This is a genomic window from Paraniabella aurantiaca (assembly GCF_050309965.1).
In the GTDB taxonomy this organism is placed as follows: Bacteria; Bacteroidota; Bacteroidia; order Chitinophagales; family Chitinophagaceae; genus Niabella.
Genome location: NZ_JBLOSY010000002.1, coordinates 1,557,133 through 1,614,803, shown reverse-complemented (window position 1 = coordinate 1,614,803; position 57,671 = coordinate 1,557,133). Strand labels below are relative to the sequence as shown.

The 57,671-nt window shown below is 42.5% G+C and carries 37 protein-coding genes and 1 tRNA gene (2 of these 38 only partly in view); 26 read left to right on the top strand and 12 right to left on the bottom strand.

Annotated elements, in window-relative coordinates; all coding sequences use genetic code 11:
* The 4 genes from ACLOAU_RS20930 to ACLOAU_RS20915 all read right to left on the bottom strand — a co-directional run.
* Positions 1-1,216: the 5' portion of a sodium:solute symporter family protein gene (locus ACLOAU_RS20930; protein ID WP_427863851.1), read on the bottom strand. It extends 488 nt beyond the left edge of the window; 1,216 of the gene's 1,704 nt are visible here — the first part of the coding sequence; its start codon is at positions 1,214-1,216; its stop codon lies beyond the left edge, outside the window.
* Positions 1,217-1,340: 124 nt separating this feature from the next.
* The gene (locus tag ACLOAU_RS20925) at positions 1,341-1,517 is read right to left on the bottom strand and encodes a hypothetical protein (RefSeq protein WP_427863850.1); all 177 of its coding nucleotides are present in this window, start codon (positions 1,515-1,517) and stop codon (positions 1,341-1,343) included.
* 218 nt (positions 1,518-1,735) lie between these two features.
* Entirely contained in the window at positions 1,736-4,207 is a 2,472-nt protein-coding gene (locus ACLOAU_RS20920) for a PIG-L family deacetylase (RefSeq protein ID WP_427863849.1), read from the bottom strand.
* A 52-nt stretch (positions 4,208-4,259) separates the two neighbouring features.
* Entirely contained in the window at positions 4,260-4,805 is a 546-nt protein-coding gene (locus tag ACLOAU_RS20915) for an LOG family protein (RefSeq protein ID WP_427863848.1), read from the bottom strand.
* 140 nt (positions 4,806-4,945) lie between these two features.
* Here ACLOAU_RS20915 and ACLOAU_RS20910 point away from each other — a divergent pair, with 140 nt between their 5' ends.
* The 5 genes from ACLOAU_RS20910 (at position 4,946) to ACLOAU_RS20890 (ending at position 9,202) form a co-directional block, all read left to right on the top strand.
* On the top strand, positions 4,946-6,421 hold the full coding sequence (locus ACLOAU_RS20910) for a sodium:solute symporter (protein WP_427863847.1): 1,476 nt from the start codon (positions 4,946-4,948) through the stop codon (positions 6,419-6,421).
* 64 nt (positions 6,422-6,485) lie between these two features.
* Entirely contained in the window at positions 6,486-7,118 is a 633-nt protein-coding gene (locus tag ACLOAU_RS20905) for an O-methyltransferase (protein WP_427863846.1), read from the top strand.
* Between the two features lie 7 nt (positions 7,119-7,125).
* Entirely contained in the window at positions 7,126-8,121 is a 996-nt protein-coding gene (locus ACLOAU_RS20900) for a glucosaminidase domain-containing protein (protein ID WP_427863845.1), read from the top strand.
* A gap of 9 nt (positions 8,122-8,130) precedes the next feature.
* Complete coding sequence (gene hpt, locus ACLOAU_RS20895) at positions 8,131-8,667, top strand: hypoxanthine phosphoribosyltransferase (RefSeq protein ID WP_427863844.1); 537 nt, start codon at positions 8,131-8,133, stop codon at positions 8,665-8,667.
* 91 nt (positions 8,668-8,758) lie between these two features.
* Positions 8,759-9,202, top strand: coding sequence for a cytochrome d ubiquinol oxidase subunit II (locus ACLOAU_RS20890; protein WP_427863843.1), 444 nt, complete (start codon positions 8,759-8,761; stop codon positions 9,200-9,202).
* Between the two features lie 51 nt (positions 9,203-9,253).
* Here the strand turns inward: ACLOAU_RS20890 and ACLOAU_RS20885 are convergent, their stop codons facing one another.
* Positions 9,254-11,347: a M56 family metallopeptidase gene (locus ACLOAU_RS20885; RefSeq protein WP_427863842.1), complete on the bottom strand. Its 2,094-nt coding sequence runs from the start codon at positions 11,345-11,347 to the stop codon at positions 9,254-9,256.
* Between the two features lie 43 nt (positions 11,348-11,390).
* Positions 11,391-11,750 (bottom strand): BlaI/MecI/CopY family transcriptional regulator, encoded by a 360-nt coding sequence (locus tag ACLOAU_RS20880; protein WP_427863841.1) that lies wholly within the window; start codon positions 11,748-11,750, stop codon positions 11,391-11,393.
* A gap of 126 nt (positions 11,751-11,876) precedes the next feature.
* On the opposite strand from ACLOAU_RS20880, the gene ACLOAU_RS20875 reads away from it, so the two are divergent.
* Positions 11,877-12,368, top strand: a complete 492-nt coding sequence (locus tag ACLOAU_RS20875) for a TlpA family protein disulfide reductase (RefSeq protein ID WP_427863840.1) — start codon at positions 11,877-11,879, stop codon at positions 12,366-12,368.
* A gap of 567 nt (positions 12,369-12,935) precedes the next feature.
* Here the strand turns inward: ACLOAU_RS20875 and ACLOAU_RS20870 are convergent.
* From ACLOAU_RS20870 to dnaK, 4 genes are all read right to left on the bottom strand, one after another.
* The gene (locus ACLOAU_RS20870) at positions 12,936-13,775 is read right to left on the bottom strand and encodes a transglutaminase-like domain-containing protein (RefSeq protein ID WP_427863839.1); all 840 of its coding nucleotides are present in this window, start codon (positions 13,773-13,775) and stop codon (positions 12,936-12,938) included.
* A 148-nt stretch (positions 13,776-13,923) separates the two neighbouring features.
* On the bottom strand, positions 13,924-14,664 hold the full coding sequence (locus ACLOAU_RS20865; RefSeq protein ID WP_427863838.1) for a proteasome-type protease: 741 nt from the start codon (positions 14,662-14,664) through the stop codon (positions 13,924-13,926).
* A 179-nt stretch (positions 14,665-14,843) separates the two neighbouring features.
* A complete protein-coding gene (locus ACLOAU_RS20860; protein WP_427863837.1) occupies positions 14,844-16,268 on the bottom strand; it encodes an MATE family efflux transporter in 1,425 nt (474 codons plus the stop codon).
* Between the two features lie 269 nt (positions 16,269-16,537).
* A complete protein-coding gene (gene dnaK / locus ACLOAU_RS20855) occupies positions 16,538-18,457 on the bottom strand; it encodes a molecular chaperone DnaK (protein ID WP_427863836.1) in 1,920 nt (639 codons plus the stop codon).
* A 248-nt stretch (positions 18,458-18,705) separates the two neighbouring features.
* On the opposite strand from dnaK, the gene ACLOAU_RS20850 reads away from it, so the two are divergent.
* The 4 genes from ACLOAU_RS20850 to ACLOAU_RS20835 all read left to right on the top strand — a co-directional run bounded on the left by ACLOAU_RS20850 (position 18,706) and on the right by ACLOAU_RS20835 (position 21,862).
* Complete coding sequence (locus tag ACLOAU_RS20850; RefSeq protein WP_427863835.1) at positions 18,706-19,431, top strand: DUF4397 domain-containing protein; 726 nt, start codon at positions 18,706-18,708, stop codon at positions 19,429-19,431.
* Positions 19,432-19,525: 94 nt separating this feature from the next.
* On the top strand, positions 19,526-20,215 hold the full coding sequence (locus ACLOAU_RS20845; protein WP_427863834.1) for an RNA polymerase sigma factor: 690 nt from the start codon (positions 19,526-19,528) through the stop codon (positions 20,213-20,215).
* Positions 20,212-21,657 (top strand): hypothetical protein, encoded by a 1,446-nt coding sequence (locus ACLOAU_RS20840; RefSeq protein WP_427863833.1) that lies wholly within the window; start codon positions 20,212-20,214, stop codon positions 21,655-21,657. Before ACLOAU_RS20845 ends, ACLOAU_RS20840 begins: the two co-directional genes overlap by 4 nt.
* 120 nt (positions 21,658-21,777) lie before the next feature.
* Positions 21,778-21,862 (top strand) — tRNA-Ser (locus ACLOAU_RS20835).
* Between the two features lie 131 nt (positions 21,863-21,993).
* Here the strand turns inward: ACLOAU_RS20835 and ACLOAU_RS20830 are convergent.
* Complete coding sequence (locus tag ACLOAU_RS20830) at positions 21,994-23,325, bottom strand: amidohydrolase (RefSeq protein WP_427863832.1); 1,332 nt, start codon at positions 23,323-23,325, stop codon at positions 21,994-21,996.
* 291 nt (positions 23,326-23,616) lie between these two features.
* Between ACLOAU_RS20830 and purL the strand changes: the two genes are divergently transcribed.
* Both purL and ACLOAU_RS20820 read left to right on the top strand, forming a co-directional pair.
* Complete coding sequence (purL, locus tag ACLOAU_RS20825) at positions 23,617-27,306, top strand: phosphoribosylformylglycinamidine synthase (RefSeq protein WP_427863831.1); 3,690 nt, start codon at positions 23,617-23,619, stop codon at positions 27,304-27,306.
* A 194-nt stretch (positions 27,307-27,500) separates the two neighbouring features.
* Positions 27,501-28,301 (top strand): META domain-containing protein, encoded by an 801-nt coding sequence (locus ACLOAU_RS20820; RefSeq protein WP_427863830.1) that lies wholly within the window; start codon positions 27,501-27,503, stop codon positions 28,299-28,301.
* A 75-nt stretch (positions 28,302-28,376) separates the two neighbouring features.
* Here ACLOAU_RS20820 and ACLOAU_RS20815 read toward each other — a convergent pair whose 3' ends face one another.
* Positions 28,377-29,507, bottom strand: coding sequence for a glycoside hydrolase family 88/105 protein (locus ACLOAU_RS20815; RefSeq protein ID WP_427863829.1), 1,131 nt, complete (start codon positions 29,505-29,507; stop codon positions 28,377-28,379).
* A 392-nt stretch (positions 29,508-29,899) separates the two neighbouring features.
* Here ACLOAU_RS20815 and ACLOAU_RS20810 point away from each other — a divergent pair, with 392 nt between their 5' ends.
* The 14 genes from ACLOAU_RS20810 to ACLOAU_RS20745 form a co-directional block, all read left to right on the top strand.
* Positions 29,900-32,131 (top strand): fasciclin domain-containing protein, encoded by a 2,232-nt coding sequence (locus ACLOAU_RS20810; protein WP_427863828.1) that lies wholly within the window; start codon positions 29,900-29,902, stop codon positions 32,129-32,131.
* A 24-nt stretch (positions 32,132-32,155) separates the two neighbouring features.
* The gene (locus ACLOAU_RS20805; RefSeq protein WP_427863827.1) at positions 32,156-35,440 is read left to right on the top strand and encodes a SusC/RagA family TonB-linked outer membrane protein; all 3,285 of its coding nucleotides are present in this window, start codon (positions 32,156-32,158) and stop codon (positions 35,438-35,440) included.
* A gap of 28 nt (positions 35,441-35,468) precedes the next feature.
* A complete protein-coding gene (locus ACLOAU_RS20800) occupies positions 35,469-36,977 on the top strand; it encodes a RagB/SusD family nutrient uptake outer membrane protein (RefSeq protein ID WP_427863826.1) in 1,509 nt (502 codons plus the stop codon).
* 11 nt (positions 36,978-36,988) lie between these two features.
* Positions 36,989-38,692 carry a fasciclin domain-containing protein gene (locus ACLOAU_RS20795; RefSeq protein ID WP_427863825.1) on the top strand — a complete coding sequence of 568 codons (1,704 nt, stop codon included), beginning with the start codon at positions 36,989-36,991 and terminating at the stop codon, positions 38,690-38,692.
* 107 nt (positions 38,693-38,799) lie between these two features.
* On the top strand, positions 38,800-40,335 hold the full coding sequence (locus ACLOAU_RS20790) for a fasciclin domain-containing protein (protein ID WP_427863824.1): 1,536 nt from the start codon (positions 38,800-38,802) through the stop codon (positions 40,333-40,335).
* Positions 40,336-40,384: 49 nt separating this feature from the next.
* Positions 40,385-43,567, top strand: a complete 3,183-nt coding sequence (locus ACLOAU_RS20785; RefSeq protein WP_427863823.1) for a SusC/RagA family TonB-linked outer membrane protein — start codon at positions 40,385-40,387, stop codon at positions 43,565-43,567.
* A gap of 34 nt (positions 43,568-43,601) precedes the next feature.
* Positions 43,602-45,275, top strand: coding sequence for a RagB/SusD family nutrient uptake outer membrane protein (locus tag ACLOAU_RS20780; RefSeq protein WP_427863822.1), 1,674 nt, complete (start codon positions 43,602-43,604; stop codon positions 45,273-45,275).
* 122 nt (positions 45,276-45,397) lie between these two features.
* Positions 45,398-47,536: a hypothetical protein gene (locus tag ACLOAU_RS20775; RefSeq protein WP_427863821.1), complete on the top strand. Its 2,139-nt coding sequence runs from the start codon at positions 45,398-45,400 to the stop codon at positions 47,534-47,536.
* An 84-nt stretch (positions 47,537-47,620) separates the two neighbouring features.
* Positions 47,621-48,856 (top strand): oligogalacturonate lyase family protein, encoded by a 1,236-nt coding sequence (locus tag ACLOAU_RS20770; RefSeq protein WP_427863820.1) that lies wholly within the window; start codon positions 47,621-47,623, stop codon positions 48,854-48,856.
* Between the two features lie 2 nt (positions 48,857-48,858).
* A complete protein-coding gene (locus ACLOAU_RS20765; protein WP_427863819.1) occupies positions 48,859-50,289 on the top strand; it encodes a glycoside hydrolase family 28 protein in 1,431 nt (476 codons plus the stop codon).
* 14 nt (positions 50,290-50,303) lie between these two features.
* Positions 50,304-51,704: a pectate lyase family protein gene (locus ACLOAU_RS20760; protein WP_427863818.1), complete on the top strand. Its 1,401-nt coding sequence runs from the start codon at positions 50,304-50,306 to the stop codon at positions 51,702-51,704.
* Positions 51,705-51,717: 13 nt separating this feature from the next.
* Positions 51,718-52,776, top strand: coding sequence for a glycoside hydrolase family protein (locus tag ACLOAU_RS20755; RefSeq protein ID WP_427863817.1), 1,059 nt, complete (start codon positions 51,718-51,720; stop codon positions 52,774-52,776).
* Positions 52,773-56,429, top strand: a complete 3,657-nt coding sequence (locus tag ACLOAU_RS20750; RefSeq protein WP_427863816.1) for a DUF4450 domain-containing protein — start codon at positions 52,773-52,775, stop codon at positions 56,427-56,429. Before ACLOAU_RS20755 ends, ACLOAU_RS20750 begins: the two co-directional genes overlap by 4 nt.
* A gap of 136 nt (positions 56,430-56,565) precedes the next feature.
* On the top strand, positions 56,566-57,671 hold the 5' portion of the coding sequence (locus ACLOAU_RS20745; protein WP_427863815.1) for a glycoside hydrolase family 28 protein. Its footprint extends 523 nt past the window's final position; only the first 1,106 of its 1,629 coding nucleotides appear in the window; it begins with the start codon at positions 56,566-56,568; its stop codon lies off the right edge, out of view.

The following is a 57,671-nucleotide window of genomic DNA, read 5'->3' as shown; positions in this document are numbered from 1 at the left end:
CTAGTCCCTGCGGCAGGTAGTCGATCACAAATTTTAAAAAGATATAATTGGTGTCGTTATCGCTACCACCATTTTTTTTCACCAATTGTTTAATACTATTTCTCACGATCATCATGCTATCCTGCAGGTGAGACATTTCGTCGAAGTAGGCATTATTACTGCTATTTTGCTGGTACTGGCCCAGCAATGCTGCTTTCTTTTCGTCGATATGATGAAGAGTTTCCTGCAGTTCAGCAAGCCTGTTTTTGTGAACAGAGTTTTCGAGACGCTTCAACTCGTAGTCGTTAAAAAAAGCAGGCGCTTTATGGAACTGGTAAAAAGCAAATACCAAAACGCCCAACAATAAAATGCCAAACTGCATGGGCACTTTAACGATACCATTCATCAGCAGCCCCATCTTACTTTCTTTTAAGTTTTTAGCTGTGAGGTAGCGCCCTACCTGGGACTGATCGGTACCAAAGTAAGACAGTGCTAAAAAGAAGCCACCAATGATACCACTAAAAATATTGTACCTGTCGCCCCAATCGAAGCTCCCGTTTTCAAAACCCGTAGTAATAATATTAAACTTGCCCAACTTGCCACCTATGGTAATCGCATCCGTGAAGCCCATTCCTTCGGGAAGCTTGTGCACCATGTAGTAGCCCGCAAGAAAAAGCGCGATCATAATAATAAAGAACTGCAATTGCTGGGTATATGCTACAGCTTTAGCGCCGCCGGTAACGGTATAAACAATAAGTAGTCCACCCATTACCAAATTGGTAAGGTAAATATTCCAGCCAAAAATTACTGATAAAATAAGGGATGGGGCAAAGATGCTGATACCAGTTGACAATCCTCTTTGTAACAAAAAAAGCAGGGAAGTAAACGTTCTTGTTTTAGCATCGAACCGGTTTTCCAGGTACTCGTAGGCCGTATATACTTTTAGCCGGCTAAAAACCGGCGCGAAGGAGATACAAATGACTATAGCAGCAAGAGGCAGACCAAAATAATACTGAACAAAGCGCATCCCATCGGTGTAGGCCTGGCCGGGGGCTGCCAAAAAAGTTACTGCACTGGCCTGCGTGCCCATAATGCTTAAGAGAATGACATACCAGGGCATACTCCTGTTGGAAAGGAAATACCCTTCCAGGTCCTTACTACCACGGTTTCTGAATACACCATACAGGATAATCAGCAACAATGTACAGGCAAGTACGATCCAGTCCAGTGTTGTCATGAATACTTTTTAGTTAAATAGTAGAAAAATACAATCAATAAAAAAAGTATCACAACAACTAAAATATACCAGGTGGACCAGAACTTAAATAAAGGTGGTTTTTTATCAAGTTCTTCCATAGCTATTATCGTTTCGTTCGCAGCGAGTTCATAAAAACAATTCCAAGGCCTATTACAAGACCAAGCATTAATCCAAACCTCACCTTTTTGATCAGCGTTCCAATTACCAACCCAATCACGATGGCAATAATAAAAGCCATTTCACCACGCCTGATATCTATAAAAGGTTTTTTCTTTTCCATTTTTTCTATTTTGCCCCCGACATTATGTAATTATACCCCAGGAAAATGTCACCGCTTCGCGGTTGCTATATGCACCCGTCTGTAATCATTTTGTATATAATTATTTCACCGCTACGCGGTTACTATATCTCACCACAACATATGATTACGGTAGATCAAACACCCTATCAACCATTCAACTTATCAACCATTCAACCTATCCACCAGTCAAATATCCCCTACTTCCCCAAAGCAATTAAATTAGCCAGCAATCGCATAGCGCCGGGCACAGCAGCCGGAAGTTCTCTAAAAAAAACTAATCCGGTGTATGTAAAAGTGCCTTTACCATAAGTAGCCGTGATCAGGCTTCCCTCATCTGCCCGCTCACCCGGATCTGCCATAGATAACAATGGCTTAAAATGGTTATCCCAACCACCGGCATGATAAATACTACGCTCCTGTACCCAATGCTCAAAATCCTTCCCGGTTATTTTGTTAGGATAATTGAACACCTTATGAGCCGGATCGATCATACTCACTTTTGCCTGTTCGTCAGTAATCCGGTTACGTGTAATATTAAAATCGTAAGGCCCTATCTTCGATTTTACCGTGCCCAGATTATTACTGGTATTGTATTGTACGATCAGGTTTCCTCCTTCTTTTACATAATTCATCAGTTCATCGTAAAACTCGTTCATCCACTCATTAGTATTATAAGCACGAACTCCTGTTAAGATTGCATCAAAGCTACTAAGGTTGCTTACAGGTAGCGTTGTTTTGTCTAATATGGTTACATCATAACCCATACGCTCCAATATCACTGCCACTTTATCGCCCGCACCAGGTATGTAACCTATCTTTTTACCTACAGTTTTTAAATTGATATTTAAAGCAGTAATAAAGTCTGGATAAAAATACCGCACCGCCGGAATATGATCATAATCGATACTTCGCAATGCCAGATGGTAACCAACAGTATCCTTATCCGTTTTCTTATTGGCATACGGCGTTAGTGTATAAATTTCTTCAGGCTCATGTTTCTCGGTTACATCAAAATTGTAAAAGGCTGTCTTTCCTTTGTCTAAAGACTGGGTACCATTCTGAACGCCAGAATAATCAATGCCAGTTAACCCCGCTGTAATATTGCCACTAATATTAGAAAAAGCATGCAACTGTGTTTGTACGCGCTGTTGTTTATGGTCGGCCCTGAATACTACCAGGTTAGGTGACGCCGTAATGGTAGCCGGAGGAATTACTATCAACGGCTGATAAATCTCTCCTTTTACAGGATCAGTATATTTATATCGAACGGGTTGTTCAAATACAAAATCCTCTCCACCTATATTTATGGTAAATGATGCCAGATAGGCTGGTGCCACATCGGGCACCCCGATCATTTGCTGGTCTGCGACATAAAAAAGACCTTCTTCTTTTTTATCATTCAGCCAGTAGGGTTGCGTTATTTCCTTTTGCAGGGATACCTCCACTTTGGTATCGAAGCTTACATTTTTATTTTTTTCCAGTGGTTTATTGATATTGTTCGCAGCGCCTGCAACAGTAATGCTTTTAACAATAGCATCGGCGCCAAGCCTGTTATTTAAAACAGTATTAATAGTAACCGATTCAGTTTGAACCGCAAATGCCTGGTTACTATACGCATCTATAAACAAACCACTGCACAGCGCTATCAGTTGCTGCACCTCCGCCTTTTTCTTTTCAATCCAGTAACCGTTACCCGACTTTCCCAGCAACTTATATAATGCTACCAGCTCCGCAACTGATTTTTCAGGAGCAGTTATATCGAATTTTGATTCGATAGCTGCAATCATTTTTTCGATAGCCTGCCCGTTTTCCCCCACCCGGTTCCAGCTAATGTCTACACCGTCAAAAAGATCTTTTTTAGGAGCCTCCCCCCCGGTAGTTTTAAAATATTCGTAGCTATCGCCTCTTGTAGCTGCAGATCCAAACCCCTGCGATTTGTGCTGGCTGCGGCTTTCAGCTGCTATTTCTCCATAACTTTTGCCCAACAGGCTATTGTAGCCGCCTACATTAATATTGAATTGCGAAGGATCGGTTGTATTGGTACCACCGAAATTGAAGGTATTCCACAAAATTCTTTTTGCCTGCCAGGGTTTTACATATTGCAGCTGTTCTTTAAATTGATTAGGATCGGCCGCTGCCTTAAAAGCTTCGTTAGCCAATATAGCACTGGCCGTATGATGACCATGTCCACCCTCTCCTGTTACGGGGAACCGGGTAATGATCACATCTGGTTGAAACTTACGTATCATCCAAACCACATCACTCAAAACTTTCTCCCGATTCCATTTCTGGAAGGTTTCTTCCGGATTTTTGGAAAAACCAAAATCATAGGCTCTTGAAAAAAATTGCTCTCCGCCGTCGATCCTGCGGGCCGCCAACAACTCCTGGGTGCGGATCAATCCAAGTTCGATACCCTGTTCGTCCCCGATCAGGTTTTGGCCGCCATCACCTCTTGTCAGGGAAAGATATCCGGTTCTATATAAGCGGTCGTTTGCCAGGTAGGTGATCAGGCGCGTATTCTCATCATCAGGATGAGCTGCCACGTACAAAACCGAACCCAATACCTTTAATTTTTGAATACGCTGTACAATCTGTGAGGCAGTACCATACTGGGCCATCGCGCCCATGCTAAAAAACAAGAGAATACAACTGACAATCCGATTCTTCATCCTACGAAAATAGCGGAAAAGGCCGAATGGGAAAAGCCTGTATTATATTGTATTAGCCAAATTCTGGCTGTAGTACTAATTCTGCAACACTTGGTACTACTGTTATACGGTGCATCGGATTCTCATACAAAAAACCACTGTGCAACATGGTTTCTATATGAGCCAACAGGTGGTCGTAAAACCCGTTGAGATTGATAATGTAAATATTCTTGTCATGAATGGAAAGATTGTTCCAGGTGATCATTTCAAACAATTCATCCAAAGTACCATAACCACCAGGTAAAATAACAGCGGCATCGCACAGTTCATACATCTTTCTTTTGCGGACATGCATATCTCCCACCACCAGCAGTTCAGTAATGGTTTTATGCGAACGCTCTCTTGCATCCAGTATTTCCGGTATCACACCTACTACCGACCCTCCGTTGTCCATTACAGCGTTGGCTACGGCCCCCATTAATCCTACATTACCTCCTCCATACACCAGTCTTATGCTCCTGGAAGCCATCCAGGTGCCCAGGCTTCGGGCCTCTGTAGTAAAAAGTTCATCATTTCCATCTTTGGAGCCGCAAAAAACGGCCAGCGATCTGATCAACATATAATAAAGTTTTCGTTTATAAAGATCATGATTTAATTAAGCGCCACTTTTACCCGGCAACTATAATACAAATCACAAAAGAAATTTCCATATCTTCAAAAATTAAATTGCCAAAGCAAAATCATTCATAAAAAAATAATATGTCTGCAGGTTTTTTATTCTCCATTGTAATTGCTTATTTCCTGTTACTACTTTTAGTTGCCTGGAAAACCAGTAAGAATAGCAACAATGAATCTTTTTTTATCGGTAACAGAAGCAGCAACTGGATGCTGGTGGCATTTGGAATGATTGGCACATCTTTAAGTGGGGTAACCTTTGTAAGTGTGCCGGGCGCTGTGGGCGCCAGCCAGTTTGGCTATATGCAGATCGTTATTGGTTACATGATCGGCTATTTATCTATCGCCTTTATACTGCTTCCGCTTTATTACCGGTTAAAGCTTACATCTATCTATGGTTACCTGAAAACCCGGATGGGGATGCTCTCTTACAAAACCGGCGCCTGGTTTTTTATTATCAGTCGTTTGGTGGGTGCTACGGCCAGGTTATACCTGGTAGTGAATATTTTACAGGCTACTATATTAGATAGTTTCGGTATTCCGTTTTGGGTATCTACCCTCATCATCCTTTTTATGATCATTTTATATACTTTCGAAGGAGGTGTAAAAACGATCGTTTGGACAGACACTCTGCAAACAACGGGTATGTTGGCTGGTTTGATCATTTGTACGATCTACCTGTTGCAGCATATGAACCTGAACATTACAGAAAGCCTGGATGCGATGCGCAGCGCCAGCCTTTCCAAAATTTTTAATACAGATGTTGATTCCAAGTCGTACTTTATTAAACAAATATTGGCCGGCGCCTTTATTACGCTCAGCATGACAGGTATTGACCAGGAAATGATGCAAAAAAGCATTTCAGTTAACAAGCTTAAAGATTCTCAAAAAAACATGGTTTCACTGGCTTTCATAATGGTGGTGGTAATAGGGCTTTTCCTGTATTTAGGTGGTTTACTGCATTTATTTGCTGCACAGGAAAATATTACTGCTTCAGGAGATGCGCTGTTTCCAACCGTAGCGGTACAACACATGCCGCCTGCTATTTCCATTATTTTTATTGTAGCGCTGATATCTGCTCTTTTCCCAAGTGCAGATGGTGCCATGACCGCGCTCACTTCTTCCTTCTGTATTGACATTGCCGGCCTCAACAGGCGCTCAGATATGGATGATAAGGCCAAAAAACGTTTCAGGCAAACCGTTCACCTCATCGTAGCTGCAGCTTTTTTACTGTTGGTATTGATCTTTAAATGGATCGACAGTAAAAGTATGATCGATATTATCCTGCGGCTGGCTGGTTATACATACGGTCCCCTACTGGGCTTATTTGCATTTGGTATTTTTGTAAAGCGCAGACCTAACGACAAACTGGTGCCCTTTGTATGTTTTATAGCTCCCATCCTGTGCTTTCTCATCGATGAAAACCAGGAAGCCATTTTTGGCAATTTCAAGATAGGTTTGGAGCTGATCATACTGAATGCATTCTTCACTTTTATCGGGTTATTTATCATTTCTAAAAAAGTGAGTGCAGCCGAACTGGAGCAGGATAGTGTGCATTAATAGCTGTGAAATAACAGATAACACATGGTTATTGCATCACATTATCCGAAAACAATAGAATACTATGGACTTTGAACAGCTAAATCAGTTTGCAGATGCGTACAGTACTGCTGAAGATGCATTGCTGGCAGAAATCAACGAGTTTACCCAAAAAAATCATGCAGAGCCGCATATGTTGAGCGGCCATGTACAGGGGCAGCTGCTTAAAATGATCAGCCGGATGATCCAACCGGAGCGCATTTTAGAAATAGGCACATTTACAGGCTACAGCGCCATTTGCCTGGCTGCGGGTTTACAACCTGGCGGCATACTGCATACGATTGAATTCAGAGAGCCTACAGCAGCTATCGCCAGAGATTTTTTTGAAAAATCGATATACAGGAACAACATAAGGCTACATACTGGTAATGCATTGGAAATCATACCCCAATTAGAAGAAAACTGGGACCTTGTTTTTATTGACGCAGATAAACCCGGCTATATCAATTATTTTGAGCTGGTTTTTCCGCGCGTTAAAAAAAATGGTTTTATCTTAGCAGATAATATTTTTTTCCATGGCGAGGCATTAAAAGAAAATGCCAAAGGCAAAAGCGCCAAAGCTATTAAGGAGTTCAATCAGTTTATTAACCAAAGAACGGACATAGAAAAGGTGGTTCTGACCATCAGGGACGGGCTTTATTTAATACGAAAAACTTAGTTTAGTAATGATTAAAAAAATTTGTGGCACATTTTTACTCATGTGCACCATCCTCTTTACCAAAGCACAAACAAACGAAACAACGCTTCAATATATTAAAACCTACTGTGGTATTGCTGTTACCGAAATGCAGCGTACGGGCGTGCCTGCCGCAATAAAGCTGGCACAGGGTGTATTAGAAACCATGTCGGGCCAAAGTCCACTGGTGATAAAATCCAATAATCACTTTGGCATCAAATGCAAGCAAGGATACGATGGCCCCTACGTTTTACATGATGACGACAGGCCGCAGGAACGTTTTATGAAGTATGAAGACGCCGGCCAATCTTATAAAGATCATTCTGATTTTCTAAAGGGTCGTTCCCGCTATGCCGGTTTATTTGAGCTTGATCCTACCGACTATGCAGGCTGGGCTAATGGCCTGAAAAAAGCAGGTTACGCCACTAATCCTAAATATCCCCAGTTATTGATAGGCATCATTGAAAAATACAACCTTGCTGAATACACCCTAATGGGTTTAGGAAAAGCCGAATGGAATGAAGATGTAAAAACCTATGTCGCAAAGATCAGTGGAGAAGCAGTACCTACCCACGCCGTGGCTGTAACGGTTGCTCCTGCTCAACCCGTAAAAAGTGCTTACCCTGAAGGAGAATTCCTCATCAACAATACAAAAGTAGTGATTTTGAATGCGGGTGCTTCTCTTACCGAAGTTGCAAACAAGTATAATATTCCGGTAGACAGGCTACATGCCATGAACGATTTCGGCACTACAGCAGAAAAAGTACAAAAAGCTACATTGGTTTTCCTGCAATTGAAAAGAACGGTTTGTGAAAAAGCCTATCACGAAGTATTGGCCGGAGAAAACATATATGATATTGCCCAGGCAGAAGGCATACGCCTGGAATCACTTCTAAAGTTGAATAACCTGGGTAAGTATGATACTCCCGCGGCAGGTACCAGGTTAAAGCTGCGTGACGATTTTGCTTCTGTTGCTAAAAATTAATGGCTTGATATGCATACCATAAAGGTTCACGATAAAACTTTTACTACCTATTTAAGTGAAGACCAGCTACAAAGCCGCATTAAAGAACTGGCCGATTATATCAATAAAGACTTTGAGGGTAAAAAGGTAGTTTTTATAGCGATATTGAATGGCTCGTTTATGTTTGCTGCCGACATTTTTAAACACCTGACGGTTGACAGCGAAGTGAGCTTTATTAAACTAGCTTCTTATAAAGGCCTCAATTCAACAGGAAGTGTCACTACCGCAATCGGACTTGATACTGACCTTCACAACAGACATGTGGTGATACTGGAAGATATTATTGACACGGGCAAAACCCTGCATCATTTTTTACCCCAGTTACAACACCAGCAACCTGCGTCACTAAAAATTGTCACACTCCTGCATAAGGCAGAAATGACACAATACGAAGTACCTATAGACTATACAGGTTTTGTGATCCCTAATAAATTTGTTGTAGGTTATGGTCTCGATTATGATGGACTAGGCAGAAATTATAAAGAGATCTACCAGTTGGCAGACTAATTCATATTCACTACCCACTTCAGCGTTGTTTTCTTATAATGTTGCCTGAATAGCTCCATTATTCCATAACACAATAATTGTAAATTGCAATATGAAGCGCAATTACCTTTTACTCTTTTTTATTTTAATTTTTTTATCATTATTATCGGGTAACCTGACAGCCGGCGTATCCCTGGTAGGAAAAATAGGTATCAGCTTTTTCTATAAACAGTTTTCTTTTTTTCAAAGCTGGTGGCAGTCTTCATTAGTTTGCCTGGCGCTTATGTTGGTCGTTGGCGCTATATTATATTTTATAGACCGATCTACGAACGGGCTTAAAAGAAAAATAGTATTGATTGCCTGTTTTTTGATCTTCCTGACAGGTTTATACTTTACTTTCAGCGATTTCAGAACGGATCTTGCCCATCGCTGGCTGGGCGAGCGTTTTCATGTGGGTGTTTACTTATACTGGATCGGATTTGGCATCATCAGCCTGTTTTTTGCGCTCACCGAGAAAAAGAAAATAATGGTAAATGACACCGAAACAATTTTATAACAAAATGCGCGGCTAGAAGGCCACGCATTGCTTATTTCTTTGTATGGGAAGCTACTTCGTTGTTATAATAATAGCGCCCTCGCTGGCCTTAGAACCATAGTATTTTTTTGCTTCATCACCTTTTAATACATCGATCGATTTCACATTCGCTCCATCCAGATTTTTGATTTTCTTTACTGAAACAGATTGGCCATTTAATACATAGTGAGCACTTGCCGGTGGATTTGCCAGGACCCCGGGATGAGTACCGGCCTGATCTGGCTTATATGTTACTACTGCTTCTGTTTTAAAACGGCGGGTACTGGGATACCCCGTTACCGTAACGGCTTCCAAATTTGATGACCGCTTTGCAGGCTGAATTCTTACACCTTTTACTTCTCCCTTCAATGATGATCCTGCAACGGATTTAGTGCCATAACCAACTACCGTAACCTCTTCGGGATTGGACCTGGTGTTAGCAGACCGGATTTGTACACCTTCGACTTTACCTTTTAAAGAAGTTTCAGTAGCCGTTTTAGTACGATAACCTACAACAGCAACTTCATTTAGATTACGGTTTTTAACATCATCAGTTTTTCTCATCATTATTTCATCAGCAAAGAATTGGGTCCCTCCTTCAGAAAGGGTTATTTTATCAGAAAGAATCTCCGACTTCCCGTTGCTCACTTTTATCTTCCCCGATTCAGACGTGAGTACCAGGTTATCTTCCTTATGTTTTTTTGTGGTTACCAATATTACTCCATGTTCTGCGCCCTCACCATAAATTGATTTTGCAGAGGCATTTTTTAAGACTGTGACGTTTTCGATATCGTTAGGATTAATATTTTCCAGTGTTTTACCTTCTAATCGTAGCCCATCTACCACATACAAAGGATTCTCACCAGCCTGTACTCCCCTTAACCTAATTACAGGTGATTTAGCTGAACTCCCCTTGGTAGTGATACTTATCACACCGTTCTCAGCGCCTTCTCCAAATTGAGCAATCGCGGACGCATCTTTCAATACATTAATACTTTCAATATCATTCGGACTAATTACATCCAGATCATAATTCTTATCTTTCCGATCTCCATCCACTATAATCAATGGCTTCTTTTCCGGGTTCGATAAACTGATATGATTTCTGATTTTTATCGCCGGAGTTTTCTCTGCTACTGTGGCGGGTAATGTGTCCTTTGCAAACACAACATCCGTCTCATGGCTGTTTGCAAAGGCAATGTTTTTCAGTTCTGCCTGGTTATTGTGAACAGCATCAATCGTTAGCTGTTCCTGGTATGCTTTAATTTCCTTCCTGAAGCTGAGCAATAACACGGCAACTACCGGCAACAAGAACACGAATTTTATCAGCTGTACTTTAGCACTTTTAATGGTATTCATCATAGCAATGCGTTTTTTGAGTGATGAGAAATTAAAATGATTGGTAAATGCAAATTGCCGGTTGCCCATTACTTTTAATAATAAGTACTGGTATTCCTTCCGGTCGAGCCCGCTTTGTAACACTTTATTATCCGCTATAAACTCCAGGTTCTGCTTCACATTATGGCGCAGCAACCATATAAAAGGATTAAACCAATTTAACATACATAGCATTTCACACCACATAATATCGATGGTATGTCTTTGCTTTACATGCACAAACTCGTGGCGTATAATCTCTTCCAGTTCTTCACCTGAATGCAGTTCAGTATTGATGAATATAGCATTTCCAAAAGAGAATGGAGTTATGGGTTCATCCAGCTGGTAAATCATAGTATCCTGCCCTGATATCAATTGTGCTTTAGCTTTCATTTTTTTGAAAGAATAAAACCGGATCAGGAATCTTACCAACAATACAAGCGAGCCCAATATTAATATGGCAACGGCCCAGTCCCAGTAGGTAAGTGTTTCAAAAAAATTACGCTCGCCGGGTGCAGCAAAGCTGATTGCCGGTATCCACTGCACCATCAGGTTTTGCTGTAAAGCACGTTTTTCAAGTGAAGGCATAATGTCTATCAGCGGAATTATAAAGCTCAAAACTGTATAACCTAAAAGATACCAGCGGTTCCAGTTATAAAATGTAAGCCGCCGCAGGAATAGCTGGTAAAACAGGTACACTACTGCAAGGCAAATGTTTAATTTGAGGATATAATCAATCAATAATGGCATTACTAGCTATTTATTTATTTTATAAAAGAGGCCACCTGTATATCTATTTTTTTCCACCTTCGATCATCTTCACAATTTCCTTCAGCTCCTGGGCAGAAAGCTTTTTCTGATCTACGAAAAAATTAACCAGCTCCTTATAAGAGTTGCTGAAGTAATCCTTTACCACACTGCCCATAAACTTTTTCTTGTACTCTTCTTCCGAAACCAGGGGCTTATATACATAAGTATTTCCAAAAAGGCGTCCGGATATATACTCTTTCTTTTCTAGATTTTTAATAGTTGATGCTACAGTTGTGTAAGGACCAGGATTGGGCATATGTTCCATATACCCTTTTACATGTCCCTCGCCTACTTTCCAAATAGCAATCATCAACTGTTCTTCCTGGGGTGTAAGCTTTATCATTTTTACGATTTTAATACTAATCTACGACATTTTCGTAGGTTAACCAAAAAAATATTCCTGATGCATCCAAATTATTGCGGTTTGCATCAATGTATTACCTTTATCAGCTTAAAATCCTTTTCTATTATGAAGTACCTGGTTATGTTAATGCTTTCAATAGCAATGTTTTGTTCAGCTTCTGCGCAGGAAACTCCTTTGTATCTGAAACAGAGAACCCCTCCGCCGTCCGTATTATTGTTAACAGACAGTGTTACCAAATGGAACTTAAAAGCTAAATTGCAAAAAGACAAACCCTTGCTGCTCATCTTTTTCAGCCCCGATTGCGACCATTGCCAACACGAGACAGAACAGATAATAAAAAATATACAGAAGTTTAAAGGCATACAAATAGTAATGGCCACTACCCAGCCTTTTAAAGACATGAAAAATTTTGCCAACAAGTATAAACTGGCGAATTACGGCATTACTGTAGGCCGCGATATTGCCTATGTAATGCCTCCTTATTATGAAATGAAAAACCTGCCCTACCTGGCTTTTTACGATAAAAACAAAAAACTGATCTCAACATTTGAGGGTGGGCTGGGCATACCCGGTATTTTAAAAGCTTTTGGCAGGTAAATATTAAGAACTGTTTAAAGATATTTTATTAAAATCGCGTAGCCGATAATTGGGATACCCTTCAGAAAATCCCATTAGGCATTAGCTATTCCTATCCCAAAGAAATAGTTTAGAAACATTTTAACAATGCCTATATCATTTTTCCATATATCATCGGTATTCTGCGATATCCTGAAAAATGTGCAAGTTAAAATGGAGGCAAAATAATTTCAGTGTTCCCTGCCATGTTCATTTTGTAGCATTTTCATTTGTAGCAGGCTAAAAATGCTACATTGAGGTTTGCTACAAATTTGTAGCGTTCATTCAGGAAAAGACAAAAATGCTACAGTTTGCTTTTGACAAGCCCAAACCTTGTTATGTATTCGTTAATGAACCAAGAATCAGGGCCGCAAAACTACAATGCATATTCTCAACAAATACACAGTTTAATACCGCCCATGTCTTTCGCATTTAATTTTTAATTAGATTCTATGATAGGTAAAAAGTGTGAGCGGGTCGGCACATTAATACACTACCCGTTTTCCTGTTATCGCTATCCCATTCACTATTCTCTACTCACTATTCCCCTCATCCATAACTCACTAGCTTTAGCTTATCGGCCTGCTTGTCAAACCCACGTTTATCAAGTGCTTCGCAGCTTACTGCTACATTCAAGGCATCTGCCTCCCCGTAGATATTAGCAAAAGACGTATCCGCTGCGTCATAACCGTGAGCTATTTTAATTAATCCGTGTTGAGGTACCATACGAGTAGCGTCGAATAGTATCCATTTGCCATCTATATACGCCTCAAAGCAGGCATGAAAATCGGGCGGATTTAATTGATAAGCATAGCAGGCAAAATACCGGGCAGGTATTGATATGGCCCGGCATAAAGCAATACCCATATGCGCAAAATCACGGCAAACACCTTCCCTTTGTGTAATCGTTTCAATAGATGAAGTGCTGGCATTGGTGCTACCACTTACGTAATGCACATGCTTATGTATCCAGTTGCTGATGGCCTGTACTTTTCCGTAAGTAGTTTTTATGCGGCCAAATTCCATTTCAGCAAATTTGTACAACCGATCTACCTGGCAATAGCGGCTGGGAAAGAGGTAGGATATGGCATTGGGTGGAATTTCCCCTAAATGCAATTCCTGTTGTTTCAAACGCACAGGCTTCAATTTGAGTTCAGCTGTTGCACTATAAGTAATTTCAAAGTAATCTGTCCTCGGAACCTGTACCCGTAAAAACCTTGCCTTCCTGATACCCAGATCAAAAGATTCTACCTTTATTTTGCCCGGAGTAGTAATGATCTGCTCTTCTGTAACCGTTTGAGCCTCCGTTTGCGCGGCCTGGATATTGAAGAAAAAAGTCGTATCTGTTTTTACCCGATACGACAACCCGCTTGAAATCTTAAACTTCATACAGTATAGTATTATTGAGCCCAACCGGGCGTTTTATATTTGTTTAGAAAGCTATATTCCCTGCACCTCAACAATTGGTGCAGTCCTGGTTCAATAAGTTAGCCATAAAGAAGGCTCATTTATTCCTGAAATCATTCTTCTGTTTCCGTCAAACCCGGCCCTCTTCAGTTTTGTTTTGCTCGAAAGCTTTCTCCATCCACGCATCAGGTACTTCATCCAGCGCTTCGTGTAATTTCTGAGCCCATGCGTCGGCTACAGGTTTTAATTCATCATACTCATACCGGTTCTCAATAATATTGAATTGGTCTTTTTCGTAAATGACCACATCGATCGGAAAATCCACATCATTAGAACTAACGCGTGTAGAGTCAAAAGACAAGAAACCGGCTTTGAGTGCCTGTTTAATGGTAGTTTGCTCATCCAACACCCGGTTTAAAATAGCTTTACCCTGCCCACTATTACCAATGATGGCATATTGAGAGCCCATTGCCATCTCTATCCAGTTGCCTTCACTATACAGTAAAAATAACTTATGCTCTTTATCATCTTTTAATTGTCCGCCAACAATAGCATTCAGGTTAAATTTATAACCGGAGGCAGCCAATTCGGCCTCGTCTTCCCTGGCTACTCTTTTGATCTGCTCACCAAAAGCATTTACTGCTTCGAATAATTTATTATACGGAATGCCATCAGCTACCAGCTCCTGGAAATAGGTAATCGCTTTATCTCTTACCGACCTTAAGCCACTGGTCATTATAAAAAGTGAACTGCTGCCATCCTCATGAACCGATACTTTTTTCCGGGTGGTAACATTTGTACCTGCAGATATGCGCGTATCTGAAATACCAACCAACCCGTCTTTTAATTTAATTCCTAAGCAATAAGTCATAGTCTTCTCTAAAAAATTAAAAGTACTGATTTTTTATGGGCTGTTAATAACCTAGCCGGTATCAGTTCTCTAAATTCTCCCATCAGTCAATATCGCATCCCTTAATAAAGAGATTTAACTGTTTCAATAAAGACCTGGCCGACAATTAAGCCAACCAGGTCTGAGTATTTGTATGTTCTCTACACTTTCTTCAATTTCCATTTGCCTCTCTTAAATAAAATAAAGGAAACAATGGTAATTGCAGTTTCAGCAACTGGTATGGCAATAAACACCCCGGTAGCTCCCATTTCAAAATGTTGGGCCAGCAAATATGCTACGGGGATCTGGAATAGCCAGAAACCAAAAAAGTTAACTTTCGTAGGCGTCCAGGTATCACCCGAACCATTAAATGCATTGATCATTACCATACCTACTCCATAGAAAACAAACCCGCTTGCCATAATATACATGGCGTTCTTTGCTACCCTACGTACAGTTTCCACTTCACTGAAAAAACCAACCAGCCAGTCTCCCAGTAAAAAAAAGATAAGCGATACCGTCAGCATAAAGATTACATTATACTTTACCGTTCGCATTACGCTTTGCTCTGCCCTGTCCGGCGCGCCAGCGCCCAGATTTTGTCCTACCAGGGTTGATGCGGCTCCACTCAGTCCCCAGGCGGGCAGCATAAAGAACATCATTAAACGCAGGGCTGTCTGGTAACCTGCACTTCCGTTCTCCCCACCTGTAACGGCAACCAATCTTGCTAAAACAATCCAGCTGCAGGAAGCAATGACAAATTGAAAAATGCCGGGTGTAGCTATTTTGACCAGCGACCGGATCACTTCCATGTCCACCTTAAAATGCCTGGCGGCCAAACGCATTAGTCCCTTGCCCCAAAATAAATGATAGCATTGATACAGTACACCAATACTTCTGCCTGTAGCTGTTGCAACAGCAGCTCCCGTCAGGCCCATTGCAGGTATCGGTCCCAACCCATTAATTAAAACAGGGCATAAGATCACATTGCAAATATTGGCTACCCACAAACTCTTCATCGCAATAGCGGCATTACCCGCGCCCCTGAAAATACCATTGATCAGGAACAGCAACATAATGGCGATGCTACTCCCCATCATTATTTTGGTAAACATTTTACCATGCTCAGCTGCCTGTTCGATTGCCCCCATGGCCATTAAAATATCTTTGGCGTATATGATTCCGGCCACGCTCAACACTGCGTTCACTAAAAAAGCAACAATCAACACCTGGGCAGCGCTATGCGCAGCCCCCTCCGTGTTTTTTTCACCTATGCGCCGGGCTACAATAGCCGTTGCTGCCATACTCATTCCAATAGCAACAGAGTATATAACCGTTAAAACAGATTCTGTTAACCCTACTGTTTGAATGGCAATACTGCTTTCCTTTAAATGGCCCACAAAATACAGGTCCACCAGTGCGAAAACAGACTCCATCATCATTTCCAGCATCATCGGAATAGCCAGCATGATTACCGCCTTACGGATGCTCACCGTTGTATAATCAATTTTCTTTCCCTGCAAAGCCTCTTTTAGAACTCGCAGCAATAGAGTTGCCTTGCCAGCACTCTTTTGTATAGTTGTCATTTGTAAAAATTATGAATGAAAGTAATACCGTACTGAAGCAATCATTCAATACAGTTTATTAAACAAGAAAACCGGTTGTACTAGCGGGTGCGTACGAGGATTCCGGCAATGAACACTTTCATAATTCGTTTTTTTTGTGCGGCAAAGATAAGAATGAAAACCAAAGTCTCTAAAAAATAAATGTTGCTACGTCATGAAACTATATACCTGACATGAAAAAAGCTGCCTCAATTTTGAGACAGCTTCCAAATTTAGTATACCGTTAAAGCTTATTTTACTTCTTCGTAAGGAACATCCGTTACATCATCTGCAGCTGCACTACCAGCCTGACCGCCTTGTTGACCGGGATCAGCCTGAGCCTGCTGTGCTCCAGCATCCGGACCAGCCTGGCCAGATTTATAGATATCTTCACTTGCTGCCGTCCACGCATTGTTCAATTCAGTCATTGCCGTATCAATTCCCGCAATATCCTGCTGTTTGTGCGCTTCTTTTAATTTTTCTGCGGCGCTTTCAATAGCTGTTTTTTTGTCGGCAGGCACTTTATCACCATACTCCTTTAATTGCTTTTCAGTCTGGAAGATCAGGCTATCGGCCTGGTTTAGCTTGTCGATCTTTTCTCTTTCTGCTTTATCAGTAGCTTCATTGGCTTTTGCTTCAGCCTTCATTTTTTCTACTTCTTCCTTGCTTAAACCGCTACCTGCTTCAATATGTATTTTTTGCTCTTTGCCGGTTCCTTTATCTTTCGCAGTAACGTGCATGATACCATTGGCATCTATATCAAACATTACTTCAATCTGGGGAACACCACGGGGAGCCGGTGGAATACCATCCAGGTTAAACATACCCAGGCTCTTATTATCTTTTGCCATTGAACGCTCACCCTGTACTACATGAATCTGTACGCCAGGCTGATTGTCTGATGCAGTGGAGAATACCTCAGATTTTTTTGTAGGGATAGTAGTATTGGCAGGAATTAATGTAGTCATTACACCACCTAAGGTTTCAATACCTACCGAAAGCGGCGTAACATCTAATAACAATACATCTTTTACCTCACCGGTTAAAACCGCACCCTGGATAGCAGCACCAATAGCAACTACTTCATCAGGGTTTACACCTCTGTTTGGCTTTTTACCAAAGAATTTCTCTACTATCTCCTGTACTTTAGGAATACGGGTACTACCACCTACCAGGATAACTTCTTCAATTTCGCTGGCGTTCATGCCTGCATCTTTTAAAGCGGCTTCACATGGTTTTAAACAACGGGTAAACAAATCGTCTGCCAGTTGCTCAAATTTAGCGCGGCTTAATTTTTTCACCAGGTGCTTAGGTACACCGTCTACTGCAGTAATATAAGGTAGGTTGATTTCAGTTTCAGAAGAACTGGAAAGTTCTATTTTAGCTTTTTCAGCCGCTTCTTTTAAACGTTGTAAAGCCATAGGATCTTTACGCAGGTCTATCGCTTCTTCCGCTTTAAACTCATCTGCCAACCAGTCCATAATCACTTTATCAAAATCATCACCACCCAGGTGCGTATCACCATTTGTTGATTTCACTTCGAAAACGCCGTCACCTAATTCCAGTACAGAAATATCGAAAGTACCGCCACCTAAGTCAAATACAGCAATTTTATGGTCTTTGCCGCCTTTATCCAATCCATAAGCCAGGGCCGCTGCCGTAGGTTCGTTTACAATACGGCGAACATTTAATCCCGCAATTTCACCAGCTTCTTTAGTAGCCTGGCGCTGCGCATCATTAAAGTATGCCGGAACGGTAATTACCGCCTCAGTTACTTCCTGCCCCAGGTAATCTTCGGCAGTTTTTTTCATTTTCTGCAGGGTCATTGCAGAAATCTCCTGCGGTGTATATAAACGACCGTCAATATCGATTCTTACCGTATTATTATCTCCTTTAGCTACTTTATAGCTCCAATGGCTGATCTCTTCGCCCACTTCATCATACCTGCGTCCCATAAAACGCTTCACTGACATAATGGTATTTTGCGGATTCGTAATAGCCTGACGTTTTGCAGGATCTCCCACTTTACGCTCACCATTCTTTAAAAAGGCTACCACCGATGGAGTGGTGCGACGACCTTCATCATTTGCAATTACCACCGGCTCGTTACCTTCCATTACCGCAACGCAACTATTGGTGGTTCCAAGATCGATTCCAATAATTTTACCCATAATATTTATGTTTTCTTTGTTTTTTTAGAATTTCTGCCGTTTTCTGCGGCAACTCTTCATTTTCAATGATTGTGCCGAAGCTAAAAACATGCAAAAATGACAGTCTGGTTCGCCTTGATGTCGGCTTTCAAAAAAAATCGTTTTTTTTCAAGGCCGCTGTTGCGTTTGGTGACTGGTTAACGTTATCCTATTAGATCAGCTGGTTACCGATTTTTAATCCCCCTATTTTAAAACAAGAATTTTTGACGATGAATTATAATTTTTTACACTTTAGCCCTCGCCGCTTTGCGGCACTTGCTTTTGCTGCGCTGGCATTTGTTTCCTGCAAAAAGTCAAGCTCCGACGCCAATTATGACGGCACCGTTCCAGCCAGCGTTGGTATAGTTCACGCATCTGCCGGTGTACCGGCACTTGATATCGCATTCGATAACAGCAGATTAGGCGTAACGACTTTTAATTATACAGACCGCATAGACTATCTTCCCGTAAAGCCGGGCAACCGTAGTTTCAGAATATACAGCGCCTCGACGTCAACGGCAACGCCTATTTTTTCGAAAAACCTGGTCTTTGAAGCTCCTAAATCTTACACTGTGTTTATTACGGATACGGCTTCAAAAATGGATGCTGTTTTGATCCGTGACAGTACCAGAGCGGCGGGCTCAGACTCTGTTCGCATTCGCTTTGCTAACATGAGCCCCGATGCACCTGCATTAGACCTTTACGTAAAAGATAACCCGACTCCGATAGCTACGAATATTACTTATAAAAATGCCGGTGAGTTTTTCAGCCATAAAGTTGCCTCGAATATCCAGTTCGAAGTAAGGGCTACAGGACAAAGTACACTTCTTGCCACTTCAGAACCGGTTACACTATCTAAAGTAAATTCAAACTTTTATACAATATGGAGTGGCGGATATGTGAATGGGAACCAGGCAGCAGGAACCCGGATTAATATAGATTGGTTCGCGCATTAGCATATAGTCGACTTATTAATTGATCCGTACCTTTAAGAAATAAATCAGCCAGATTCCCGTATGAAGGGACCGGCTGATTTTTTAGAATAAACAATTGAACGAAAATATTATATTGGCAGGCAATATATTATTAGGTGTAGAGCCACCTGTTCAGAGCTCTGTTACCCTAAGGGGTAATATTGGATTAGAAGCAAGTAAGCTGGTAAAAAAACAGACATTGGCGATAAGCGGGGATGAATTGGAAGATTTATTAAGAGGGTGCCAAAACAACAGAGAGCATCAAAAAGAGGCGCTTTATAAGGGCTTTTATGGCTACCTGAAAGGCGTTGTGATCCGTTATGTCAGTGACCACCACTTTGCCGAGGAATTAGTGAATGACAGCTTCATAAAGATCTTTAATAATATTTCATCTTTTAACGCAAAAGGACAAAGTGGCGATATTTCGATATCCTTTAAGGCCTGGATTGCGAAAATAGCTTCCCGTACCGCCATCGACTTTTTAAGAAAAAAGAAAATAGATTTCGGCAGAGATGATATTGCAGACATGGCTATAGCCCCAATTGCAGAAACACAGGTACAAAGTACAGAAGCGAAGGACATATTAAAATTACTGAATGAATTGCCCAAAACACAGCAGGCAATTTTCAACTTATACGAAATAGAAGGGTTTTCGCACCAGGAAATTTCCGGGTTACTGGCCATTCCTGAAAATGTAAGCCGTTCTTACCTGTCGAGGGCCAAAAACAAGCTAAAAGCCCTGTACAGTGAAAACTTTAAAGCATGACAGAGTCTAACGACGATATTTTTAATCATATAAAAAGCGTGATGCGCAACCATGAGGAGCCTTATGACGAAGGCGCCTGGGAACGTTTCAAAGCAGTGCCTGCCGGTGCATCTGTTAAAAAGGGTGCCGTTAGTATGTGGAAATGGGCGATGGCTGCTGCTGCAGTAATTACCGCTGTTTTTTTCCTGGCCCGCGTTTTTAATGCGTCCGCTCCGGCAAGCGACCCATCATCAGCGACGGATGCATTGGCGGTAACTCCTGTTGACTCTTCTATTAACAATATCACCCAGGCCACGCCAGAGATTCAATCAGAGAGCCCCGCTATACCTGGTGAGGTGCTGAAAGAGTTGGCTGATGGCAATGGTAATAACATTGCAGCACGCAAGAATTTAGCACCGTCTATATATACTTTTAAACCAGGTACACAGACGGCCAGCGTAGGTTTCAAACAAAGTGCTCTTCCAGGCGCGTCAACAACGATCATCGCTCCTCCTTTCATGCCGGTGCCTTCTAAAGACTCCGTAGTAGCAGTACCCGGCACCCGGAAACCAGAAGTGAATTTTTGGAAAAACCACATAGAAACAGATGTTCCTCAAATAGCAAAAACACCACCGGTTTACAAGGATGAAGAAAAATATATAGCGGCAAGCAAGCCAGCAGTAAAAGAAAAATCAGTTAAGGAAAAAAACAGGAAATGGCAGCCCAGTCTTTACGTTTCGCCGTTATTTGGTGATTTAGGTATAGATATGGGATATGGTGTAGCTGTTGGTTACGCTATTAATGATAAAATTAAAATCAGTTCGGGTGTAGCCTATAACAAATTGTCAGCTTCCCGGAATTATAGTGCGGGTCCCGTAGGTGAGATGGCTGCTGCTGCTGTTGCGCCACCCTCATATGGCTCAAATGGCGCCCAGGGAGCAACAGGGGCTGCGGGGGCCGCCAAGCCTAACAATGCGCTGGACTCGAAGGCTGCACTCACGTCTGCCTATAATGTAGTAGCTGGTCAGCAAACCAATTCGCTTCAGCAGGTGGATGGCTTTTTATCAGGTATTGACATTCCGGTTGAGATTAACTATAATATCAGTAAGAAACTGTATGCCTCTGCAGGTGTATCGGGTCTGGTTGTTATTAACGATAACAAAAAATATACTTATGTTGATAACCGCAATGTAAAAGTTTCGGTAGAAACCAACAGAGGTGCGCTCAAAGAAGATAAATCGGTTCTGTTTAGCGAACAAAACACCACTAACCAATCCATGCAAACACCTGCAGAGAATACTCCTTTTCTCGGGTTCTATAATATATCGATGGGTTATCGTCAAAAAATATCCGGAAGAACAGGCGTAGCATTGGAACCCTTTATTAAGGTTCCTATGAAGAATGTAACACAGGAAAACCTGAAATATATAGGTACTGGTATCAGATTAAAATTCGATCTTTAAATGACGTCCTTATGATGATCAGACCTGCCCTCAGCCAGCAGGTCTTTTTTTATTAAAAAAAGTTAGCAATTATTTAAAATCTATTTTGCTAATTGAACTCACACCCCTAATTTTGCGCCCGGAGAGATGGCAGAGTGGTCGAATGCGGCGGTCTTGAAAACCGTTGACTGTAACAGGTCCGGGGGTTCGAATCCCTCTCTCTCCGCTGAAAAGCGGAGACGTTTAATAAAAGTTGAAACCTGCAATTTTAAAAGATTGCAGGTTTTTCTTTTTGGTATAAAGGAGCATCCATATATAATGCCGGAATGGAAGCTGTAAGGTGTTTTACCTGAAGTTTTAAAAGACAATATTTCCCTGGCTGATTAGCGATTGGACCGATGATATTCTTGATACCGCTTCAGCCGAGCAGCTTGCGTCAATCAATACCAGATCGGCGGCGGCACCTGCCTTAGGCCATTGTTGTTTTCCTTTGTCATCCAATGGCAACAAATTCCCTGTGGCTAATTTCAAACTTCTCGACAGCATAAACTCACTGGTATATCCGTACAATTGCGCCATCAGGTTAGCCTTCTGCAATACACTTCCACTCCCCCAGGTATTCCAATGATCAATAATGCTGTCGTTACCCGTAAGTACCGTTACCCCATGCTTGTACAAAGCAGGGATCGGCAAAATAAGATTTCCAAAAGGTATCGTAGACACAATTCCGATACCGGCTGCGCCCAGTTGTTCAGCTACTTCTTCCTGCTTGCGTTGATCGAGCTTTGCCAGAACAAAACAATGACTGACAAAAGTCTTTTCCCTTAAAACCGGATTTTCAGTCACTTTTTTTATCAGATACTCGACTGTTTTCAGTCCCGATTCACCAGACTCATGCAAATGAATATCGATTCCTTTCTTATGATCTAATGCCAGTTGAACCGTAAAATCGATTGTTTTTTCGATAGCCCCGTCAATGGTGTAAGGATCCAGGCCTCCGATAAAATCAATATTCATTTGAGCCGCGTCTTTTAAATAGGCCACAGAGTCCGTATAAAAAACGCCATGCTGCGGAAATGCTACTAATTCCGCCCGGAAACCATCTTTTTTATGCTCCAGCGCTTTTTCAAGATTCTTCAACGACTGCAATTTTGACGTTGGCTCAATATTTACATGGCTTCTTGCAAAAGCCGACCCTTTTGATTGAAGCAGCTCAATTAGCTTTTCTGCCCGGTGAGTAGAAGTCTTAAGCATCTCCGGCAAAATCTGCTGTTCAAGCGCAATCATGCCTTTTACCCCACCTGTTCTTCGCCTGGTAGCCTGCCAGGGTCCACTATAAAAAGTTTTATCCAGGTGAATATGCATATCCTTAAATGCGGGCAGCATCAACCACCCTTTTGCATCAATTGCAGTAGAGTCGTCTGGTTTATTAACCGAAATATTTTTAATTTTTCCATTGCTGATAGCAACAGCAAACAAGCCGGTCTTGGTATGCACCACTTCATCGCCTTCATATTCAAACCCTGTTTCCAGCTTCACATTTTTTAAGGTATAATCTTTCATTTGGTGGGCTGTTTGCTGATCTAAAATACTGCTGCCATGTGGCAATCCGGGTACAACAGTCATTCCTGCAAAACCTAATAAGGACTTTTTCAAAAACTCTTTACGAGGTATTTCTGAATTATACATTAACTAAAGTTTTACTACAAAACTACTTATCGTTTACGCTGCCGCTTTAAATATTTATTCATACTCTTAAAAAACAAACAAATACGCCCATCAAAATTTGGGGAGGCATTTATTCTCTGGAGTTGATTGATATAGTCCCGGGAAAATACCGCGCCAAGGAAGGAAGCGAAGCCATCCGAAACGGGCTTATTACATTCCGTTCAACATCACCCTTTACAAACTTGTATATGAGCGTAAGTTTGGTTAATTTTGCAACTCAATTTCCACGAAGTTCAAACGCACTTATTAATAATGATCCATTTCTTTCAGAACCCTAAACATATAGTTTATGGCGTTCAAACACAAAAGGAGTTAATTCAGGAAGACATTCAAAAGTTAAACTGGCTCTTTGGCAACGCCCAAAAACTCGAAGACACTACTCTCAATCACTATTATGTGGGCCCAAGAGCAGCAATGATCACTCCCTGGAGTACTAACGCTGTGGAAATTACACAGAATATGGGTATTACAGGTATCGTCCGCATTGAAGAGTTTCAGCCCGTACCGGCCGATTTCAACGATTTCGATCCCATGATCTCCCAGAAATACGCGGCTTTGACACAGGAGATGTATACTATACAAATTGCTCCTGAACCCATCCTGGAGATCGACGATATTGACGCCTATAATAAATCGGAAGGTTTGGCACTTAGCCCGGAAGAGGTGGAATATTTAAATCAGCTTTCTGCTAAAATCGGTCGTAAGCTTACCGATTCGGAAGTATTTGCTTTCTCGCAGGCCAATTCAGAGCATTGCCGTCACAAAATATTCAATGGAACTTTTGTGATTGACGGCGAAGAAATGCCCACCTCTTTATTTAAATTGATCAAAAAAACTTCTGAAACCCATCCCAACGATATCGTTTCGGCGTACAAAGACAATGTGGCTTTTGTAAAAGGTCCGAGGGTAACGCAGTTTGCTCCCAAATCGCCTGACAAACCAGATTATTACGAAGAAAAAGAATTTGAATCAGTATTATCATTAAAAGCCGAAACACATAATTTTCCTACCACGGTTGAGCCTTTTGCAGGAGCAGCAACAGGTTCGGGCGGTGAGATTCGCGACCGTTTGGCTGGCGGCCAGGGTGCTTTACCTTTAGCTGGTACCGCTATTTATATGACTGCCTACTCCCGTTTAGAGGAAGACCGCCCCTGGGAGAAGGCGATGGATGAGCGCCAATGGTTATATCAAACACCAATGGATATCCTGATCAAAGCTTCCAACGGAGCTTCTGACTTTGGTAATAAATTCGGTCAGCCTTTGATCACCGGTTCGGTATTCACTTTCGAACATGAACACATCGACAAGCTCAGCGGGACAACCAGAAAGCTGGGTTATGATAAAGTGATCATGCAGGCAGGTGGCGTAGGATATGGCAAACTGGAACAAGCCAAAAAATATACGCCTAAAGAAGGCGATAAGATCGTCATTCTCGGCGGCGAAAACTACCGAATCGGTATGGGCGGTGCCGCTGTATCCTCGGCCGACACCGGAGCTTTTGGCTCGGGTATTGAATTAAATGCTATTCAACGTTCTAATCCTGAAATGCAGAAGCGCGCAGCCAATGCCATTCGCGGATTAGTAGAATCAGATCACAACCCCATTGTTTCTATTCACGATCACGGTGCAGGCGGGCATTTAAACTGCCTGTCTGAATTAGTAGAAGAAAAAGGTGGTTTAATCGACCTGGACAAGCTACCTGTTGGAGACCCTACCCTTTCGGCTAAAGAAATTATTGGTAACGAATCCCAGGAAAGAATGGGCCTCGTTATTGGCGAGAAAGATATCGAGATACTACAAAAAGTAGCTGACCGTGAGCGTGCACCTATGTATACAGTAGGTGATGTTACGGGTGACCACCGCTTTACTTTCCAATCTAAATCCAAAGGAGACAAACCAATGGATTATGCCCTGGAAGACTTTTTTGGTTCGTCTCCTAAAACCATTATGAAAGACAGTAAGATCAATCGTAGTTACGAAGGACTGTCTTATGATGTTAAAAATATACCGGCCTATTTAGAGCAGGTATTGCAACTGGAAGCAGTAGCCAGTAAAGACTGGTTAACCAATAAAGTAGACCGCTGTGTAGGCGGTCGCGTAGCTAAACAGCAATGTGCCGGACCATTACAACTTACCTTAAACAATGTTGGAGTAATGGCGCTGGATTATAAGTCAGCCGAAGGTATTGCAACTACGGTTGGACATTCACCATTAACTGCCCTGGTAGACCCTGCTGCAGGTTCACGAAACGCTATCGGTGAAGCACTGTCTAATATCGTCTTTGCTCCAATAAAAAACGGGCTGAAAGGCATTTCTCTTTCAGCTAACTGGATGTGGGCCTGCAATAACGAAGGTGAAGATGCAAGATTATACGAAGCGGTTAAAGCCTGCTCCGATTTTGCGATTGCCCTGGGAATTAATATTCCTACCGGTAAAGATTCTTTATCAATGAAACAAAAATACCCGGATGGTAATGTCATTGCTCCTGGTACCGTTATTATTTCTGCAGCCGGCAACTGCACTGATATTAACAAAGTGATAGAACCGGTACTGCAAAAGAATGCGGGTTCTGTGTATTATATCAACCTAACAAAAGATGCATTCCAGCTGGGAGGCTCTTCCTTTGCACAGGTGATTAATAAGATTGGTGATGAGGTAGCTTCGGTTAAAGATGCTGCTTATTTCGCCAAAGCTTTTAACGTGATACAGGATGCTATCAATAAAGGATTGATTGCTGCAGGACATGATGTCGGATCGGGAGGTTTGGTCACCACTTTATTGGAAATGTGCTTTGCCGATGTAAACCTGGCAGCTAACTATGATTTAAGTGGGTTAAACGAGGCAGATACGGTAAAAGCTTTGTTTAATGAGAATATTGCGGTAGTGCTACAGGCTAACAACAATGAAACCCTGGAAGCTTTATTTACTGAAGCGGGAATTGAAGCTATTAAGATAGGAGCTGTTGTAGCAGACGCCACTGTTACTGTTAAAAACAATGCTGACAGCTTTAGTTTCAATGTAGCTGCCACACGTGACACATGGTATAAAACTTCTTTTCTTTTAGATCAGAAACAATCTAAAAACGGAACAGCACAGGAGCGCTACAACAATTATAAAAACCAGCCACTGCAATACCAGTTCCCTGCTCAGTTCAAGGGGAAAAAGCCGGCGATCGATGCTTCAAAACCTCGCCCAAAAGCTGCCATTCTCCGTGAAAAAGGATCTAACTCCGAACGTGAAATGGCCAACGCCATGTACCTGGCAGGGTTTGATGTAAGAGATGTGCACATGACCGATCTTATTACCGGACGCGAAACCCTGGAAGACATACAATTCATAGGCGCTGTAGGCGGATTTTCCAATTCCGATGTTTTAGGTTCTGCAAAAGGATGGGCGGGCGCCTTCCTGTACAATGAGAAAGCAAAAACAGCGTTAGATCGATTCTTTGCCCGTCCCGATACTTTATCTGTGGGTATTTGTAACGGCTGCCAATTATTTATGGAGCTCGAACTGATCAACCCCGATCATGCCGTACACGGAAAAATGTTGCATAATAACTCGGGCAAACACGAGTCAAATTTTGTCTCTGTAAAAGTGCAGGAAAACAAATCCATTATGTTGAAGTCCTTAGCTGGCGCAACATTGGGCGTATGGATCTCTCATGGGGAAGGCAAGTTTAACCTTCCCGAAGCAGAAAATCAATACGAGATTGTGGCTAAATACGCCTATGATCAATATCCTCATAATCCCAATGGTTCAGATTATAATACAGCCATGATGTGCGATGCAACGGGCAGACACCTGGTTACTATGCCACATATTGAACGCTCCATATTCCAATGGAACTGGGCACACTATGCTGCCGGCAGACAGGATGAGGTGAGTCCATGGATTGAAGCATTTGTAAATGCGCGCCAATGGATCGAAGACCAGAATCAATAAATTAATTACGATATTTCTCGAACCTCTTTCATGAAATACTGAAAGAGGTTTTTTATGGCGTTGCGAGTCCCAAAACTATCGCTTACACCGGTTAGGGTAAAAGAATAAGCAGCGTTTAGAAGGATACCAACCGTGTGGATACAGCAATAACTGTTTTATAAAACAATCGTAAGTTTGTAGCAAAATTTTTATCCATGAAACAGCCTTATTATTTGATCCTGGGCCTGGCATTTTTATGCAGCGCCTGCGGTAATACAAAAAAAGCAACACAGTCCAATGAAACATCATCCGTTATGACACCAACATCCATCACGGGTAAAAAATGGAAACTGATTGAATTGAACGGTCAACCTGTCGCCGATCGCATCAATGATAAAGAACCTTTTATCGAGTTCAATGATACGGATAAAAGATACACAGCGTCTGGTGGATGTAATGGTCTTGGAGGTACTTATACTCTAACTGGAAAAGGCAGGATCGCATTTTCACAAGGTATGTCCACCATGATGGCCTGCGAGAATATGACCATAGAACACCAATTAAATGAAATTTTAGGCAAGGCAGACAACTTTACGGTGAATAACAATATCCTTTCTTTAAATAAGGCGAGGATGGCTCCTTTAGCAAGATTCCAGGCAATTGACAAAGGCAATGCTTCCAGCCAGCTGAACGGCACCTGGGAAGTGGATTATATTTCAGGTCCACGTATTGCTTTTGATGGTTTGTACCCCAATAAGAAGCCAACTATTATTTTTAATCTTCCTGATAGTGTAGCTACCGGAAACAGCAGTTGCAACAACTTCCGGTCTTCGGTTAAAATAAACGGGAATAATATAAAATTCGGCATGCCTGCCAGCACCCGGATGGCATGCCCCGGGGCAGGCGAAAGCACTTTCTTTAAAACACTGGAAAGTATCAATAAATTCGACATTTCAGGAAATACTTTAAACCTGATAATGGGAGATATTGCGGTAATGCGGCTTCAAAGAAAATAACTTTAATAACACACAATAAAAAGCCCTTGGTTTAAACCATGGGCTTTTTATTGAACACTTATTCCATGTATTTAGCTATTTCGTTAATTTATACACTTCTGTTCCCGCCAGTAAAAAACAACCCAGACCGTAATCTTCAAAATCAGGAGTACTGGTATAGGTTACCGGCTGACCATCTTTTGGCTCCTTACCGGTACCCTGCACATAACCTAAAAATCCATTTTTATGCACGGCATCTTTTACCATGGCATTCCATGCTTTGGTAAGCGATGGCTGATATATCTTTTTATCCAATATACCTATTCTTACACCCCATGCAAAACCATAGGTAAAGCATGCAGTGCCCGTAATTTCTTTTCCCCCATAATGATTAGGATCATGCAGGCTGGCAGTCCATAAACCATCTGGTCGCTGAATCTTTATCAGTGCTGCACACATATCTTTAAAATCCTGCAGGTATTCTGCATAGTGCGGATCAGATTTTGGCAGCTCTTCCATTACACGAACCAGGGCCATTACTACCCATCCGTTACCGCGGCTCCAATAGCAGTCTTCTCCGTTAGGCTCTTTATAGGGAGGATCGAAATCCTTATCTCTCCACCACAGGTGATCCTCACGGTTATAAAGACCTTTATCGCCGTGGCTGTTCTTTGTGTATGCATACATATCATACATCTTATTGAAGTACCTCGTATCGTTATATAAGTTTCCTAACCTGGTAAATACCGGCATTCCCATTTGTATTGCATCAATCCAGCTCCAGTCGTCATTTTTACCGCTGGCAATAACATTATCGATACTGGTTTTAATGTCTTTGATACGCTCCTCCTTCTTATCAATCAAATAAAGATCAATGTAGGTTTGACCACAGCAATGATTATCTGCATTTTTGGTAGCAGTGCCACCATTTAATCCCCATTTATGCTTTTCACCCCAATCCACTGCATAATCGTAATATTTTTTTTGAGGATCAATGCTGTTTAACGCCATCAAACCTTCATAGTATACAGCCCGGGTCCATATATTACTGGGTCTCTCTTTATTGGTAATAATGCTCTTTCCCGGATCGGGCCACTTATTCATGAAATACTGGTTGGTAAGCCGTAGCGTCTGAAGAATATTTTTCTTTGATGGAAGCTTCTGGGCAAAAACCGAAGTTCCCGTCATCATAATAGCTGTAAAAGCAAAGAAAATTTTAGATCTCATGGCAAATTTATTTGAACCGTTATGGGGTCAATATTAAAGCAAAATGCAAAGGCAGGCATCCTGTGGCATCCTGCATTCTAAAATATTCATAATGAATTAGAATTGTATTAATTACAATTTCGCAATCGATTGCATAGAAATGTGCGCAAAAGCAGGATGGCTCAGGACAGTGGTAGCGATATGCGGGGATATATTCGCAGCACCAAGCAAGAATTGTAACTGGGAGTTGAAGCTTGCCTGCTTGTAAACGATTGAGTATTTTATTGTAAATAGTTTTCAGGGATTGAGATCGATGCATTTGCAAAGAGATTTGTAAGGCCCTTTTACCTGTGTAACCGTACAGTCAGATACTGCTTTTAAATTTTATTTGATCTGAAAATAATATAAGAACGATGCGCGTATTGTCACTATCGATGCTGCTTATTCTCACATTCATAAGTTGCCGGAAAAAGGAATGGGATGCTTTCTATGGAAGACCAGACAGTCTGGAATCTCCTATTTACGGGCGTTTGCAGGAAAAGGGAAATTTTAGTTCCCTGCTGAAATTGATCGACAAAAGCGGTTACAAGGAAACACTTGAGTCGGGCGCGGGTTACTGGACTTTTTTTGCTCCCAACGACGACGCCTTCTCCTCCTATTTTACTGATAAGGGCATTAGTGGTGTCGATGCTATCGATGAAAGTACTGCAAGGGCCATGGTACAATATATGTTGGTATATAACGCTTTTGAACAAGACCGGCTGGATGACTACCAGGCCTCTGAAAATAATATAGGATGGACTCCTAATATTGCTTTTAGAAGAAGAACTGCTTATTACACGGGATTTTATAAAGACACTTCGGCTAGCGGTCCTGTTACCGCAATTGCAGCAAACAGGAACAATCTCTCAGGTTCGTTAACCGGCAATTATATATCTACCGATTACAATAACAAATACATTACCTACTTCACGGATGCATTTATGACATCATCGTCACTAACGGCCAATGACTATAATTACTTCTACCCAAATAGCCAGTATAGCGGGTTCAACGTTTTAGAAGCTAAAGTTGTTACGGCTAATATTGCAGCAGAGAATGGTGTTATTCATGAATTGGATAAAGTAATTTCTCCACTTTCAAGCATTGACGAATACATACGTACCCGTCCGGAATTCAGCAGCTTCAGGGCTATATTAAACAGGTTGTACACCAATAATATTGTATCCTTTATTTACAATGCCGACGCTACCCGCCGCTACCAGGTGATATCAGGTAAAAACGACCAAGTATATGTAAAAGTATATTCCCACCTGCTTTCTTATGCGCCCAATAACGAAAACTTTATGAAGCTGGGAGATAATGACGGGCAAAAAGATTGCTGGACCATGTTCATTCCTAACAATCAGGCTGTAGATAATTACGTAAAAAATACACTTTGCAGGTATTACCCCAACTTCGATGAAATGCCTATAGGAATTATAGTGGACTTTTTAAATGCACATTTATTCCCTACAGTAGTTTGGCCTACGAAATTCGCTACATCAAGAAATAGCTTTGCTGAGCCTGCACGTTTTGACCCTATTGCTGATATATTCGATCGCAGAATACTAAGTAACGGTATCGTTTACGGGACCAATAAAGTGTCTGAGGCTGATGTGTTCAGTACGGTATTCAGTGAAGCCTACCTGAATCCCAGGTATACTTTTATGACCCGGTTATTTAATACCATTGGGTTAAGGTTGCTGATAGCCAAGTCGAATGTACCGGTGAACATCATGTTAATACCCGACCAGGCCTTCCTGGATGCCGGGTTTACCTACAATGTTAACCAAAGCCAGTTTTTATATAACGGCAGCACCAACGGTGTTCCCGATCGGTTAGAGCGTATTATCCGCAGCTGTGTATTTTTTGGAGAATATAAAAACATGTCGAACAATTTATCCGGTAAGGGTATCGTAAAAACAGGGGATGCAGACGGAGAAGGCGATTACATACGCTACGATAATAATAAAATATATACCGCCGGCCTGGAAGACCTGGGTTTGGTTGCCAATGTAGACAGTACTAAAACAGCCAGCAACGGGAAGGTATATTTCGTAAACCAGTTATTACGGTATTCGGAAAATGGCATCGGTTTTCATATAAATAAACTGGGCGCAGCCGCTACGTCACAATTCAATTATTTCTGGCAATTGCTTTCTAACAACACATTAATCTACACTTCTACCACGATGCAGATCATCGGGCTTAACGGGTTCAGTACCATTTTCGTTCCAACTAATACGGCAATCATGCAGGCCGTTAAAGATGGGGTATTACCAGGCACGGTGGCAACAGGTGCACCCACATTCAATCCCACTACACCTGCAGACATTGACAAAGTGCGGAAGTTTTTACAATACCATTTCCTGGCTTCTCATACCGCGGTTCCTGACGATGTTATATTTCCCGGAAGCTTTGAAACCGCTTTGAAGAATGACCAGGGAACTGCATTAAGATTACAGATCAACAATTCGGCTAATGCACTTTCGGTGGTAGATGCTTTTGGAAGAACCGCTAACGTAATTATAGCGCAGAGTAATAATCTTTCTAACAGAAGCATGATACACCTGATAGACAATTATTTAAAATACAACGACTAATATAGAACCAGATACAAGATTGCCATGAGAAGATTTGATATGAAAAATATTTTTGTGCTTTGCGCTACGCTGTTGTTAGTGGTTGTTAGTGGAAAAACTTTCGCCCAGGATGCTATTGTGATCACGGGTAAAGTAATCGACAAGCAAGGTGCTCCGGTTTCGGGCGTATCCGTATCGGAAACGGATAATGAACAACGTACCGTAAGAGGTACTACAACCGACATAGACGGCAACTTCGCCATTAAAGTAAGCGATGTAAAACACCGCCTCACCTTCTCCGCCATTGGTTATAAAAGCAGGGAAGATATGGCTATTAATACCCGGCGGATTTTCAATATTACCCTGGAACAATCCAGCAATGATATGGAAGAAGTAATCGTGGTATCCACTGCCAGAACCGACAATGGTATGTTACCGATTCCTGAGCGCTATAATACATTGGCTACATCGAAAATTAATGCCAAAGATCTTGAGGAAATGCAGGCAACTTCTATTGACCAGGCACTACAGGGCCGGATGGCGGGGGTTGATATAGCAGCCAATTCGGGTGATCCTGGCGCCGGTATGCAAATACGCATCAGGGGTACATCCTCTATCAATTCATCCACTACCCCATTGATTGTAGTAGACGGTATGCCTTTTGAAACAGAGATACCTACCGATTTTAACTTTGGTACTGCCGATGACCAGGGATATGCTAACCTGTTGAACATTGCACCTACAGATATTAAAGACATTACGATTTTAAAAGATGCGGCAGCCACTGCTATATGGGGTTCAAAAGCGGCAAGTGGTGTATTGGTTATTAACACGAAACGAGGTGTTAGAGGGAAGCCTTCACTTACCTATACTTTTAAAGGAACCGTATCTCCCAGGCCTCAAGCCATTCCTATGCTGAGCGGATCTCAATATACTTCGCTTATTCCGGAAGCCTTTATGAACCGTAATGGTATACCGCTTAATACGCAAACGGTAAACGAATTTAAATTTGATCCTAATGATCCTTATTACTACTACAACTACAGTAAAAACAGCAACTGGGTTGACGAAATAACCCGAACCGGTTATGTTATGGACCACAACCTGTCGATGACGGGTGGTGGATCCAAAGCTAAATACTTCACTTCGGTAGGCTATTTAAACCAGGACGGTGTAACCGTTGGCACTTACCTGAAAAGATTAACGGCCCGCATTAATCTTGACTACGATGTATCGGACAGGATTAATATCAGAACGGACGTTTCTTACGCTACTACGGATAACAACAGAAATTATGCTGACAACCTGAGAGATGTAGCTTATAGAAAAATGCCGAATATGAGTATTTACGAGTATGATGAGTACGGCAACCTTACACCTAACTACTTTTCTCCTTTCTCAAACATACAGGGCCAGTATAACGGACTTAGTAATAGCAAAGTCAGCGGAACTGTTAACCCAGTAGCTATGGCCAATGCTGCCATCAACAAAGTTTTGCAGGAGCGCATTATCCCTAAATTTTTCATGCGTTACTCCATCATTCCCCGTACCCTTGTTGCAACCGTGGATGTTCAGTTTGATATGAGCAGCACCAAAAGCAAAAGCTTCCTGCCACAAACCGCTACCGGCCTGCCCTGGACCAATACTAACGTTAACCTCGCTTACGATGGGGACAATGACAATTTCAATGTGCAGACCAAATCTTCACTGGTATGGACGCCAAGATTTGAAAATAAGAACCATAATTTTACCGGATTGGTTAACATGATGACTTATGACGGAAGCAGCGTATCTTACCAGGCGCGTACATCGAACACGCCATCATCTGAGTTGCAGGATCCATCTATCCCATCACGGGTTAACGGGGCTCTCTCCAATTTATCTGCCCGTACCAATAAAACAGCCAATGCCAACGTTTTAGTAAATGGTGTATACGCCTTCATGGATCGTTATATCATCAATGCAGGTTTGCGTGGTGATGTCACTTCGAAGCTGGCAAGATCTGAACGCTACGGCCTCTTCCCTACCTTGTCTGCCAGGTGGAGAGTATCAGGAGAGAAATTCCTGGAAAATGTAAAGCAAATTGATGACCTGAGTTTCAGATTCAGTTATGGCCGAAGCGGCAACGCACCTAAAGATGACTATACTTTCTACAATTTGTATGACAATTTTGACTGGGACTTTATGGGCGAATCGGGTATCTATCCCAGCCGTATGGGCCTGACCCAATTGAAATGGGAAACAGTGGTAGGTACTAACCTGGGACTTAGCCTGGCCATGTTCAAAAACAGGATAAATCTCGATGTAGAAGTATATCGTAACCGGACTATTGACCTCTTCTTCAAAGATCTCCAGATATCTTCTATTAATGGATACAATGCAGTAAACATGAACGTAGGCACGATGGACAACCAGGGTTGGGAGCTGAACATTAATACGAAGCCTTATACCAGCAAAACATGGCAGGTAGATGTCAATTTTAATATTTCCTCTGCCCAGAATATGATCCGTGAAATATCTGAATATTATCCGTTGGAAAAAGGGAACAGTGCCGCTAACGGGCAATACATCACCTATATGCAGATCAACAATCCCTTTGGTTCATTTTATGGCTATAAGTACCTGGGAGTGTACAAGGATAGAGATGCTACCCTGGCCCGCGACGCAGCCGGCAACGTTATAGTACGTCCGAACGGCGAGCAGGTATATATGCGCTTTAACTACCCCATCGTAGATTATATATTCCAGCCGGGCGACGCTATGTATGAAGATGTAAATAAAGATGGTACAATCGACTATCGGGACATTGTTTACCTGGGCAACAGCAATCCGAAAGTATTTGGTGGCTTTGGTATCAACCTGGGTTATAAAAATAAACTGCGCTTATCTACCTTCTTTAATTTCCGTACAGGTTACGAAATTATCAACGGAACAGAAATGGCAACTACCAATATGTTTGGTTACGACAATCAAAGCACGGCAGTACAAAGAAGGTGGCGGAAAGAAGGCGATGTTACAGATATTCCGCGTGCGCTATACCAGGCTGGATATAACTGGCTGGGCTCTTCCCGGTATGTAGAGAACGGTTCATTTCTAAGATTCAGAACGATAACGCTTCGTTACAATTTTGACAAAACGCTTTTGACCAAAATGGGGTTGAAAAACCTGAGCGCTTATGTAACAGGTGAAAACCTGATGACGCTGACGAAGTATACCGGTCAAGACCCTGAAGTATCTATGAGAGGTTCTGATCCTTTCAGGGTGGCTACAGATAATTCCATGACGCCTCCGGTGAAAATGTTTACTCTTGGATTAACAGCTTCATTTTAATGTACAAACACTACGAAAAAGCGAAATGATGAAAACTTCAATATACCTGTTTATTTTAAGTACCTGCTTTGTTGCAGGGGTATCATCCTGCGCCAAAAAATTTGATTTAATCCCGCCGGACGGCATTATCAGGGAAAATTACTGGCAAACCAAAGAGCAGGTGCATGCTGCCGTAATTGGCTGCTATGCGTCCTTAATGGATGGAGGATCCAGTGCAACTACAAGAGGCCCTGCCGAAACCTTTTTTATCTGGGGAGAGATCAGAGCCGATATGGTTACACCATCCCTGGGTACCCGTGCCGAAGAAAATGAGATATTTAATATCAGCACGCAGCAAAATAACACCCTGGTCGATTGGAGACCTATCTACAATATTATCAACTATTGCAACACGGTGCTGGACTATGCTCCTTCAGTGTTACAGAAAGACCAAACGTTTACACAGGAAGCGCTGAACGGATACCTGGCTGAAGTCAAGGCCCTAAGAGCACTGATGTATTTCTACCTGGTAAGAAGTTTTGGTGATGTGCCTCTGAAACTAAAATCCACAGCAAGCGATGAAGACATTGTTCAATTGGCCAAAAGTACGCAACAGGAAGTACTGGCCCAGATCGTAAAGGATCTGGCTGAGGCAGAACCTAATGCGGTAACTACTTATGGGGATGTCCGGGACAAAGGCCGCATTACCCGGAACACGATCAATACCATTCAGGCCGACGTAGCATTATGGATGGAGAACTACCCTGCTGCTATTGCTGCTTGCGATAAAGTTATTGGTTCACGGCGGTTTGGCCTGATAGCCTCAAGTGCTGCCTGGTATAACACTTTATACAGAACCGGCAACTCCAACGAAAGTATATTTGAAATACAGTTTAATCAGCAGAAACTGAACCCTTTCTTTAACATGCACGCTCTTGCAGCTACCCGCAGGTATATAGCAGCCAACAGGGTCATGGATCAGATATTTACAACGGAACTGAATCTGTTCACAGGCGCGCCTGACATACGGTCCAACGGAGCTTCCGTAAGAGCCGAGGACAATGCTATCTGGAAGTATATTGGTACTAATAACGAAGACATGATTGCGCAAGCCGATTCGTACACTCATTGGTTTTTCTATCGCTACGCGGATGTATTGCTGATGAAGGCAGAAGCCCTGGCACAAATAGACGGCCGTGGTTCCGAGGCACTTGAGCTGGTAACCCAGGTACGCAACAGGGCCCTTGCACCCGAAGCAACCAATAATAATCCCGACATCACTAATAAAGAAGAATTGTCCCTGTATATTTTGGAGGAACGTGCCAGGGAATTTGCCTTTGAGGGCAAACGCTGGTACGATGTATTACGCTATGTAAAGAAAAATAACTATTCGAATATTGCCTATTTACAGGAAATGGTTGCAGGTATTGTGCCAGCCAGTTCGGTTAGAACTGCGCAGGCTAAAATGCTTGATTACAACAGTCACTATTTCCCTATATACTTTTATGAACTGCAAACCAATAAGCAGTTAGTTCAAAATCCATTTTATAAACAATAAAATTAACGAGGATGAAAAAGTTTGCCTATTTACTTATTGTAATGCTTGCAACAGCTTCAAGCCTGTTTTTAAACAGCTGTCAGAAAACGCAGTTGCAGGAAGCCACCTCCACCGATCCCAATATTCTGCAATACCTGCAGAACGATTCGCTGGCACGTTTTTCAAAACTGGTAACCCTTATCGACAAAGCAGGCTATACTACGGCATTTAACACGTACGGGACCTATACTTTTTTTGCCCCTACCAATGAAGCCATAGATGCCTATATGCGCAAAAAAAACATAGCATCCCTTGAATCTTTTACCAAAGAGCAATTACAGGACATTTTAAAATTTCACCTGCTTGGTGAAAAAGTGTTCACTTATAATTTCAATGATGGCAAACTACCCTCTATCACCGACTATGGTCAGTACTTAATCACCGGTGTATCCAATGTCAATGGCGTTTCGTCCTATATTGTAAACCGCCAGGGTAAAGTATTGCAGCAAAACATTGAATTAGGCAATGGCATTATACATGTCATAGACAAGGTATTAGAGCCTACGGAACTAACTTTAGCGAAGTTACTGGAACAGGATCCCGAGTATTCCATATTTACCGAGGCTTTAAAAGCTACGGGTCTCTTTAACAAACTGAATACGCAGGCTGTAGCAAATGGCGATACTTTATGGTACACTGTAATTGCCGAAAAAAACCGAACCTATCTTGATTCCGGTATTGTTGATTTTGCAGCACTTAAAACAAAGTACTCCAAATCTGGTAATCCGGCCGCCCCAACGGATGGACTATACCTTTATATGGCGTATCATATTCTACCGGATATTAAGTTCCTGGCAGATATTGTAACCGCTACATCACATGAAACATTGGCCCCTCTTGAAGTATTGACCAATAAGTTCATTAATAATAAAGTGCTGATCAACGATGACAGCTATACCACTATTAACGGACTCGTACATGAGCCAGGGGTGGAACTGAATATAGCTACCAGCGACAGAAGCGCTATCAATGGTGTGCTACATCATGCTATGGGAGGCATTGCTATTAAGGAAAGAAAACCGTTTGCCGTTTACTGGGATCTTTGCTCCACACAGCCTGAGCTAACAAGACTGAGCGCCATCTATGGTAAAAAGACCTATCTATTTGATTTTGGCGATGGCAATACCTTTAAAGATTTGAAATGGGAAAAAAGCTGTCTGAAATATCGTGTAGCCTCGGGCGGCTATTTGAAAGACTACTGGCAAATGGGTATGGGCCGCTCTTCAAGTAATACCGAGAATACTGGTACCTGTTCGGGTAACAACTGGATAGAATTCACTACTCCTTTATTAGTAAAAGGAAAATACAAAGTCTGGCTCTGCTATTTCACTCAAAACAGCACAGTGAGTGCTGTTCAGGCTTCCTTTAACGGAGCACCACTTACCAGCGCATTGATCGAGTTTCACAAAAAAATATCTTCCGTACAACCTAAAGACGAAGCCAACCTGGCAGCGCTTGGCTGGAAATGGTGGGCAGGCACTTCTCCTTCCGGCTCTACCGTAGGTCGTATGTTGGGTATTGTTGACGTTACCTCTACAGGCCGTCATAAAATCAAATTCGAATTATTATCCGGGCAGAATGCCGACTGTAATTTTGATATGGTGCATTTTATTCCTATTGACTGGCCCAGCCAAACCAGTCCGCGCTTCGATCCGGATGGTAAAATTGTTTACTAAGGATTAACATTTTTAGATCAGTCTGGCGGTTTCAATAAACCGGAACCGCTTTAATAAATCTTTTGCTTCAGGCAGAAGTACTTAAGCGAAATATCAAAAAAATTTAGATGAAAAAATTATCGTTTCTGATAGCTGGTATCACTTTTCTTGTAACGATGGAGGCCTGTAAAAAATGGGAAGATCATATTGCGCTTCCCGAACAGCAGCTATCTGAAACATTGATGGAACATATTAAAAAAGATCCCCAGTTAAGCAGCTTTGCCAATTATGTGCAGCAAACCGGACTGGACAGCTTGCTCAATGCCTCTAAAAACATAACTGTTTTTGCACCCGGTAATGATGCGCTGGCAACCCTGCCCGGCTCTGTAACATCCAATCCTGCGCAGCTAAAAGCTTTCCTGCAAAATCATATATCCACCAATGCCTATTTTACGCGTGATGCCGTGGATTCATTGAGGGTTCCTATGGTAAATGGTAAAAAGATATTTTTTATAGCCAGGAAATTTGATGAGGCTAATATTACTGAAGGAGATATTTATGTGAGCAACGGTGTACTGCACAAAATAGATAAAGCTATTGTTCCGTTGCAGAGTATATGGGAATATATATTAGACAGCAAGAGCAGCTTTCTTCAAAACAATTATATATCCTCGCTAAATTATCTTGGCCAGGACCCCAGCCTGGCGGAATTAGACAGTATTAATCCGGCTACCGGCGAACCGGTGTACAAACCCGGCACGGGCATTGTCAATATCAATACTTTTAAAACAAAAGTTTTGGATGTAGCTAACGAAGACAGCCTCTTCACTTATATACTACTTACGAATGATGCCTTTAATGCTGAAAAAACAAGACTTCGTCCGTACTTTAACGGTGCCAATGCAGACACAGCTAACAGTAATACTTCATGGGCGGCAGTGAAAGATTTTGCAGTGAGGGGGTTATATACCGAAGCAAATCTACCAGCGGTTCTCGAATCGAAATTTGGTGTCAAGATCACTATGAATCGCTCTTCCATCGTTTCAGTAAAGAAGTTAAGCAATGGTATAGCCTACGTAATGAATGCCCCCGGCATTACTCTACAGGAAAAGATACCGGTAGTTTATGTGGAGGGAGAAAACCCGTATGTCTTTTCGGTTCCGAATTCGGCTACTATTTTTTACAGGGACAGGATGAACCCGCTAACAGGAAAAAGTTTTAAAGACATTTACCTGAACATGGGTAGCAGTGGTGCTAACAGGTACGTATCTTACTACACCAATCAGCTATATACCACTAAATACAAGGTATACCTGATGTCATTAAATGACAAAGTAATTTCACCGCAGGCCGATGGCACTTACGGCACGGACTCAACACTAAGTCATACCGTTAGAATATTCAACAGGCAGGCAGATACGCTGGCACAAAAGTTCGAAAATTCTGTCAACGTAACACCCAATACTTACACAGAATTTTACCTGGGCGATTTTACCAATGACGAATACAACTGGTTACTATCCTACCCAACAAGCAGTCCAGCCGGAATAGCTTACACACTAAATCCAGCTACAAGGTATATCAGGGTAGTAGCCCCTGCAACAGCAACCGGCCGGCCGTTTAATCTTACAGTTAATTACTTGAGATTTGAACCCGTGTTTTAAAGAGAACTGATTGGTTAATATTTACGACTATTATCACTTATAACAAACTATGCGAAGATTATTTAATATAGTGAAAATCCTGCCGGCAATGTGTTTCCCGGTGTTATGTTCCACGGTCGATGCGCAGGAGGCAACACCCCCACGTGCTCCGGCCGTTGTTGCTAAAATGGCTAATCCTGTTTCAGGAACAATCAGCGATGCAGCTACCGGGAAACCTGTAGTGGGTGCCAACATTACTTATAAAGAATTTGCAGCAGCTATAAGCGATACCTCAGGGAGGTTCTCGATTGACGCTCCCTGGAATGATATCACTTTACTAATAACAGCAGATGGCTACCAGGCGAAAGAAATCGCATTAAAAGGCAATAAGAACATTGTTATACAATTGCAGAAAAGCGGTTTTCAGTCTTTTTACGAAGACATCACGCTTCCCTCCGCAACCATGCTACGCAGTAAACTAGCCAATGCAGCAACTACGGTGAAAACGGATGGTGCATGGGCCAACATACCTGAAACACCAGATGCTTATCTGCAGGGGCGCGTAGCAGGTTTACAGTCTATTCGCAGATCGGGAACACCCGGTATTGGAGCAGACCTTTTTCTAAGAGGTTATAGTTCTCTGTTCGCCTCGAACCAGCCGATGATCATTGTTGATGGGGTATATTACGACAACGGCAGTTATGGTAATTCACTGGTGTCGGGATACTATAACAATCCACTCTCTTTTATCGATCTTAAAGACATCGATGACATCACAGTGCTGAAAGATGGTTCTTCTTTATACGGCGCCAAGGCCGCCAATGGCGTCATCATCATTACAACCGCAAGAGCCCGCGAAGAAGCTACTAAGATTGATGCAGCAGTTTACGGGGGTGTTTCTTTCGCTCCTTCTGCCATCCCGGTAATGGGTGCAGGCAGTTACAGAAGCTATCTTTCAGAGATGTTGCAATCCAAAGGTTTGTCCGCTTCAGAAATCCAGCAACTTCCCTACATGAACGATGACATTAATAATCCCGAGTATTACAGGTACCATTCCAATACCGATTGGCAGAACCAGGTCTTTAGTCAGCGATATACGCAAAATGCTTATTTAAAAATTACCGGTGGTGACAATATCGCCAAATACGGACTATCTATCGGCTATTTAAACAGTAAATCGCCTTTAGAAGAAACAGGCCTGAACCGGTATAATATGAGATTTAATGCGGATCTGAACCTGAGCAAGGGGCTAACAGCATCCGCCAATATCGGGTATTTCAGAAGCAGTGCAGATCTAAAGAACCAGGGGATTAATCCTACAACCAATCCTATTTACACGTCTTTGGTTAAAGCACCGTTTTTACCTACTCACGTAATTGCTGATAATGGTTTGGAGTCTCCGCTACTAGCCGGACGGGACACGCTCGGTTTTAGTAACACGGCGGCAATCATCCAGAATATGACCAGCAACAATACAAGCTACAGGTTTGTCGGTGGCGTCACCTTCAACTACCAGCTATCCAACAGCCTCACATTGGGAACTACCATTGCCATTACCAGTCAGAAAAACCGGGAGAACTTTTTTATTCCCGAAAGAGGCATTGCTCCGGATACTTTGTTTAACGGAACATTGGCCCGCAACCGGTCAGGAGCCCAGGTAATCAAAGCCTTCAACACCTTCAATGATACCAGGATCAGTTATTACAAGGCTTTTAATAAACGGAACCAACTTAATGTTAAAGCCGGTGTGCGCTACAATAAAACAAATGGTGAACAGGACTATGGTTTAGGTTTTAACTCTGCTACAGACCAGCTTACCGGCGTCGGTTACGGATTAAATACGCTGCGTCAAATAGGCGGTAACCTCGGATCGGCTACCTGGTTGAATATGTATGTTAATGCCGATTACAATATGGCGGACAAATATTTTATTACTGTTGCCAATGCCTTAGATGCATCGTCCCGCTTTGGTCATAAAATTGAAAATGCAGGAATTGAAATCGGCGGGCGCAGGTTCGGGGTATTTCCATCCCTTGGTGCAGCCTGGCTTATTTCTTCAGAAAACTTTATGGCAGCTGCGCCGGCTATCAACCTTGCCAAGCTGAGGGTATCATACGGCATCACCGGTAATGATGATATCGGCAACTACACCGCCCGTAGCTATTATGTATCGCAAAACCTGTTAGGCGTAGCCGGCCTGGTACGTGGAGGTATTGCAGACGAAAGATTACAGTGGGAACAGGTATCTAAATTAAACATGGGACTTGACCTGGCATTATTTAATGAACGTTTGCAAATAACGGCTGACGTATATAGCAATAAGACCAGCAATATGATCGTGTACGAACCCGGGCCTGCTATCACCGGCCAGGAATATATTGTAAAGAACAGCGGCGCCATGAAAACCAATGGCTGGGAAACTGCCATCACGGGCTTATTGATCAATCAAAATAAATTGAAATGGCAACTGGGCTTCAATATTGCAGCATATAAAACCAGTGTAACGGAATTGCCTGCAGGCAGTTTTATTACGGGCTATGCGGGCGGTAATACCATCACCGGTGTAGGTAATGCGCCCAATGTATTTTACGGTTATAAAACCAATGGCGTGTTTGTCTCAGATGCTGCGGCAGCAGCCAGTGGCTTAAGTACCAGGAATGCCGACGGATCATCGACTCCTTTCCGTGGTGGTGATATGATCTTCAGCGATAATGGAGACAAGATCATTGATGAAAAAGATATGCAGGTAATTGGCAACCCTAATCCTGATTTCTTTGGTGGAGTTAATACCAGACTTACTTACGGCAATTGGACACTTGATGCACTGGCTACCTTTAGTGTAGGTGGTGATGCATATAACTATGCACGCAGGCAACTGGAATCGCAGAGCGGCTATGCCAACCAAACGGAAGCTGTGATGCGCCGCTGGAGAACGGATGGCCAGCTAACCGACATTCCTAAAGCCACCTGGGGTGACCCGATGGGCAATAGCAGGTTCTCTGACAGGTGGATAGAAGATGCCTCCTATCTTAGACTTAAAACGGTTTCTCTTTCTTACAAAGTGCCCGTTAAGCCTACTGCTTTAAAATACATACATATTTATGCTACCGGTAATAACCTGATCACCTTTAGTAAATACCTGGGTTATGATCCGGAGTTCAGCGCTGCATCCGGTATCTACGGACAAGGTGCAGATACGTTTTTGGAGCCTCAATACAAATATGTACAATTGGGTGTAAGATTTGGCTTGTAAAGGATATTATAATAGTTGAAAAGATAAAAAAACAATGATGAACAGATATAGCTCTATACAAATATTAACTGCTTTTGCTCTTTGCATGGCCATGCTGGTCTCCTGTAAAAAGTTGATAGATGTGGACGCGCCGGGTGTGCTGGAAGAAAAGAACATGTATCGTAATATATATGATGCAGATGCAGCTATCATTGGCTTATATGGGCGTTTCCTGACCTTGGCAGAAAGTTATGTAGTATTAAATGAGCTGAGGGCCGATTTACTGACTACCACTGCCAATGCCAACGAGAATCTGATCCAGTTGAACAAGCACGATGTTAAAGCAGGGAATCCTTATGCCAACCCTAAACCCTATTACGATGTCATATTGAATTGTAACGACCTGCTATACAACTTCAGGCAAATGCTGAACAGCAAAACCCTGAACCAGACCCAATATAATATGCGCTATGCTGATGTTGCTTCCTTGAGAGCCTGGGTATACCTGCAACTGGGTATTCATTTTGGTAATGTCCCATATATATCCAATCATATCCCTTCAGCCAGCTCGCTGGAAACCTTAATGCAGTCTGAGGCTGCTACACCTGTTCCTTTTAATGTATTGTTGGATTCATTAATTACAGTACAGGAGTCTTTAGCTTACATGGACCCCTATGCAGCAGGAACCGACCTGGTAACGACCGTTGACGGGTATAGTACCGCCAGGTTCTTCATTAATAAAAAAGTAATGTTGGGTGAATTGTACCTGTGGAGAGGAAAGAGCGGCGATTATAATAAGGCAGCTACCCTGCTGAAACAGGTAATGGAATCCGGCGGCACCGGCGATTTCTTTACTTACCGTATAACAGGTGCGTCAAAAGGAGATAATAACGATTTAGCGGTAGGTTATTTGCGGTATAACGAAATGGATGAGTATTCGCTGATCAACAGTAACAGCCAGGGCTGGCGTTCTATATTTGCCCGCGCAGAAGATCGCCTCTTTGGATACGAATGGCTGTGGTACCTGCCTTACAATACGCTTTTCCAGCCTATCAATCCTTTTACAAAACTATTCACTACCAACTTCCTGCTCAAACCATCACAACAAGCGGTAGACAACTGGAATACACAGGTTCAAAAAAACAATTTCCCTTATGATGCACGTGGTCCAAAGTTCAGCTATACCATGGTTGGCAACGAACCGCAGGTAGCCAAATATGGATATAACGCTAATACAGAAAAATGGTTCCTATACCGGGCTGCGGCTTTACACCTGGCTTTTGCAGAAGCTGCCAATAGAGACGGGCATCGTGCCATTGCCAATGCTTTGGTGAACCAAGGCATTCAACCCACCCTAGGTAACCGGATCACCGATGAGGGAGGACCTTATTTATTCGATGCACGTAAAAGTGATAATCCACAAATAGCAGCAGATTGGTATTTAAATAATGGTTTGAGAGGACGTGCCAACCTGTACACAGTTCCTATTACAACAGATAGCACCATTGCTATTGAGAATATGATTATTGATGAAGCGGGTCTGGAATTGGCATTTGAAGGACGTCGCTGGTCTGATTTATTAAGAATTGCTTTACGCAGAAATGATCCGGCATTCCTTGCTGATAAGGTTTATGAAAAATTGAGAAAGCAAAACGACCCTTCAGCAGCAACGGTAAGAGCGCGGCTCATGAATAAAGAAAACTGGTACCTGCCTTTCAAATGGCAATAGATCTCAGTTAAAGTATATTAGTTATAAAATACTAACAACCACAACTAACTGCTTTAAGAAAACAGGTTACTTTTCAAAACCATAGAAGTGAACCTATAGTTCGTTCTAAACAAAAGATTATCATGAAGCTTCGTAGTACCCTTCTTTTAGCAGTTATATTATCCTGTATCACGGTACAGGCCCAGAAGACAAATAGTATTAATCGTCAACAGCTGGTAGAACGTCATACGGTTCGCCTTAATAAGGCCGACACCCTCGCCTCTCTTTCAGTAGGCAATGGCTCATTTGCCTTTACAGTGGATGTAACCGGCCTGCAGTCTTTTCCTGATGAATATGCCAACGGTGTACCGTTGGGCACGCAAAGTGCCTGGGGATGGCATGCTTTTCCTAATATCCATCAGTACAAACAGGAAGATGCTTTAAAAACTTACCATCTTAACGGGCGTGATGTAACTTACGCAGTACAAAACAACCAGGGACCGGAGATCAGCAAAAAAACGGCTGACTATTTCCGCATTAACGAGCACAGGCTTCACTTAGCTAATATAGGGTTCGATATTACAAAGAAAGATGGCTCTTTAGCTTCTTTAGCTGACATTAAAAATATACAGCAGTCACTAAATATGTGGAACGGAAGCATTACCAGTTCCTTCTCAATAGAAGGAGTTCCCGTTCAGGTTGTTACTTATGGACACCACAGCAAAGATGCTATTGCTGTAAAAGTAAATTCTCCTTTGCTACAAAAAGGACGTATTGCGATAAGAGTGAGACTGCCCTACCCCAGCGGCGACTGGGGCGACAGAGGTAATCATTGGGAGAACAGCGAAAAGCATCAGTCTTCCGTGACCCATAGTACGGCTAATACAGCATTGATAAAACATGTGTTAGATACAACTGCCTATTACGTACAATCTCAGTGGACGGGCAAGGCGAACTTTAAAGAAAAGCAAGCACATTACTTCACCATTACGCCAAGCGGAAGCAGTAGCTTTGAGTACAGTTGTTTATTTAGTCCCCAGACACAGTCCACTCTACCCTCTTTCTCCGCAACACAGCAAAGCAGTATACAGGGCTGGCAGCAGTTCTGGAAAAGCGGCGGTGCCATTGATTTTTCGGGCAGTATTGACAAAAGGGCATTTGAATTAGAACGACGTATCATTCTATCTCAATACCTTACCCGAATTCAATGTGCAGATGATTACCCGCCACAGGAAACCGGTCTTACCTATAACAGCTGGTATGGCAAGCCTCACCTGGAGATGCATTGGTGGCATGGGGTACATTTTGCTTTATGGGGTCGTCCGGCGCTGATGCAAAAAAGCGTAGACTGGTATTTTAAGGTGCAGGATATTGCAAAAGGCATTGCGAAAAGGCAGGGTTATGAAGGTATTCGCTGGCAAAAGATGACGGATAATAAAGGACGGGAAGTGCCCTCCTCTATTGGTTCCTTCCTGATCTGGCAGCAACCTCATTTTATTTATTTTACAGAACTTTTATACCGGGCTCAAAAAGATAAATCAATATTGAATAAATACAAAGACCTGGTATTTGGCACTGCCGATTTTATGGCCTCATTTGCCCGCTTTGATTCTGTTAAACAAAAATATGTGCTGGGCAAAGGACTGATACCTGCACAGGAACGTTTTAAAGCGGAGGAAACCTTCAACCCTACCTATGAGTTGGTATACTGGCATTGGGCATTAAATATTGCGCAGCAGTGGCGCGAGCGCCTGGGATTGCCCCGGAACGCCAAATGGGATGATGTAGTAAAAAGACTGTCACCACTGCCTATACAAGACAACAAGTACTTATTTACTGAAAGTGGCACAGATTCTTATACCAACCCCGAATACAAAACCGATCATCCTTCAGTTTTTGGTGCCCTGGGTATGATGCCTCAAACACCTATGCTTAACACAGGGTTAATGCAAAATACTTTTAACTGGATTTGGACCAACTGGAGCTGGCAGGAGACCTGGGGCTGGGACTTCCCTATGGCTGCCATGACTGCTACAAGACTGGGCGATCCGGAGAAAGCCATACAGGCTTTGCTCATGGATATCCAGACCAATACCTATTTACCCAATGGTCATAACTACCAGGAAGGAAGGTTAACGATCTATTTACCGGGCAACGGGGGGTTATTAACAGCCATCGCTATGATGTGTGCAGGTTATGATCAGGCAAAAGGCACTTTACCCGGAATTCCCAAAGATGGCAAATGGAAGGTAAAATTTGAAGGACTTCAAAAAATGCCTTAACAGGACGAAGCATGACAGTTATGCTACGCAAAGCAGGTATCTTAACCATTACCGTTTTATTGTCTAACGTTTTACACTTCCATCGTGAAAAAAATATTTTATACCCTGTCTACCCTGGTTTTTATTACGTCTGTTAATGCACAACGCATTCTTCCTACTGGTCCCAACATGCCCAACGAATGGATTGACGCAGACACGCATCACAAAGTAGTTCGTTTAACCAATAATGACCGGAGCAATCTGAGCTTTTATTTTCATAATAATCCCTTTATCGGAGATAAGATGGTGTATTATAGCACCGAAAAAACTGTTGATCCTGCTGCAAAACAGGAAACTTACAATAGCAATGCAAAAGATCGCCAGCTATATTTATTAGATCTAAAAACGTTACAGTCAGAGCGATTAACTAATCATTCGTCGCCCATTACCGGAGAAATTGTTTCCACTCAACGTAATGAAGCGTTCTACCAGGTAAAGGACAGTGTCTTTGCCGTTGATCTTTCCACAAAGAAGTCCAGGTTGGTATATGTTTTTCCAGACGATTTCAAAGCCAGCATTACTACTATCAATGCAAATGGCACTTTATTAGCCGGGGCTAAATCAAGTGATACCGAAAAAGATATATTAAAACAAAATCCGGCTAAAAGCAGTTACTTCAATCTGATATACGAAGCCAAACTTCCCAGAACCTTATTTACAATTGATATCAATAGCGGGGAACTTAGCAAGATATTCACAGACAGCGCCTGGCTCAACCACATACAGTTCTCTCCCACTGACCCCTCGTCATTGATGTTTTGTCATGAAGGTCCCTGGCATAAAGTAGACCGGATCTGGACCATTGATGTAAACAGCAAAGCAATAAAACTAATTCATAAGCGAACCATGCCGATGGAAATAGCCGGGCATGAATGGTTTAGCAAGGATGGGCGATATATATGGTTTGATCTGCAGCAACCACGCGGGGCAACTTTTTTTGTAGCCGGTGTAGAACTGGCTACAGGCAAAACCACTCAATATGAACTGCAAAGAAATGAGTGGTCGGTACACTATACCAGCTCTGCTAACAATAAAGTTTTCGCGGGAGATGGCGGAGATCCGGGTGCGGTAGCCAAAGCTCCTGATGGAAAATGGATCTATTATTTCCGGCCTGATGGTGATCATTTTCAATCTGAAAAACTGGTGAACATGAAGCACCACCAATATCGTTTAGAACCCAATGTACATTTTTCACCCAATCAGCAATGGATTATTTTCCGCGCCAACTTTGAAGGCACGGAAAACATCTATGCAGTTGAAATTAAATCTTCTAAAAAATAAGCATGATCAGATTTTGCACAATGCTATTAATCCTGATGGTAGTAAGTTTTAATAACCAGGCTCAATTACCCCATCTTCCATGGGCTAAAGAAGTAGGCGCCAAAAAATTCCCTGCAGGAAAAAAAATATTCTACACTAACAACTTCGGCGCAAAGTCGGACACTATTACTATCAATACCCGCGCCATACAAAGAGCTATTGATGCCTGTGCCAAAGCAGGCGGTGGTATAGTAGCGTTTAAGCCCGGTATGTATGTAACGGGGTCAATCTTTCTGAAATCTAATGTACACCTGCGAATTGATGAAGGAGTGTTATTGCTAGGTTCACAGAATCTTAGCGATTATCCGGATATTGATACACGTATCGCAGGTATTGAAATGAAATGGCCGGCTGCGCTGATCAATATCATCGATGTTTCAAATGTAGCGGTTACAGGCAAAGGCATCGTGAACGCCCGTGGTAAGTTTTGCTGGGACAAGTACTGGGCGATGAGAAAAGATTACGAACCGAAGGGGTTACGATGGATTGTAGATTATGATGCCAAACGCGTACGCACTTTTCTTACACAAAATGCTTCTGACATTACACTAAAAGATATCACTTTTAAAAACGCTGGCTTCTGGACCGTACAGCTGCTTTATTCGACCAGACTAACAGTGGACGGTGTGGTCATAAGGAATAATGAGGACGGGCACGGCCCCAGCACCGATGGTATCGACGTAGACTCTTCCAGTTGGGTTTTGATTGAGAACTGCGACATTGATTGTAACGACGATGACTTTTGCTTAAAAGCAGGTCGCGACTGGGACGGCCTCCGGGTTAACCGTCCTACCGAATATGTAGTCATCCGCAAATGTATTGCACGTAAAGGAGGCGGATTGCTGACACTTGGCAGCGAAACTTCAGGTGGCATCCGGAATGTATTGGCTTATGATCTGCAGGCATTTAAAACAGGACAAGGCTTCCATATTAAATCTACCACCACCCGCGGCGGTACGGTAGAAAATATCTACCTGCATAATATCAAAATGGATAGTGTGCGTAATGCTTTTCACTTTACGATGGACTGGAACCCCACCTATAGTAATTCGATGCTTCCTGCCGGGTATAATTATGATTCGGTTCCTCGACACTGGAAGACATTACTCCGAAAAGTCGATCCTCCTTCCAAAGGCATTCCTGTTTTCAGAAACATATATGTTTCCAATATAAAAGCCACAGGCATCACCAATCATATCATTTACTGTAATGGAATTCCTCAATCGCCGGCAACCTATTTCAATTTCTCAGATATTGAAATAACCGGAGCTAAGGCAGGCACCATCAGCAATGCTAAAGACTGGAAGTTTAACAACGTGTCCATAAAAGGAAGTGATGGGGCACCGTTGGCTGTTGAAAAATCGGAGCACATGAACCTTACTCTCACAAAATAATTTTTATAGCTGGCATGAAACTTTCGATTGTATTATTATCGGCTCATTTATTGCTGGGCATAGCAGGAAATACGAAGTCCCTTGAATCTTTAAACAACATTGACCCGGTAAAAGCATTTCCCGGCGCTGAAGGCTTTGGTCAATTCGCACAAGGCGCCAGGGGTTATCACACCCCATCCGTATATGTAGTTAGCAATTTAGATGACAATGGTCCCGGCTCTTTCAGAGATGCGGTAAGTAAACCGGGGAGGTTTGTTGTATTTGAAATAAGTGGCATCATTAAGCTGCAATCCAATATTACCGTAGCGCCTTATACTACTATTGCTGGTCAAACAGCCCCTGGTCAAGGTATTACCCTATATGGCAGAAAGGTCTCGTTTACAGGCGCCAATCATTCAATAATAAGATATATCAGGATCAGGCTGGGCGCTGATGCAGGAGCAACCCGCAATGACGACGCTTCTGGCATTGCAAACGGTAAGCATATCATTTTCGATCATGTGTCATTTTCATGGGGACAAGATGAAGTATTTTCTATCAACTGGGATCACAGAGGTTTTGAGCCAGATAGCATCACGCTTCAGCATTGTATTATAAGTCAGGGATTGAATGTCCATAATCATTCGGCAGGTGGATTGATTCAAACGATGAACGGGCATGTGAGCATTTTAAAAAGCTTATACGCCAGTAACAAAACGCGCAACCCTAAAGTAAAAGGCTACAACGAATTTGTGAACAATGTAGTGTACAACTGGGGCAACGCTGGGAATACATACGGGCACTCTGTTTCGGGCGATGGCTATATCATGGGAGGTTCGGCAGGTGTATCCAAAGTAAACATCATTAACAACTATTTTGTAGCCGGTCCTGCCACCCCACCCAGGGAATCTCCGCTATCAAGGGGAACCGGTACTTTCTATCTTTATGCGTCCGGCAACTACTATGATGATAATAAAGACGGAGTACTGAACGGGTCTTTATTGAGTGCTGACAACATGGGCTATCCGGGTCTGAGTGATTCCAATTTTGCCAAAAAGCCATTTCCTTATCCCTTCAGTACTAATAACACCAGTGCGAACGAAGCATTCAACAAGGTTATTCAGGAGGCCGGAGCTGTTCTTCCGCTTAGAGATGATGTCGATAATTCGATCATAAATGAAGTTCAATCTAAAGGTAAAAAAGGCACTCTGGTCTTTAAAGAAAGTGATCTGCGGTTGCCTAACGGCGGACTGGGTACTTTTAAAACAGGACAACCATTGAAGGATACGGATCAGGATGGCATACCGGATGAAATAGAAAAGAAAATGGGGTTGAATCCCAATAACGTTTCAGACGCCTTGCAGAAGAGTAAAACACATAAGGGCTATTACAATATTGAAGTATACATTAACGGGTTAGCTGCAACAAAGCTATAATAAAAAGATGCTAATGAAACGAAGAGCTTTCATACAACAAAGCAGTTTAATGGGAATGGGTTTCTTTATGTTGCCTCAGCCATTTCCTGATTGGGCTCCTCCTGTCAGTGACTTCGCAAAAAAGCTCAAGCCCGTGGGCCGCGCGCTGGAGCTGGAAGGTTATTACGTTTGGTGTAACACTCCCATCAAAGGCCCTGATGGTAAAATTCACGTGTTCTTTTCGAGATGGGATGCTAAAAAGAAAATGAGCGGCTGGATCAATGGCTGTGAAATAGCTCACGCAGTGGCCGACACACCTGAGTCAAAGTTCAACGTTACAGGAACCATATTGCAGCCAAGACCCGGTAACTGGGATGCCACTACCTGTCATAACCCGTTTATCACTTCGTTTAACGGCAAATACTACCTCTACTATATGGGGAACAGCAATGGCAAAACCAATACCAAGCGGGTTGGTCTGGCCATAGCCGATTCGTTATATGGTCCCTGGCAAAGAATGGACAGCCCTATATTACAACCAGGCGAAGCAGGCAGCTGGGACGATCATTGCACCACCAATCCATCTGTAATCCATCACAACCAGCAGTATCTTTTATATTATAAATCCTGGAACACGAAGGACTATGATTCAGCCAGCGGTCCTGTAAGAGGCAACCGGAAATATGGTTTGGCTATTGCCGATCAACCTGAAGGTCCGTTTAAAAAATACACCGGCAATCCGGTTATTGATTTTTCATCCAGAGGCAACAACGCACAGCTGGAAGATGCCTTTGTATGGTATGAAAAGAAGAAGTTTCATATGTTAGCCAGGGATATGGGATATTACAACCATCAATATGGTATTATTATGAATACCAGGGATGGTAAAAAATGGGGCAAGCCGGAAATTGCCTTTTATGAAGCAGATAAATATATCAATCAGCCGCCCCCTCCTTCCCACCTCTCGCGGTATGGCCGGTTTGAACGCCCTCAATTATTATTGGAGAACGGCAAGCCCACATATCTTTTTACGGCCAGCCAGGGCGGTCAGTTTATGACAGCCTCCTCTTTTATTTTTAAAATTGATTCATGAGTTTGAAACAACGATATAAGGTATCACTATTTACAGCGGTTTTGCTGACTTATGGTATCAGTACTCTTTCAGCGCAAACTACAACAGCATTATGGCATAACAAAGAAAGAACGCTTCACTATAAGCCCGAGGGTAAGGATTTTGTACTGCATAGCGGTACAAAAAAGTTTAACCGGGCGCTGTATGGTACCCATACCGGCTTCCGGGTGGAAACGGGCGACCTGCCCGAATTTGCAATGTACATGCCGGGAATGGGTGGTAACTGCAAGATCGGCTTTATTGTTAATGGCAAAAGCAAATGGGTTACTGAAGCCGCACACATCAAAACCGTATATAGACCAGGCTCAATGATCTACGAGATCAAAGATCCCTTGTTGATTAACGGCATCCTTACGATTACTGTATTAGCGCTGGCAGATGCTGACGGAATGATTATACAAACAAAATCTGCAAATACTCCAGCAGCATTATCGCTGGTGATCGCCTATGGCGGTGCAACAGGAAAAAAATTCAGTCGAGATGGCGACATAGGTGCCGATCCTGAATCATCTTTTTACCTGCAACCTGCCTATTGCAAGGACAACCAATACCAGCTTCAAAAAAATACTTTCCGCTTATATTACGGCTTCACCAAGCCATTAAGCGAAGATGAGCGTTATGAGATCCAATATGGCAAAAAGCAATTCGATACGGCAGCCAAAGACAAACCCAAGCTAATAAGTGGTCTCTTCCCGGAGCATGCTGTTTTAAGAATAGCAGATGCCAATCAGCAGGAAAACCCGGTTGTATTAACTGGCTCAAATGCCCAATCTAAAACACCATTGATAACCGCATCTGTAAAAGTATCATCCAATAGTATTTATTACTGGGTTATTGAAAGCCAGGATAAAAAAAGAAAATACAGTGAAACTGCGGCGTTATTTGCCCGGGCGGAAGCTGCCCGTAAAAAAATAGCCGACAGAGTAAAGCTGTATACACCTGATGATTATGTCAATCCATTAGGTAGTGCCTTAGCGATTGCTGCAGACGCCATATGGGAAGAGCCCAGCTATATGCATGGCGCTATTGCATGGCGGATGCGGCTTCCTGCCTGGCGTGGCGCCTATGCAGCCGATGCTTTAGGCTGGCATGACCGCGCCAGGATGCATTTTGACAGCTACCTAAAATCGCAGGTCACTCAAATTGCTCCCGGACCTGTAACACCCGACACCGCATTACACTTGGCAAGGCAACTGGAAAAAATGGGAACCGCCATGTTTAGCAATGGATATATCTGCCGCAATCCGAATGGAGATATACGTCCTCATCATTATGATATGAACCTGGTTTTTATGGACCAGCTGCTGACGCATTTGCAGTACACCGGCGATCTTAGTTATGTAAGGAAAATATGGCCTGCTTTACAACTGCACCTGCAATGGGAAAAAAGAAACTACGATGCCGACGGCGATGGTTTATATGATGCCTATGCCTGTATATGGGCCAGTGATGGCTTGCAGTATAGCGGCGGTGGCGTTACTCATTCTTCTGCCTACAATTACCGGTCTAATAAAATGGCGGCAAAACTAGCTCAGGTATTAAATGAAGATCCCACTCCTTATCAAAAAGAGGCGGACAAGATTTTAACAGCCATGAATCAAAAACTCTGGGCGAAAGATAAAGGTGTATTCGCGGAATACAAAGATCTGCAAGGGCTCCAGTTACTTCATACCACTCCCGGCCTATGGACCATTTATCATGCCATTGATGAAGGAACGGCCACACCTGCACAACAATTTCAAATGTTGCGCTATATCGATCAAACGATACCACATATTCCAGTCAGAGCGAAAGATCTTCCATTTAATAATATGTATTTATTGGCTACTACTAACTGGCAGCCTTATACCTGGAGCATCAACAATGTTGCGCTGGCCGAGAATCTTCATACTTCATTAGCCTACTGGCAATCTCACGAAAATGACAATGCATTTAACCTCTGGAAAAACAGCATCGTGGAAAGTATGTACCTCAGCTCCAGCCCGGGCGGATTTCAGCAACTTTCCTTTTATGATGCGGTAAGAGGTGAACTATACCGTGACTTCGCTGATCCGATAGGCGTTGCAGCCCGAACCCTTACGGAAGGTCTGTTCGGCATCGTTCCTGAGGCCTTGAATAATATCTTAAGAATACAACCAGGCTTCCCCTCCCATTGGAAATTCGCTGAACTCTCCCTGCCTAATATCTCTTTCAGTTTCAAAGAAGAAAGAAATATATCCGGTTACCGCATTAACCAATCTTATAACAAATTGATGCAGCTCCGGTTAAGGATACCAGCCCGTAAAGATCAAATCAAGAACGTTTGGGTAAATGGTAAAAAAGCTAACTATACCTGGATCAATGATGCGTTACATAACCCCGCTATAGAAATAATAGCAGAACCATCAGCATCTTACAATATTAAAGTAGAATGGGATGGCAACTTGATTGAGCGGTCCGTGTATAACTATAATTCGATTGAGGGAGCGCCATTAAAGCTCAATTACACAAAAGCTACGATACAATCTATTTCAGATGACGGGCAGGCTTTTAAGACAATTGATAAAAAAGATAAAACCGCAACGCTGACAGGTGCCTCAACCGGTAGCCATACTTTATGGATTTCCTTACAACAAGACCAGGCCAAATGGGTACAGCCCATCACTGTAAATGTAAATCCGGTAGTAGCAATACGATCCATCGCGTCCGGCTCCAATACACAGCTACAGATTATCAATAACAGCACGTCGAATAAAAAAGGACGCATATTGGTCAACGGCCATGCCGATGCTATCACTATTGGCACAGGTCAAACAATAACCTATGCCGTTAAAAAATCATCGCATGTTACAGGAACTAACAGAGTGATAATACATTGGGAAGATGGCTCAGACCATTTTTCGACATTTTTTGATTGGGAGGTCGATAACTCGGCAAGGTATGAAACAGTTAATATCGCAGGCATTTTAAACGATAACGTTGTCAACACCTTTAAGCATCAATACCTGTCGCCCCGTACAACCGGTACAACGCTACAAATTCCCTGGCAGGGAATCGGCAATTGGTGTTACCCGTTAATACAACCGGAGATCAGTGATGCCGGTATCAAGAATAAGGAACAGGTTAACCTGGGCCAGATTCCCTTTAAACTAGGCACTGATAAAAATATTGGGTATACTTCTCAATGGGATAATTTTCCAGAATCCATTAGTCTGCCTTTAAGTGGATCAGCTTCTCACGCCTATTTATTGATGGCCGGAACTACTAATCACCAGCAAAGTCAGATGGTAAATGGCATTATTTATATCCATTACACAGATGGTTCCAAAGATTCGCTGGAACTGATCAACCCGGTAAACTGGTGGCCCATAGAACAGGATTATATGAATGATGGATTTGCTTTTAAAAGCGGGCCTAAGCCCTATCGCCTGATATTCAAGACAGGAGAATTGACCAGAAACTTTGACAAGTATAGTTCTATCAAAGGCTTCACCAACATGGGCATTGAGGGTGGAGCAGGTACCGTTCTGGATATCCCGCTTGATCCGGAAAAAAAGTTAAGTTCCCTTACATTAAAAACACTAACCAATGAAGTTGTTATAGGCTTGATGAGCCTTACGCTTCAACGTCCCTGATAGTATGACCGGCGACAAAAAAAGAGACAAAAAGCATGAAATGTAGACATTAATTCCGGAAAGAATTGGACGTCAAAAATCAGGTAATAAAGTAAAATACATCCGTATCTTTCCAACCTTCGCCAAATAAAAAGATATGATTTCCGGTTTATACAGGATATTGAGTTTTGTTATTTTTATGCAATTTGCGGTAGCTGCAAATGCCGGTGCATATAAAGTGCAGGAGCGGAAGACCGACAGCATTCCTGTAAAGGAACAGGTAGGTGCGGCAGCTCTTCCGGCGGAAATAGCACCTGTTAATGCGCCCTTCAAAATGCCACAATTGAAGAAGCCAGTCTTTCCGGCGAGAAGCATCCTCATTACCGAAAACGGTGCTAAAGAAGACTCAAAAGTAACAGGTATCATTCAGCAAACCATTGATCAGCTCAATAAACAGGGCGGTGGAAAAGTAATTATTCCTAAAGGTAAGTGGCATACCGGCCGCCTTACTCTTTTAAGCAATATTAACCTGGAAATTGCCGAAGGCGCTGAATTGTATTTTAGCGGCGAAGTGGAAGACTACCGGCCGGCTGTATTTACAAGAAATGAGGGTATTGAAGTAATGTCGTTAGGCGCCTGTATTTATGCTAATGGCCAGCGCAATATAGCTATTACAGGAAAAGGAAAGTTGATTGGTCCTGCTAAAGGAGGTTCTGTACGTAAACAGATCATGACCAAAGATGTGATCGAAAATGTAGTAGCACACACAACTCCGGTAGCGCAACGTATATATGAAGGCCATAACGGGGACTTTATTTTCCCTCCAATGTTCATCTCTCCTATCAACTGCAACAATGTACTGATTGAAGGTATTTCATTAGAGAACACTGCATTCTGGAATGTTGCACCGGTTTATTGTGATAGCGTTATTATCCGGGGCATTACCGTTCATTCAGTAGGTATCCCCAGGGGTGATGGTATTGACATTGAATCATCAAGAAATGTGTTGATTGAATACTGTACCCTAAGTACAGGTGATGATGCGTTTACTATCAAGGCCGGGCGCGGTTACGACGGCTTGCGCGTGAACAGGCCTACTGAAAATGTGGTTGTAAGAAACGGACTGGTACTCGAAGGCCACGGCGGTATTACCTGTGGCAGCGAAACCGCTTCTATGATCCGCAATTTATACGTACATGATTGCGTATTTGAAAATGCCAGATCCGCGATACGTTTTAAAACGCGCCGGCCTCGCGGCGGTGG

Excerpts from the sequence above, each read along its gene's own strand:
- ACLOAU_RS20900 (WP_427863845.1), top strand. The coding sequence starts at position 7,126 with ATGATTAAAAAAATTTGTGGCACATTTTTACTCATGTGCACCATCCTC.
- ACLOAU_RS20890 (WP_427863843.1), top strand. The coding sequence starts at position 8,759 with ATGAAGCGCAATTACCTTTTACTCTTTTTTATTTTAATTTTTTTATCA.
- ACLOAU_RS20815 (WP_427863829.1), bottom strand. The coding sequence starts at position 29,507 with ATGAGATCTAAAATTTTCTTTGCTTTTACAGCTATTATGATGACGGGA.
- purL (WP_427863831.1), top strand. The coding sequence starts at position 23,617 with ATGATCCATTTCTTTCAGAACCCTAAACATATAGTTTATGGCGTTCAA.
- ACLOAU_RS20750 (WP_427863816.1), top strand. The coding sequence starts at position 52,773 with ATGAGTTTGAAACAACGATATAAGGTATCACTATTTACAGCGGTTTTG.
- dnaK (WP_427863836.1), bottom strand. The coding sequence starts at position 18,457 with ATGGGTAAAATTATTGGAATCGATCTTGGAACCACCAATAGTTGCGTT.
- ACLOAU_RS20755 (WP_427863817.1), top strand. The coding sequence starts at position 51,718 with ATGAAACGAAGAGCTTTCATACAACAAAGCAGTTTAATGGGAATGGGT.
- ACLOAU_RS20765 (WP_427863819.1), top strand. The coding sequence starts at position 48,859 with ATGATCAGATTTTGCACAATGCTATTAATCCTGATGGTAGTAAGTTTT.
- ACLOAU_RS20805 (WP_427863827.1), top strand. The coding sequence starts at position 32,156 with ATGAGAAGATTTGATATGAAAAATATTTTTGTGCTTTGCGCTACGCTG.
- ACLOAU_RS20790 (WP_427863824.1), top strand. The coding sequence starts at position 38,800 with ATGAAAAAATTATCGTTTCTGATAGCTGGTATCACTTTTCTTGTAACG.
- ACLOAU_RS20910 (WP_427863847.1), top strand. The coding sequence starts at position 4,946 with ATGTCTGCAGGTTTTTTATTCTCCATTGTAATTGCTTATTTCCTGTTA.
- hpt (WP_427863844.1), top strand. The coding sequence starts at position 8,131 with ATGCATACCATAAAGGTTCACGATAAAACTTTTACTACCTATTTAAGT.
- ACLOAU_RS20885 (WP_427863842.1), bottom strand. The coding sequence starts at position 11,347 with ATGCCATTATTGATTGATTATATCCTCAAATTAAACATTTGCCTTGCA.
- ACLOAU_RS20925 (WP_427863850.1), bottom strand. The coding sequence starts at position 1,517 with ATGGAAAAGAAAAAACCTTTTATAGATATCAGGCGTGGTGAAATGGCT.
- ACLOAU_RS20775 (WP_427863821.1), top strand. The coding sequence starts at position 45,398 with ATGAAGCTTCGTAGTACCCTTCTTTTAGCAGTTATATTATCCTGTATC.
- ACLOAU_RS20780 (WP_427863822.1), top strand. The coding sequence starts at position 43,602 with ATGATGAACAGATATAGCTCTATACAAATATTAACTGCTTTTGCTCTT.
- ACLOAU_RS20920 (WP_427863849.1), bottom strand. The coding sequence starts at position 4,207 with ATGAAGAATCGGATTGTCAGTTGTATTCTCTTGTTTTTTAGCATGGGC.
- ACLOAU_RS20875 (WP_427863840.1), top strand. The coding sequence starts at position 11,877 with ATGAAGTACCTGGTTATGTTAATGCTTTCAATAGCAATGTTTTGTTCA.
- ACLOAU_RS20880 (WP_427863841.1), bottom strand. The coding sequence starts at position 11,750 with ATGATAAAGCTTACACCCCAGGAAGAACAGTTGATGATTGCTATTTGG.
- ACLOAU_RS20840 (WP_427863833.1), top strand. The coding sequence starts at position 20,212 with ATGACAGAGTCTAACGACGATATTTTTAATCATATAAAAAGCGTGATG.
- ACLOAU_RS20865 (WP_427863838.1), bottom strand. The coding sequence starts at position 14,664 with ATGACTTATTGCTTAGGAATTAAATTAAAAGACGGGTTGGTTGGTATT.
- ACLOAU_RS20810 (WP_427863828.1), top strand. The coding sequence starts at position 29,900 with ATGCGCGTATTGTCACTATCGATGCTGCTTATTCTCACATTCATAAGT.
- ACLOAU_RS20785 (WP_427863823.1), top strand. The coding sequence starts at position 40,385 with ATGCGAAGATTATTTAATATAGTGAAAATCCTGCCGGCAATGTGTTTC.
- ACLOAU_RS20760 (WP_427863818.1), top strand. The coding sequence starts at position 50,304 with ATGAAACTTTCGATTGTATTATTATCGGCTCATTTATTGCTGGGCATA.
- ACLOAU_RS20905 (WP_427863846.1), top strand. The coding sequence starts at position 6,486 with ATGGACTTTGAACAGCTAAATCAGTTTGCAGATGCGTACAGTACTGCT.
- ACLOAU_RS20870 (WP_427863839.1), bottom strand. The coding sequence starts at position 13,775 with ATGAAGTTTAAGATTTCAAGCGGGTTGTCGTATCGGGTAAAAACAGAT.
- ACLOAU_RS20850 (WP_427863835.1), top strand. The coding sequence starts at position 18,706 with ATGAATTATAATTTTTTACACTTTAGCCCTCGCCGCTTTGCGGCACTT.
- ACLOAU_RS20800 (WP_427863826.1), top strand. The coding sequence starts at position 35,469 with ATGAAAACTTCAATATACCTGTTTATTTTAAGTACCTGCTTTGTTGCA.
- ACLOAU_RS20820 (WP_427863830.1), top strand. The coding sequence starts at position 27,501 with ATGAAACAGCCTTATTATTTGATCCTGGGCCTGGCATTTTTATGCAGC.
- ACLOAU_RS20860 (WP_427863837.1), bottom strand. The coding sequence starts at position 16,268 with ATGACAACTATACAAAAGAGTGCTGGCAAGGCAACTCTATTGCTGCGA.
- ACLOAU_RS20915 (WP_427863848.1), bottom strand. The coding sequence starts at position 4,805 with ATGTTGATCAGATCGCTGGCCGTTTTTTGCGGCTCCAAAGATGGAAAT.
- ACLOAU_RS20830 (WP_427863832.1), bottom strand. The coding sequence starts at position 23,325 with ATGTATAATTCAGAAATACCTCGTAAAGAGTTTTTGAAAAAGTCCTTA.
- ACLOAU_RS20795 (WP_427863825.1), top strand. The coding sequence starts at position 36,989 with ATGAAAAAGTTTGCCTATTTACTTATTGTAATGCTTGCAACAGCTTCA.